Raw genomic sequence first — 57671 nt, forward strand, 5'->3', positions numbered from 1 at the left:
TTCGCAACGTCTTCCAAAACTTCCAATGTGCGATCGAGCTGTTCTCGCGTATGTAAGGCTGACAAGCTCATCCGGATTCTCGCATCTTTTTTAGACACTGCAGGATACAAAATCGCATTTGCGTAAATACCTTGTCTAAAAATCTGCTTGTTAAAATCAACGGTGCGCACAGGATCTCCCAACTTCAACGGAATAATAGCGGATTCTGTATTTCCAATATCCAATCCAATCGTACGAAGATTTTGCTTGAAATAAAACATATTGTCGTTCAGCCGCTGTTTCCATTGGGGTTCTTCATCAATGAGCTCGATTGCCTTCACAATGCCCAATGTCGCTGCTCCGGCTGTGGCAGAAAATATCTGTTGTCTAGACTGAAATTTTAAAAAATAGGCATTTTCAGAGTTACAAATGACATAACCACCAATCGCTCCAAAAGTTTTACTAAATGTACCAGTTATAAAATCCACTTCCGACAGTAATCCCAGGTCTTCCAGCGCTCCCCGACCTGTTCTTCCTAAAACGCCAATTCCATGCGCATCATCCACCATCAAATATGCCCCGTAGCGTTTTGCAAGGGCAACGATCTCTGCTAAATGAGCAACGTCCCCATCTTGAGAATAGACTCCGTCAACAACAATCATCCGAGTCCGATACGTCTCCATTGTATTCTGAAGTATGCGCTCCAGACTTTCCAGATCGTTGTGCAAAAATGTCTTTTTATTGGTTAGGATACACCCTTCGTGTACACTTGCATGTACGGCCATATCCACAATCGCCAAATCTTCCTTCTGTAATAAACTTTGCAACGATGCACTATTGGCGGTATACCCCGTTGTGTAAATCACTGAGCAGTCTTCGTCTCGACCGAAAAAAGCAGCTATTTTTCGCTCCAACAATCGGTGATAATTAAAAAATCCCCCAATTAAAGGAGAAGCTCCTGCTCCTGTACCGTATTCTTCGATCCCCGCAATAGCGCTAGCCTTTACCTTGGGATGCTGCGTAAAGCCAAGATAATCATTGGATACATAACTAATAAATCGATCTCCGAAGTTACTTTCCAACGACATCTCAGCGTTACACCCGCTTTTTCCAACCACTCGGTAGCTCTGGAAATCATCAAACCCCATATAGCTCAGATATGCTTTAAAAATTTTTGATCGTTCGGCGAGGTCTATCCCAGGAATGTTCTCGAAATCCTTGAAGGTGAGTTTATCGAAATTCATAACTTGTTTAATACTTGATTGATAAAATGTTTCTGTCGCGCACTGCTATTTAGCACTAAATTTATCATTTTTTTTTGAATTTACACAACACTTCCCTTCGTCTTTTTATTGATGTTGTCCGTATCCAATTATCCGTCCTTTTTAGAAACATCTCAAATAAAATGATTTTTGACTATATTTAAAAAAAAGAAAAATATGTTGGAAGTAAAACAGCAAGACGGTCGCAAAGGAAAGTTTGAGATCTTTAATGAGGGAGCCTTAGCCGGTGAAATGACCTACACCTGGGCCGGCGACACTAAGTTTATCATCGACCACACGGAAGTTAAGGAAGGGTTTGAAGGCAAAGGTTATGGCAAGCAGCTTGTTATGGCAGCAGTGGAATTTGCGCGTTCCAAAAATGTAAAAATTATGCCTTTATGTCCTTATGCAAAGCGTGTGTTCGATAAGGATACGGCCATTCGAGACGTATTGTTTTAACGCGTTGCAAACCGTTACGATTTAAGCGTGCGTTGTGAGTTTCAATCATTTCAGTTAATCAAAAACGGTTACGTTCGCGATGCGAAAAGCGCTTTACCCTTCTCCTCATTCTGCAGGTTTCATTAACCTAGCAACCGGGTATAAGAGATGTGTTTTCTCATAATATTTTGATTTTTTTACCTACCCATTAATTGCACTCTGCGCTAGTTCTCGATAAAAGGATATGAGTTTTGAATAGTTGTTAGATATGTACAGTATCGGTTTCACATAAAATGAGCTGTCCATTTACAAATAATTGAAGTGCCTATAAACGAAGACAATCATCAATATTTGTATCGTATTTTGAATCTTGCTTCCGTTTGTTTAGACTAAACAGCATCTTTCAGCTATAATCTGGCGAGCTTGATCGACTTGCCTGCAGTGCAGTTACTTCGACGACAGGTGCTTTAGATGTAGATACGCTGTACGGGAAGTATCTACATCACCACCGTTATCAGCATGTGGATGATATGCTGATAACGGTGGTGATAACTTCATGTTAATCAAGCATATTAACCATAGCAAAATTCAATTCATTTAATTTCTATCAAGGGATTTTATAAAATAAGAGGTACATTTATAGATAAATCATGGAAATATGCATTTATCGAAAAACGAAACAGTTGAAGAGGTAAATAGGGTTTTTACGCGTGCACGGGAGTGTTTACTCACCTATCCTGAAGAAAAGATCAATGGTTGTCCCCCAACAGGCGGGTGGACTATAGGACAAGTGGCCGAGCATATTATTATATGCAGTGACGGAATCCCTGACCGCCAGACAACGGAAGCGGATCGTCCGTTCTATCAATTTGAAGACCAGCTTAAACATATGTTTCTCGATGTCACTCAAAAATACGAGGCAGCTCCTACCTTGTATCCGACGAAAGGAAAATACGAGCTTGAACAATTAGAGGATGCTTTAGAACGGAACCGTTTACGGCTAATTCAGAAAGCGGAAAGCACGGACCTAAAAGCATTATGTGTCGATATGGAGTTCCCAACATTCGGTCTTCTAACACGGTATGAATGGATCCGATTCATTTGTTTTCACACGGAAAGGCACCTCTGGCAAATTAGAAAAATAGGACATGCCTTAGCTTCTACATAACTCATCGAAGGCTCATCAAAATTAATGGGCGTATACAACCTGTTTATACTGGATACGGCTATATGAAATGAGCGATCTTAGCACGATGCAGATAGGTAGTGGAGAATAGCGTAAGTTTCTTTAATTTTAAGACCATGTTTAAAACCTCTTTTGCCCCTATTCTACCCGAAAACAGCAAAATACTAATATTAGGGTCGCTGCCAGGCGATCGTTCTTTAGCGGAGCAGCAATATTATGCACATCCGCAAAATCGTTTCTGGAAGACCATAGCAAATTTGTTTAATGAACCTTTTCCCCTTACTTACCCAGAACGTATCGAACTACTTCACCGCAAACATATAGCCCTTTGGGATGTTTGTAGAACGGCTATTCGCAAAGGCAGTATGGATACGGATATCAATCAAGAGGAACCTAATCCGATACACCGTCTTCTTGAGCAGCAGCCCGATATTAAAACGATATGTTTCAATGGCCAAAAAGCGAAAACGCTCTATGATAAATATTTTGATAGACAGGCGCACATCCTTTACCTTTCGCTTCCTAGTACCAGTCCGGCCAACGCAAGCTTCAATCAACAACGTTTGCAGGAAAAATGGCAAGATATACGGACGTTCCTGAATTAGCACTTTTTACGTTTGGGTTATAAGAATATCATTGTGTTTGCTATTTTTGCATACAAGATGTCAGACTTAAAATACAACCAACGAGGCGTGTCCGCTGGAAAAGAGGATGTGCACAATGCAATCAAGAATATTGACAAAGGCTTGTTTCCAAAAGCTTTTTGCAAAATTATTCCGGACATACTGGGCGGGGATGATTCTTGGTGTAATATTATGCACGCGGACGGTGCTGGAACAAAGTCATCTCTCGCTTACGTTTATTGGAAAGAAACCGGAGATTTGTCCGTATGGCGAGGAATTGCTCAAGACGCGATTATTATGAATGTGGATGATCTGTTGTGCGTGGGTGCGGTAGACAACATCCTGATATCTTCGACTATTGGTAGAAACAAAAACTTGATACCTGGAGAAGTTATTGCTGAAATCATTAATGGTACAGAAGAAATTTTACAGGAATTACGATCGCTGGGGCTCGGCATCTACTCTACAGGCGGCGAAACGGCTGACGTAGGAGACTTGGTGAGAACGATTATCGTAGACAGTACCGTGACGTGCCGTATGAAAAGAGAAGATGTCATTTCGAACCATAGAATTCAGGCCGGAAATGTGATTATTGGTTTAGAATCTTATGGTAAAGCAACTTACGAAAGTGAATACAATGGAGGTATGGGATCCAATGGACTAACTTCTGCTCGCCACGATGTATTTCACAAATATCTCGCGGAAAAATACCCAGAAAGCTATGACCCCGCGGTGCCTTACGAACTCGTCTTTTCTGGAAAATGCAAGCTGACAGACACTATCCAAGTGGGTAACGATGAAGGGGTATCGGCAGGAAAGTTAGTCCTTTCACCTACACGCACGTATGCTCCAGTGATTAAAGCGGTCTTAGATCGTTATCGCCACCGAATTGATGGTATGGTTCATTGTTCCGGTGGTGCGCAAACTAAGGTTCTTCATTTTGTGGAAGGTATGCACGTTATCAAAGATAACTTGTTCCCCACTCCACCCTTATTTTCATTAATCCAAGAACAATCTCAAACCGATTGGCAAGAGATGTACAAAGTATTCAATATGGGGCATCGAATGGAACTGTATGTTCCCGAGGAGATCGCTGCAGATATAATCCGCATATCTGAGTCTTTTGGCGTTGCCGCGCAAATTATCGGCCGTGTCGAAGCATCCGCAACAAAAAAAGTAACGATCCGCTCCTCGTACGGCGAGTTTATGTATGAGTAAAAAATGGTTATCTTAAAGGAGAAAAGGATCATAGGCAGTATTGAAACGGTAGACCTCCCGGAATTAGGACTCTACAATATTTATGCAAAAATTGATACCGGAGCGGAAACGTCTGTGCTCCATTGCGAAGATTTCCATGTATTTGAAAAAAATGGACACCGTTTTATTCGGTGCTATATAGCTGGACATCCCGAAGAGAGGAATGCAGACATTGTGCAGCTTACATTCCCAATTCATCGCGAACGTGTTGTAAAAAGCTCGTTCGGACAGGCTGAGACACGACATATTTTTCTGACAAAAATCAGACTGTTTGATCAACTATTTGACATAAAGTTATCTGTAAGAGACCGTTCATCCATGTCCTATCCGATGCTGCTAGGACGTAATTTCATAAGTGGCAAATTCCTTGTCGATGTGTCGAAAAAACATCTCGCTAAGAATTCACTCTAAAACTTATTATCGATTTATCTGTTCATTACAATAAACAACTCTTTCCGTGAATATTGCCGTATTATCGACGAATAGAAACCTCTATTCTACCAAACGCTTAGTCGAGGCTGCCGAATCTCGAGGTCATCGTTGTCAGGTTATTGATCACAGCAAATGCTATGTAGGTATACAACAAGGAAAACCGACCATCCATTATAAAGGCCAAGATTTATCACATATAGATGCAATTATACCACGCATAGGCTCATCCTTAACTTTTTACGGTTCTGCTATTGTCAGACAATTTGAGGTGATGGATGTGGTCTCGGCAAATCCGAGCCAAGCGATAACGCGGTCGCGCGATAAGCTCCGTTGCATGCAAATTCTCTCCGGTGCCGGCTTGGGACTTCCGATAACAGGTTTCGCCCGGTCAGTTTCTGATGTTGACGATCTGATCAACATGGTAGGTGGAGCTCCCTTAGTAATTAAATTATTGGAAGGCACGCAAGGTATAGGCGTCGTATTGGCAGAAACCAAAAAAGCGGCTTCCTCAGTAATTGAAGCCTTTTACGGTCTTGGAAACAACATTCTCATTCAAGAATACATCAAAGAAGCGAAAGGAACGGATATCCGGGCGTTTGTCGTCGATGGAAAAGTGGTCGGAGCCATGAAGCGTACCGCTAAAGAAGGAGAATTTCGATCCAACCTCCATCGTGGCGGTACAGCACAAATTGTTAAACTGACTCGTACAGAAAAGGAAACAGCAATTTCAGCCGCTAAAGCAATGGGGTTAACCGTGGCAGGTGTTGATATGCTTCCTTCAGCAAGAGGCCCGCTTATTCTCGAAGTTAACTCATCGCCAGGTTTGGAAGGTATTGAAACAGCGACCAGTAAAGATATCGCCTCGGAAATCATCAAATACTTAGAAGGTCAATATGCAATAAAACAAGTTTCAAAGGCACTTGTATCGAAACGGAAAGTAAAAAAAGAAAGCAAATTGTAATTAAGCTGAAATAGGTCTTTAAACAGGGCCTCTAAAGTGGTGGCCAAGACGCGAAATACGCCTTGGCCACCACTTTGGTTAGGGCATTTTCATTTGATAGCCCACGTGCCGGACGTTGACGATTCGTATATCCGGATCTTCCTTTAAATATTTACGCAACCGGGAAACAAAAACATCCAAACTTCGCCCACTAGACATCTGTTCGCCATCCCAAAACTCAAATAAGATTTCCCTGCGCGGAACTACTGCATTTCTACGCTCTACCAGGCGTCGAAGGAGTTCGCTCTCTCGGAAAGATAAATGTATATGATGATCTCCCAATGTCAACACCTGCTTAATCGGATTCAATATATATTTACCAATCGGGATACAATCTGTCGGATTGTATTTATTTCGCATTTTTGCCAATGCGATCACCCTAGCAATGAGCTCGTCCATATGGAACGGTTTTTTAACATAGTCGTTTCCGCCCAAGTTGAAACCGGCAAGAACATCTGTAACCGAAGCCCTCGCCGTTAAAAACAACAAGGGAACCGCGCCATCACATGCTCGGATCTTTTCAGCAAGGGCAAATCCGTCCATTCGAGGCATCATTATGTCTAAAACAACCACGTCCGGCTTTGAAAGTTGAAAAGATTTCCACCCCTGAACCCCGTCCAAGCAATGTCTTACTCTAAATTTTCTCGCACGAAGGCTGTCAGAAACTATTCGGCCAAGCTTCTCTTCGTCTTCAACTAATAATACATCTATCATTACGCTATATATTTCGGTATGATTATTATAAAAATACTACCAACTCCTTCTTTGCTTTTTAATTTAAGCCGTCCTCGGTGCTGCTCAACAACCCTTTTTACATAAGGAAGTCCCAATCCAAACCCTTTCACGCTATAAAGATCTCCGTTAGGGACACGGAAAAAAGGCTCAAAAACTTGCTGTTGATAGGCTAATGGAATGCCCATGCCGTCGTCCTTAACATCTATGCTGACATGCTTCTCATCTTCGTATATGCTGATTTCAATATGCATGGCGCCATACTTAATCGCATTGTCCAATAAGTTATTCATTAGATTTTTTAAATGGTGGGCGTCGCCCATTACCGTAAAATGTTGTATCGGCTCTTCCCACGAGAGCGTCACGCCTCGGTGCGATTGGGTCAATCGTAAGTGTGCCACGGATTTGTGAATCACCGTTTTGAGGTCTATAGGTTCCATTTTCAGCATCTTGGTATCCGTATGATCACTATCAGCAATCTCCAAAACACGATCGATCATCACGGAGAGATGATCTAACTCTTCGATAGCCATTGCGTGATATTGCTCACGAGCAGCCGAATCCTGTGGATCAATATAGCTTTGGAGTGCTTCAATAGCCACGGACACGGTTGTTACTGGTGTGCGTAATTCGTGTGTTAAGCTGTTGATAAAGGCTTTTCGCAATGTATCTAATTTATTTTGTTCCAGTATAGTGAAGAACAAATACAAAAACGTACCTACAACGATTGCCAAAATAAATACGGATACAACAAGCTGCCAACTAAGTGCATACAGCAAGGACTGCCAAGGCTGGTCGAAATAAATATGGATGAATCGACCCCGCTCAGGGTCAACTAAAAAAGGACGTAGCGCAAGAGTACCGTTTTCGGCCTGAAAATGCAATTGCGGACGAAAAGGGGCACCTTGTCTTTCAAATTCAAAAGATGGCATCTCCTTAATCGCAAAGACGAAATCCATTGTGAGGTGCCGTGTTAACATATTCGCTCTAAATCGATCTTTGATAACCGAAATTGTGGAATCGTTGAAAAGGTCCCGTGACATATTTCCAAACATTGTCAACCATTTTGCTCTAGGTGGCTCTCCCCCGTGGCCGTTTATGTGAACGAAACGATTTTTCGGAAGACGTTCCGTACGGTTTTTATCATGCCCTTGTAGCATTTCCATCCGCTTAACATGCTGTTGCCTTTCCGCTAACATAACATCATCCAAGAGTTTTTCCATGCGATCCACCGGAATTTCAGGAATCTCGGTCTTCCATCTCTCAAGGAGGTGTTTTTTCCAAGGCATGTACAGCTTACGCTTCAGACTATCTGGAGCACGTGCATCCAGCTCTTGTGCAACCTCCTGCACGGCCTCAAACAGACACTGTTCTGCTGAGGCCGTGAGGAGATCCATCCGTTGTTGGTAGCTCCCGTAAAGCCAGGTTCCCAGCACCACGGTAATGCCGCATGCTGCCGCGATCACCAAAATTATTATCAATTTCAATCTTTTTTTCATTTGATAGGACGAAATTAAATACCAGAATCGGACATCGCCGCATGCTTAACCTTGTTTAACAAAATGTAATATTCATTAACATAGTATATAAGCAGTTTTGCTTCGGGTTTAGAAATCAGATGAATGATATGATTAGAATGGATACTGGTAAAAAATTAATGCTAATGCTCCTCTCGCTTTTTTTGCTGTTATTTTTCGAACGATGTGAGCAAATAGATGGTATAAGTTTAGATGTGGGTAATTCTGCATTAGGCGTAAATAGTTTAGATACGTTTTCTGTACAAGCGAGTACGTTCCTTTTAGACCCCTTACCCACGGGCAATCAAGGCGTTCTATTGACAGGCTCTCTGGAAGATGAATATATTGGTAGGGCTAAGATATCATCTTTTTTCCGGCTCGAGATGCCAGATATTTCTCGAGAATTCAGCAATGACGTTCAATTTGATTCATTGACGCTCCGCCTTTTTTACAATGGATATTCCTATGGAGATACGACACAAATAATGCACTTGTCTGTACATCGCTTGACCGAGGCGCTGGATCCAAGAGAACTATCTATCGCCTTGGAAGACGACGAATATCCGGTATTTGTATCCAGTGAGAACCTTTATGCTGATCAGTCTTTTGCATACGATACGACCCCATTAGGAAAAATACAGTTTATACCTAAGCCGAAAAGTGTTCAGGATACAGTGCTAATTAGGCTCGATCAAACCCTTGGCAACGAATTGTTCCAGATGGTGCTGAAAAAAGACAGTAAATTGGTCTCTGAAGATGAATTCTTGGAATATCTTAAAGGGCTCGCTATAATCCCTTCGGAAGATGCGCATGCCATCATCGGCTTTAAGGATTCAATTGCATTTAACTTACACTATAGCTACGAAAGACAATCTGACGGACGACGGATTAGAGACTCCCTGACTATCGGTAAGGGAGACAATACCTATCAATATAATCACGTAGAAACGGACCGTAGCGCCGGTCTCCTTAAAGCCCTCTCTCATGACAAGCAGGAAATAACAGCGGCCGCTAGTGAAGGTCGAACATTTATCCAAGGAACTACGGGGCTCGTTACTAGACTGCGCTTCCCGTATCTTCGAGAAACATTAGGAACCAGTGCGACGGCTATAAATCAAGCCCAACTTATAGTCGAAACAGATCAATCCGAGACGGGTTATATACCTCCCTTAGATTCCCTGATCATCCTCAAGGCCAATAAGTATGGCACTCCGACTGCTCTTTTACAAAACGCAGCGGGCTCCTCCATCATGGCTGTTTACGAGACTGGCAGCTCGTCTGGCGGTGTCGGGCGTGGCCGATATGTATTCGACGTGACAAATTACATACATGAACTTGTAAACACTAAAACGTACAATGGAGACGAAAGTCTTTTACTATCCTTGCCCACTTCTGACCTGCTGAAAAAGATGGATCTCTTATATATCGCAACAGATGCCAACAAACCAGCGATTACGCTTAACATACTATATATCAAAACACAATGAAAATGAAATGGTTAATTAAACTAGTATTTCTAGTGGCAACAATTGGATTAGCGTTTACCGCTTGTTCGAGTGACGACGAGGATGATCCGGATGAATGGGTCAAGGCAGCAGATTTTGAAGGATTACCACGTAGCGGCGCGGTAGGCTTTACGATAGGTGACTACACTTATTTGACGACTGGATATGGGACCAACTCGAATCGGTTCGTAGACACTTGGCGATTTAACCCTGCCCTACAGAGCTGGGACCAAATGAGCGATTTCCCCGGGGAAGCCCGCAACAATGCCATAGCTTTTGTCTTGAACGGCAAAGGATACGTGGGATTAGGCACTAATTCGACAACCATGTTTAAAGACTTTTATGAGTATGATCCTGCAACGGACACGTGGACAAAGATAGCCGATTTTGTAGGGGCCGCCCGTTATGGAGCCGTAGGATTTACACTCAATGGAGTCGCCTACGTCGGAACCGGAAGAGATTTCGACGGGCAGGATTACAACGACATATATACATTCACGCCCAACTCTACCGGTGGTACATGGACGAAAGTAACGAGTACTCCTAACAAACGTTCTTTTTCATTTGCCTTTGTCTTAAATAACATAGCTTATCTTGGGGGCGGAACCAGTAATAACCAAAATGTAAAAACATTTTACGCATTTGATGGTACAACGTGGACAGAAAAAGAGCCTTTGGCTGAACGAGACGACGACGACTACACTTATGATTTAACGCGATTGAGTCCGTCCGCATTTGTTTTAAATGGAACGGCCTTCATCTCTGGCGGATTATCAAGTTATAGCGGATCTCCTGTTTCTAGTACGTGGCGGTATGTATCTTCTGGTGACTACTGGGAAGAACATCAGACATTCGGTGGCTCTTCCAGACACCAAGCTATTACCTTTGTACACGGCGATTACGCGTATGTAGCAACTGGTAGAAGTGGGACGTCGCCATTCTACGATATGTGGACGTTCAGTCCCAATCCCTGGTAGTATATTCTCGAATCATACCTGCCGTACGAGCTCTCTTGAGCCTATGACAGGTATGATCATTTCGCTTGTCCCTTCCTCTCTGGTAATTTTACATCTTCCATATCTCCGTCATTATTTTTAATCGCTCTAAATAACTGTTATGCTAGCATAGTATTAATTTGTATTTTTATCTTTGTAAGAACCTGATTAAATAGTTATGATAAGTCAACTTATTTTTTTCTGTTTATTTGCGGCAGCGATCTTTTTTTTCGCGTTAAACATTCGACGGATTTATAGAAACATCAGGATTGGCAAAGACGCAAATCGTAGTGACCGGCCGATGGAGCGATGTAAAATAATGCTGCTGGTTGCTTTTGGCCAAAAGAAAATGTTCAAGAAACCCATTCCGGCACTACTGCATTTTATTGTTTACATAGGCTTCTGTATCATTAATATAGAAATGCTGGAAATTGTGATAGACGGGCTTTTCGGAACGCATCGCATTTTTGCCTCTTTTGGAACTGCCTACAATTTCCTGATTTATACATTTGAAATCTTAGCGCTAGGTGTTTTGATTGGTTGCACTGTGTTTCTAGTCAGACGTAATATCCTGCACATTTATAGATTTGGTGGAAGGGAATTGGCTAATTGGCCTAAAACAGACGCCAATCTTATCTTAATTGCCGAAATTTTGTTGATGACGGCCTTTCTTTTCATGAACGGTGCAGATCAGAAACTCCAAACATTACAGGTCTTTCCCTATCAGCAGGCAGGTTCCTTTCCTGTGAGTAGCTTATTGACAGGACTACTACCAAGCGATCCGGATACGTTGATCCTCTTGGAGCGATTCTGTTGGTGGTTCCACATCATCGGCGTACTCATCTTCCTCAATTACCTGCCCATTTCCAAACACCTACATATCCTCTTGGCATTTCCGAACACCTATTTCACGCGACTAGAACCGAAAGGGAAGTTTGAAAATATGCCTACGGTTACGGAAGAAGTAAAAGCTATATTAGATCCATCACTCCCGCCACCAAGCACGGAAATTTCACGTTTTGGCGTGCGTGACGTTCACGATCTTACCTGGAAAAATCTGCTTGACGCTTATACCTGTACGGAATGTGGGCGGTGTACGGCTGCTTGCCCGGCCAACATAACGGGAAAACTACTATCACCTCGAAAAATCATGATGGACACTCGTGACCGTATGGAAGAAATCGGACGCATGCTAGACAGAAAGGGAGACATTCAAGACGATCAAAAATCGCTAATTGACCACTATATAACACGAGAAGAAATTTGGGCTTGCACAACATGCAATGCTTGTGTTGAACAGTGTCCGGTCAACATCAATCCTCTCGAAATCATCCTTGGTCTTCGGCAGTACGCTGTCATGGAAGAATCACAAGCACCGACAAGTATCAATGTGATGTTCAATAATTTGGAAAACAACGGAGCTCCATGGAAGTATGCTCAGGCTGATCGTGCGAATTGGACCTCCTCATAAAAGCTAACGTATGGAATCTACTTTTCACATCCCTACCGCTGCGGAAATGTTGGCAAAAGGCGAATCTCCGGATTTATTGTTCTGGGTTGGCTGTGCGGGCAGTTTCGATGAGCGGGCACAGCGTATAACAAAAGATATATGCAAAATCCTTCATCACGTCGGTATGAAATACGCGATCCTTGGAACAGAAGAAAGCTGTACGGGTGATCCAGCAAAACGAGCGGGGAACGAATTCTTGTTTCAGATGCAGGCAATGATGAATATTCAAGTATTACAAGGCTACGCAATACGGAAAATTGTCACAGCTTGTCCTCATTGTTTCAATACCTTAAAAAATGAATACCCCAATTTGGGAGGGAATTTTGACGTTATACACCATACGCAATTGATTCAATCGTTGATCGACGAAGGAAAGCTTAGACCTGCCGATGGACACGTTTTTAAAGGGAAACGTATAACCTATCATGACCCGTGCTATCTAGCACGAGCCAACGAGGTGTATGAAGCACCACGAAGGGCACTGGAAATACTGGACTCTGACCTTGTTGAATTGAAACGGTGCCGGAGTAATGGTCTTTGTTGCGGCGCTGGAGGAGCGCAAATGTTTAAGGAACCCGAGTCCGGAGAAAAAGACATTAATGTAGAACGAATAGAAGAAGTGATCGCTTCAGAGGCCAGTATCGTAGCTGCGGCATGTCCTTTTTGCATGACAATGCTCCGCGACGGCGTAAAGGTAAAAGAAAAAGAACAACAAATACAGGTGTTGGATATCGCTGAAATTACGGTTATGGCAAGTAACCTTTAACTACTAACAAAAAAAGAGCACTTATTAATGTAAGTGCTCTTTGTGTACCCAGGAGCAGATTCGAACTGCCACGCCCTTGCGAGCGCCACCCCCTCAAGATGGTGCGTCTACCAATTTCGCCACCTGGGTAATTGCGATAGCAAAAGTAATGCTTTTTTACGCTATTTGAAAAGGAAATTTAGTTTTTGCAAAATTATTTCTGTAAGTTATTGTCTATCAAAGTCTGAATAATCCCATCCACTAACCCAACCCGCGGTGCAACAATATTTTTAAGATGTCCTACCTTCATGATGGTCAAAAAAATATCAGCAGCGGGTATAATTACATCTGCACGATCCTGCTTTAAACCCAATACATGAATTCGATCCTTTAACGAATATGAGTTTAGATACTGGTAAATAGCCTTTAACTTAGCATAAGACATCGGCTTGTCCATTTTCTCATTTGCGATACGTGAAAGCTTATTTATATTTCCGCCTGTACCTATACCGTATATATTTTTATAGATTTTAGTATGTTCTCTTACCCACCGTTTCATTTCCTCCCAGGTTTCTGGATGATCTTGGTTATCTAATATACGAATCGTACCTAGGTTAAAAGATTTGGAAGCAATCAACTGTGCATTCGCAAACAACGATATCTCTGTACTTCCTCCACCGACATCGATATATAAATACACCTTACTTTTATCCATATTATCCTGCAAATGGCTGTTATAGATAATCTTTGCTTCTTTCGACCCGTCAATAATTTGGATGTTAATCCCTACTTTTTGACAAGCTTTAACAATTTCTGCACCGTTGTCGGCGTCGCGCATAGCAGATGTGGCACAAGCCATATATTCCGAAACCCTATATACATCCATCAGGTTTTTAAACGCTTGCATTGTCTTCACCATATTCTCAAACTTCGGTTTCGAGATGTGGTGATGAATAAAAGCGTCGTCTCCCAACCTAAGCGGTACCCGAATTAAAGCTTCCTTTTTGAATTGTATGGGATTACTATCCTGATTGACTTCCGCAATTAACAGCCTGACTGCGTTGGATCCTATATCTATAGCGCCGTATCTCACAAATGAGTGTATTTGAATTACTTGATTAAAAATAAATTTTACAATAATAACAAATCAAATATTAATATAATGTTAAGTTATCTCAATATTCCAAAAAAAAAAGAGATGCGATCGGCATCTCTTTTTGAATAAAATTCCTAATCTTCTAGTGGTGTGCGTGCGCATCTGCTTTACCACCAGCCAATGTGTAGATTTCTTCTATTTTCTCAATATGGGCATGTGCAAATTCTCGTAAGGCTTTATTTGTATTGCGGCTTAGTCTGTCAAATTGATCTTTTATTACCGCGGTTTCGTGTTGAACATGATGAATATAAGAATCATCAGAGTAAGCCGCGCTATATGCATGAGCTTCTACAACAGTCGAGTCGGCAACCGCTGCGCGCTGCTCTGCGGGAGCTACAAACTTCTCAGCACCTAAAATAGGAAAATCTACTTGGCCGGCCGTCGCTAAACTATCCAACGCTGGAATCAATGTCTTATAAACTTCCGTTACCTTAGCTGCTAACTGTTTAGCTTGCGAAGATCCCGCTACTGTTTCTGCATACGCTGCATAATCAGCTTCGTAAACAACTTTCGCACCTACAAGCTTGAAAAAGTGATATGCATCCCCATCTACCAAACTCGTGTGGGTATACTTCAACTGGTTTTCTTTCGCCGTGTTTGGGCTACAAGAAGCCAATAACGCACTCGCACACACGCCTGCAATAAATAAAGTATTTAGTTTCATTTCTTTTCTATTTATGCTACAAAAATAAAAAAAATATCCATTTACCCGTTAAAATAAACAACTTACTGGATCTATGCTAAATTACGTCCTGCATTGACGACGCCGTAAATAGTTCGTGCAATCAATTTTCTGTAAATTGCTTCCTTATCCTCAGAGAGTTTCTTATTAAGCAACGTACGAATGGCATAGTGTTGAATCGTTAGAAGGGGCAATACGATCTTCTCCCGGGCTAAGATGGACGCACGTTCTATTGGATAGTCTTCCATCAGCATGGATGAATTACTCAATTTCAGGATATATTTTTTCGTTAATTCATACTCGTCACGAAGCATCATCCAAAACTCTCCAAATGTGGCATCGTACTGCATATAAGAGGTGATGTCAAAATTGGATTTCGTCATTGACATCATGCAATTATCGATAATGGTCTTGAACATACCGGAACTTTCGTACAGATTTTTAACATAGGACCAAAGATTGTTTTCTTCGGCCCACTGTAATGATGTTCCCACCCCGTAGAACCCCGGAATATTTTGTTTTAATTGACTCCAAGATGTTACGAAGCTAATCGCACGCAAATCTTCAAGGCGTAATTCTTTTCCGGAATTACGTTTTACAGGCCTACTGCTAATATTTACATCAGAAAGTTGCTTCAGCGGGCTCAATGTCTCCAAATATTTCAAAAACAATGGATGTTTTCGTAGCGCTAAAAACTTTCTGTGGCTCTCATGAGCCATTTGATCAATCACCTCTTTTTGCTTAGCCGTCAATGTATCTCCTTCCCGTTGCTGTATCTCCGAAATGATTCCGGCCTGCAATAATTGCTCTATATTATATTGCGCAGTTTCTGGCGAACCATATTGGCTGCTGATCGTCTGCCCCTGAATTGTCAATTGTATATGCTCATTTGCAATTTCTTTACCCATTGATGCATAAAAACGTTGTGTTTTCCCTCCGCCTCGAGCAGGCGGACCTCCACGTCCGTCAAAAAACACCAAATCCACATCATATTCCCGTGCTATTGCCGTAAGCTCAATTTTAGCTTTATATATAGACCAATTGGCCATCAAATATCCTCCGTCTTTGGTGCTGTCCGAAAAACCTAGCATGATGGTTTGTTTATTTCCTCTACGTTTGATATGCGCGGCATAGGTTTTGTGCGAATAAAGCGTGCGCATAACATCGGCCGCACGAGATAGATCGTCCACCGTTTCGAAAAGAGGAACAAAGTCTATGGTCAAACCATCCTGTTTCCAACCACTCCAGAGAAACAACTGCATAAGGCCTAAAATATCCGATGCTTGTTGGCAGTTACTGATGATGAAGCGCTGAGCAGCACGTTCACTACCGGATCTTTGAATATCTTTCAACAAATCGATGACTTGTAATGTGTCTATGACCAACTTATCAGCATCTTCATCATATCCCAGTGCATATTCTGTAAACGGAATCTGCTTTTCTTTTTCTTCTTCTGAATGTTGGATTTGTACGAGATTAAGGTTCGTTTCCGGATGACGTTCTACAAGATAGTTGAACGTTTGTCGCAGAATACTACTGTCTTGCCGGATATCAAGCGTCGTAAAATAACATCCAAATGTGGTAACTTTACGAATAAGATCTTCAACTAACTCAACAAACAAACCATCATGTTGGTTATTAAGCACATCCTTTACGGCATTTAAATTTTCCAAAATAATGGCGGTATCGTCTGTGGGATTATCTTTCGGATTAAAACTATTTTCATAGAACAAGTCTTGCAACAAATCCAGGTTTTTCTCCGTTCCCCGGAACGTTATCCTTCGCTTAACGATCCTGAAATCACGATAATAACACCGAAATAAAATAGTACGCAACATATTAGCCACTTTCTTCGTGCTTTCGGCAGTCACATTCGGATTACCGTCTCGATCACCACCCGGCCAAAATCCCAATTCAATCAGCTGTTTTACTTCTTCGATCGGCACTTCCATTTCCTGATCTATTTTCGATTGAATCCCAGAAGCTACCTTATAAAATACATTTTCTAAAAACCAGGCTAAACTAGCTGCTTCATCTACTGGTGTTGGCTTTTGCTTATTAATAAAAGGAGTCTTGCCAAGCTGTTGCAACAAAAGTTGAATATTGGACACATCGTTACGCTTGAGCGCATCGATCAAATCGTTTATTATTGCCAATACCGGCCCGGGATAAAATTGAGTAGGATGAGCAGTTAACACCAAACGTACAGAAAAATCCCGCAACTTATTAACTATTTTCTTCTTCAATTCGGGATTATCATTGGCACGCTGGAATAGCCCTTGAAGTATACCAGACTCGTCCGTGTGTCCAACAGTTTGAAAAGCAGAATCTTCTACCGCATCAAACAATACGACCTGTCGTTCGATATACTGAACAATTCGAAATAGAAAATCAATGCGATCCTCCTCCTGAACGTACTGCTCATACTGTCCAAAAAAACTTTCGATAATATCTTCTGGGGCTAAATGTTCGTCAACCCCCTTCTCACAGTGCGTAGAAAAGAAAGGAAGAATGGTTCCCGTATGTTTTACACGCTGGAAAGGAAGTGTTAGAAACAAACTTTTGTACAAATCAAAGCGTGTTAATACTTCATTGTGAAAGACGGATTGTTTTTGACTTATCTTCATGTTTAAAATTAAGGAATAACATAGATTCGAACCATCAAATTTTCGAACCGCCCTAAATTATTCAATAATTACAATAAAAACAACTTTTTTATACAAAGCATACATTAAATTGAGCTCAATTTTATCAAAAATTCAAAATAAATCGTAAAACTTTCAACTCACCTTTAGAGCGCATTTTCGCCGTGCTAAATAACAGGCGTATATACCACCAAGCAATGTCATCCCACTAACCCGCATTTACTAACTTGGACCCTCCTATAAAGCATTTCTTTTTATATATTTAACACGAACTGAACGTCAAGCTGCATGGAGAGAGCAAAGGAAATAAGCAATTTTTTTTATGGACAATATTTTTCCGAAGGTCTAAAAATAACTTTGGGCTGTATTGTACCGGTGATAGTATGTGCTTACTTTGGATATTTAAGTGTGGGAACACTAGTATCCCTGGGAGCGTTGCTCGTCGGTCTCTCGGATACCCCAGGGGCTCCATCTCATAGACGGCTGGGCATGTTATCTACGGCTCTTCTGTGCATGCTCACCTATATTATTATCGTTCATGTCAACTATTCAGTTCCTTTAACGACCATCGTTGTTGCGACCCTAAGTTTTGTCTTCGCCATGTTCGCTATATTCAATGCACGAGCGGCAACTGTGGGATCTATGTGTACACTTATGATGCTCTTTAATGTACATCACGAATTGGTAGATACGGAAAAATGGTTATACCTTCTGTATATCGCAATTGGAGGCTCTTGGTACATGATTATAAGTATGTCCATTATTCAAATACGCCCCTACCGGATCGCACAGCAAGAATTATCTGAATCGATACGACATGTAGCAGATTATATTCGATTGAAAGCTAATTTTTATGATCCAAAAATCGATATTGACGCCAACTACCTCAAGTTAATCGATAAACAAATCGAGGTGCATAAACACCAAGAGATGGTTCGTGACATTCTCTTTCAAAGTAAGCGCTCTATAAAAGACACGACGAAGATTGGCCGATTTCTGACATTAATCTTTTCGGATATCGTTGACCTTTTCGAGCAAAGCATGACCACACAATATGATTATTATGCGATCAAATCAAGCTATGCGCAATATGGTGTATTAATGCCTTTCAAACACGTGTTACTTAAATTAACGGCAGAAATGGACAACATGGCCTACGCTATCAACGCGAACAAAATGCCAAAGCCGATTTATAAGTTCGATCACGACATTGAGCGACTTCGCGCTGCCGTTGAAAAGATCGACAAACAACAAATCAATACGATCCCCTTAAAAAAAATTATCATCAACATTCGTGGGATTATAAAATATTTAGAGAACATATATGCGTATAGTTCGTCAAAATTATCAGACATTCCGAGAGAAGAAATAGATTCGGCATCGCAGTTTATCACACGCGATCAGATCGACTGGAAAAAGTTCAGAAGCAATTTAAGCCTTGAGTCGTCTGTATTTCGACATGCTTTGCGTATGTCCATTGTGCTCGCCGGGACCTATCTTACCCTTAGCCTCATGAACTTCAATCCCAACGGAATCTATTGGACATTATTGACGATCATGGTCATTTTAAAGCCAGGTTTTGGTCTCACAAAAGAACGCAATGTACAACGGTTGATAGGAACAATCATAGGGGGAGTTGTCGGTGCATTAATCGTTTTCACCATTCACGATGCTTCCATACGGTTCGTGTTATTAATCTTCTTTTTCCTAACCGCATATAGCTTTTTCCGTGTAAACTATATTGTCGCGGTTATGTTTATGACTCCCTATGTATTAATTATGCTCAGTTTCCATGGTATGAATACCTTGGAAATGGCAAAGGAACGCATGTTGGACACATTCTTAGGTGGAATGATTGCGTTCTTGTCTAGCTATGTGATTTTTCCAAACTGGGAAAGCACACAATTCAAAGATAATATGCGTTCGCTCTTGATCGCTAACTATAATTATGTTGCCCAAGCCATACAAATTCTATCAGGTAAACAATTAACAATCACTGCTTACAAACTAGCAAGAAAAGAGGTGTATATTACTTCGGCCAATATGGGCTCCACGTTCCAACGTATGTTGACAGAACCAAAATGGAGACAAAAGTATACCAAGGAAGTAAATAGATTCGTCATACTAAGCCATATACAGTCTTCTTTTTCAGCCAACTTATTAACGCAGGTCAATCAAGCGGACAAAGATGTGTTCGACAAGGAACACGTTAAGCTCTTGAAACGCATGCTTTCCGAGCTTGAAAAAGCTATCGCTCTACTCCCTTTATCCCAAAACACAACTGCGGACTTCAAAGCGCATGAGGATTTTCCCGAATTACATGATATATTGGATAGAGGTGAAGAAAGCAAATTAATTACAGAACAATTACAGTTTTTGGTTAAAATTTCGGGAGATTTACACCGTGTCACGCAAGAGTTAACCAACCGTGTACACGAATTTGAAACGTTGGAAAAGTAGGAATATTAAATGAATAACGTATTTGACGTATTAATAATCGGAGCTGGGCCTATCGGTCTAGCGTCAGGCATTGAAGCGCAAAAAGCAGGACTGTCCCATATCATTCTAGAAAAAGGTTGCCTCGTCAATTCGCTTTTTAATTACCCGATCAATATGACATTTTTCTCTTCGTCAGAACGATTAGAGATCGGTGATACTCCCTTTGTCACGTCCCTTCCGAAACCGAAACGCGCAGAAGCTTTAGAGTACTATCGCCGTATAAACAACAAGTTCAAACTTAATACTCACTTGTTTGAGGAAGTTATTGATGTCCGTAAAGAAAACGCCGTATTCCGGGCAACGTCAACCAAACATTCGTACTTTGCCAAGTCAATTATTGTCGCGACCGGATTCTATGATGTCCCCTTGTTATTAAATATCCCCGGAGAGGAGTTGCCAAAGGTTGTTCACTATTACGACGACCCTCACTACTATGCCAACCAACGTGTATTAGTTGTTGGCGCGAGCAATTCTTCTGTAGATGCTGCGTTGGAAACATATCGAAAGGGCGCTCACGTGACCATGGTAGTCCGGGGACCAGAAATAAGCCCACGCGTTAAATACTGGGTAAAGCCAGACATAGAAAACAGGATTGCTTCCGGGGAAATTGATGTATTCTATAATAGCACCGTCGAAAAAATTGAAGATAGCCAAGTCGTTATTAAGTCTCCCGACGGCCTTCGAACTGTTCCAAACGACTTTGTTCTTGCATTGACAGGCTACCAGCCCAATTTCGAATTCTTGAAACAACTCGGTATTACCGTTCCCGATATTGCTCCACGAATACCAATACACAATCCCGATACAATGGAAACCAATGTCGAAAACCTATATCTTGCAGGAGTTGTCTGTGGGGGATTAAATACGCACCTATGGTTTATCGAGAATTCAAGAATTCACGCCGAGCTTATTATCGCAGACATACAAACGAAAAGACTTCATTAAGCACGCAGGCCACGTAAGAAAATTCGAACCATTTTCTTTTGCTTAGACAGAATTAATTCAAATTCATCCGGTGTAGGAAAAAGACAATCATTACAATCTTTACTCAAAATACCGGTACGCATTCCCATCAAGGAAAATAATAACAGTTCTGCGGTTTCATCCAACTCATCGACTTGGATCTCGCCATTTTTCACACCAATATCCAATATCCTACTGAATTGATCACGTACTCGATCAAAAAAAGGCCCCAAACTTCTTCCCATTTCGCCGGGATTCTGCATAAAAAGAGAAGAAGAATATTCAAACAAGTTATAATTTTCACGCATAATTTCCATACGGCTTTCTATAGCATACAGTATCGCTTTCTCAACACTCGAAGCTTTGCTGACATACTGGTCGACTTTGCTAATCATTTCATTGATAACATATTCCAAAACTGCCGTATATAGGCTATGTTTATCAGGAAAGTAATAATAAAGCAAGGCCTTAGAAAATGACAGGTCTTTCGCTATTTCTGCCATTGTTGTTTTTGCCATTCCAAAATGGGCAAAACGACGTTTTGCAACTTCCAAAATCTTTGCTCGTTTTATATCTACATTTTTAGACATGATTTTTTATTCCTTAAATAATAGGCATTATAGTATATTTACCGCAATATTATAAAGTTAATTCTTTTTTTGAATTTTTAAAAGAATTGGTCAATAGAAAAATGACGGAGAAAATACAGCAGGACGTTTCCTTACGATCTTTCAACACCTTTGGCATTGATGTATCCTGTCAGGAATTCATCGAAATTGCAGACGAGAATCAAATTTCCGCATTGTATGAAGATGGAAAATTTTTCCAGCAATTCTTTATCCTTGGGGGGGGTAGCAATGTTTTATTTACGCAAGACTACCCGGGGTTAATTGTACACATGAACAATAAAGGGATTACCCATTTTATTGATGGAAATTTCATATATGTTACGGCTAAAGCGGGAGAGGTATGGAATGACTTCGTATGGTACTGTATCGAACGAGGATTTCCAGGAGTGGAAAATATGGCGTTAATCCCAGGCACTGTCGGCGCCTCTCCCATACAAAATATTGGTGCTTATGGAACAGAGCTCATGGACATTTTTTATTCATGCCAAGCATTCGATACTCTAACTGGCATATTTACTACTTTTCGTAACCCAGACTGTAAATTCACGTATCGTGACAGTATTTTTAAATCGATCCATAAGGGGCGTTATATTATTACATCTGTAACATATAAACTGCATCTACATCAACAAGTGAATACATCTTATGGCGCCATCAACGAAGAGCTGAGACGTAAAGGTATTGTTTCCCCTACAATAAAGGACGTCGCTGAAGCTGTTTCGCACATTCGAGTAGAAAAACTTCCCGATCCGTCTGTAATAGGCAACGCTGGAAGTTTCTTTAAAAATCCAATAATCTTTACCGGACAATTCGAAAAACTACAAACGGATTACCCAGGTGTCGTATCATATCCCGTAGATACTAACTCCGTTAAGATTGCAGCAGGATGGCTAATCGAAGCTTGCGGGTGGAAGGGAAAAATCGAAGGAAATGTAGCTGTGTGGAAAAGCCAAGCATTAGTCATAACTAATCTAGGCGAAGCAACAGGTTCAGAAATATATACTGTATCGTCCAAAATAATAAACGATGTTTACAACAAATTTGGCATTACTTTAGAAAGAGAAGTGAATATCCTATAAAAAGTTTTCCACACTTGTGAATTTAGCATGTCAGCTAAAAAACACTATTCCTATCTTACTGACATATAACGGGTTGTTACCCTTGTCTTCGGCTGTGTTTAACAGACTATTAACCATAGTTTCATTTAGACTTAACCCAAAACAAAAAGTTTAGCACGCCATTTGTACGTTTTGTATTGTAACCGTATTTCATTCAAAATGAACTACACAAAAACATCGCAAAGACTTCGTCAAAGCCTTGTATTGTAAACTTTTAATCCAATCTAGTATGAACAAATTAGAATTCAACACGTTAGTAATCCAACAAGCTGATTCATTGAAAACGTACGCGAGAAATTTCACTAGAGATCAGGATGACGCAAATGATTTAGTACAGGATACACTTTTGAAAGCGGTAACGTATTTTAAAAATTTTAAAGACGGCACCAACCTCAAAGGATGGCTTTACACGATTATGAAGAACACCTTTATTAACAATTATCGACGAGTCGTAAAGACAAATTCCTTTATAACAAAAGAAGAAGAAATAACAAGCGCCAATTTGGTAGTATCTGCAACAAGCAACGTCGGTGAAAACAAATTTGTGATGGAGGATATCAACCAAGCATTATCTAGCTTATCTGAAGACTATTATGTGCCTTTTACGATGTATTTTGAGGGATATAAGTACCACGAAATATCTGAATATCTAAACATACCTATTGGAACTGTCAAGACGCGCATACATGTTGCGAGAAAAGCGATGAAGAAAACGTTAAATGCCTATAAATTCGGCTATTAAAAGTATATTTGAGAGTGGACAACATCAGACATCTTCCCTCTTACTCGAAATCGCAGTTAGCCTTAAGAAATGGACAAGATAAGCCGGAAATATGGGTTGCTTTTCGAGGGTTAATCTACGACGTCACTGAAAGCCGCTTATGGAAAAAAGGAACACACTACGAACATTGGGCTGGACAGGATTTAACAAGCGAACTAGCTGAAGCTCCGCATAATGAGCAGGTGTTCCTCCGCTTTAACGTTGTGGGAAAACTAATTGAGATTAGCCTTACTCGCTAATCTCAAATTTGGCCAGTGCAATAAATTGCTGTATCCGTCCCTTAATTTCGTCCAGAGATAGATGTTGCAATTGTTCCGTACCAAATTTTTCGACACAATAAGAAGCTAGCGCCGATCCGTAAATGATTGCATTTTTCATGTTGGTAAAGTTAATTGACTTAACCTTTGCCAAATATCCAATAAAACCGCCAGCAAAAGCGTCTCCCGCACCTGTAGGATCAAAGACGTCTGCCAGCGGTAATGCCGGCGCTGAAAATATTTGATCCTCTCCAAACAGCAATGCACCATGCTCTCCTTTCTTAATAATCAAATATTTTGGTCCCATTTTCAGTATAACTTGCGCAGCTTTTACTAATGAGTATTCTCCAGACAATTGACGGGCTTCTGCATCATTGATAGTTAATACGTCTACTCGTTTAAGAACAGCTTTCAAGTCGTCTAAAGCGACATCCATCCAAAAGTTCATCGTATCTAGCACAACCAATTTTGGTTTGGTTTGCAGTCGGTTCAAGGTATCCAATTGCACTTGTGGAGTTAAATTTCCGAGCAAAAGATATTCGCAGTCCTGATACGACGCAGGAATTTTTGGATCAAAATCCGCCAATACATTTAACTCAGTAACCAACGTGTCGCGACTGTTCATGTCGTTGTGGTATTTTCCTGACCAAAAAAACGACTTACCTCCAGAAATTACCTCTACACCTTCCACGTCTATACCATGAGATTGGAGAATATTTAGATTATCATCTCCAAAATCCTCTCCTATCACACTAATAAGTTTTACGCGGTCGTACAAATAGGAAGCAGCCAACCCGGCAAATGTAGCAGCTCCTCCTACGATTTTGTCCGTCTTGCCAAAAGGTGTTTCGATAGCATCGAAAGCAACAGTACCAACTATTACTAAACTCATATTGTTAATTTATACAAAAAAAAACCGGCTTATTAGCCGGTCAAATAGTTGCTCCTGAAGCTGGGCTCGAACCAGCGACCCTCTGATTAACAGTCAGATGCTCTAACCTGCTGAGCTATTCAGGAATCGCGACTTTATCAAAAGAATGACCCTTTTTCTAAAGTGATACAAAGATAGAACTTCTGACAGAATTATCAAAAAAAAAGTAAAAAACAATCGCAATGATTAGGTTTTGCACATTTTACCATGTTCTTCCCGAAGCCAAAACAAACTATCGGGCGGCCCCACCAAAATGGTTAAGCTTTATACACGCAAAAAAATCCCACTCAATTGAGTGGGATTTGCTCCTGAAGCTGGGCTCGAACCAGCGACCCTCTGATTAACAGTCAGATGCTCTAACCTGCTGAGCTATTCAGGAGTATTCTGAGACGTTATGTCCGTTTCCGTGATGCAAGTATCGGAAGTTTTGATGAGGTCTGCAAATAATTTCGTCAACAAAAACACAACTCGCTCACGTCCAACGTATTTTTTTTAAAGAAGCACCCCGCTTAAAACTAGGGTAGAAATAGTAAAATATATTATCAAGCCTGTGACATCTACTAGCGTGGAAACAAAAGGCGCGGATGAGCTGGCGGGGTCTGCCCCCAATTTGCGGAGCAAGAAGGGCAGCATAGCACCAACAAGGGATCCCCATAGCACTACGCCAACTAATGAGAACGCAATCGCAAGTCCATACAAAGCCCAGGCATCACCATATCCACCCGTAAATGCTTGATCGACCGAAATACGACAGAACCCTAAGGTCCCCAGAATAAGACCGAGGAACAGACCGGAAAGTATTTCCCGACGCATAACCAACCACCAATCCCTTAGCGTGACCTCCCCCATAGCCATCGCTTGAATAATTAACGTCGATGCCTGAGATCCGCTATTACCACCGCTCGACATAATAACTGGCATGAGTAGTACTAAGATTGTCGTCAACTTATCTTCGTAATGCTTGAGGACAATAACCGTCAATAGCTGCCCGAGAAAAAGCACAATCAACCAGCCCCCTCGTTTCTTTACTAAATGAAAGATCGAAACGTCCAAATACGGTTCATCTAGTGCCTCCGTCCCTCCTATTCGCTGCATATCCTCTGTATACTCTTCGTTGGCGACCCAAAGGATATCATCTATCGTAACGATACCCAACATGATCCCCTGCTCATCGACAACAGGTAAAGCAACCCGATTATTCATCCGGAAAATATTTACGGCATCTTCTTGGGGATCGTTTGCATGAAGCGAAATCAACCTATTATCAATCAAAGCCTCAACCCTCGTTTCGGGGTCAGAAATCAGGATATCGCGTATCCGAATATCATCCATCAGACGCCCTTCCCCGTCAATCACATACAACACATCGATCGTTTCGGATGCATTTCCATATCGTCTGATATGATCTAGAATCCGCGTAATATTCCAGTGTGGTTTTACGGTTATATAATCCGGTGTCATCAAACGACCAACGCTATCTTCTGGGTATCCCAGTAACGACAAAGCTTCCTTACGTTCTTCTGGAGAAAGCATGATGATCAGATGTTTTACAACATCACCTTTTAATTCACTAAAAAATGAAGTACGATCATCAGGAGGCATCTCATTAATAAGTTCTCTAACTTTTCCTGCTGATAGTTTTTTAAAGATCCTTTCTTGGGTCGGAAAGTCTAAAATACTAAAAACATGGACCGCTCGATTTATATTTAACGTTTCTATAAAAAGCGCAGCATGTTCAGGAAGCTCATCAATAAGTTCTTCCACATCGGAAATGTTCTGCTCATTCAGAAAATCCTGAAGCTCGGAGATTTCGCCAGACTCTATCCATTTCTCCACGAGCTCCACCCGCATTTCTAATTCTTCCATAGCGCTTTTTATTTTAATCCTACATCGGTACTTTGTTGTTTGCAGCAAAAGTCGACTTTTTAGTTGGAAATAACTAATACTTTTTTAGTACTTCGCCACTAGTAAAAATAAACAAAACCGTTCGTGAACTGTTTGATACGCCACATAAAAATCATGTCATAATGACATGCCAACAAAAAAAATTCAGATGTACTTGTGCCGGACTTTTCTTCAAAATTTTTCAGCCGAACTTTTTATGAATGTAAAACAGGCAATACCACTTTCGTATCCATGATTGATTAACGCTAGCAGAAGACCGAGCGGTTATGTTGGCAATAGGTTAGTAACATATGTCATAGAAAAGCGATTAGCTCAACACACCTAAAAAATCACCTTTTTTTAAGTATCTTGCAATTGAGGATGACGGGCGTTGCCCAAGTTTAAAACCTGACCTACCAAAAGACATAAAACAAGCAACAAAGCTAAAAAACAAAATAAATACACAAGCAATATATTAAATTTAATATACTAATAATCAGAACTTAAAAACAATTATATAAATAATAACTAAGCATCTAATACAAGCAAATAACTAACAATATTAGCAAACTCGCGAACTAAAAAATAATATGACTCATAAAATATTGTATATCAAGACATTAATTGCATTAATATTATATTTTAATTTAAACATCGCATTGAGCCAAATTGTAGATAACGAACAAGCTTCATCGTCAATAAGATGGAAACAAATAGAAACAGAATTTTATCGGGTTATTTATCCCTCTACATTCGAAAATTCGGCCAAACGGCTTGTGACGCAATTACCAAGTATCCGTGAAAAAAGCAGTAACAGTCTTTCTATTTCCCCTAAGAAAATCACGTTAATCCTTCAGGGAAATCATCTTAGTCAGAATGGCTACGTACAACTCGCTCCACGCAAATCCGAGTTCTATCCCATCCCGTCCTCCGTCGCAGACAATCAAGAATGGCTTCCCAATCTAGCACTGCACGAACTACGTCATGTTGCGCAATTTGACAAATTGACAGGCCGAATAAAAGCACCATTTTTTGAACAACTAGCCCTAGCTCTATATGCCTTAAATCTGCCAGCTTGGTATTTCGAAGGCGATGCGGTTCAAATCGAAACAGTGCATAGCGCCGGCGGACGAGGACGGCTTCCGTCTTGGGAAATGCCCGTCCGCGCGAATTTACTGAGCGGAAAATCATACAGCTTCAACAAGTATGTACTGGGCTCTTTTAAAGACAACGTCCCGTCGCACTATACCATTGGTTTTCTGATGAACACTTATATGACGAACCATTATGGGATAGAAAGTCATGAAAAAATTATGGAAGAAATGCGGACAAAACTACTTAGACCATTTAATTTCCAGCGAGCCGTAAAGCAAGTCATAGGAATGAGACCGTCTGCTTTATTTAAAGAAACCATGTCAGAATTGAGTGCGAAATGGGTTCAAGAACAGAATAATTATTCCAACCACATAGATATAAAAACACCGAAAAGCCAATATCCAGCCGACTTTTTATTACCCCAAGAAGGTCCAAATCAAACAATTTTCTGCATCAGGTCTTCCCCTACTTCCGTCAATAAAATAATAAGATTAGATAGCATGGGTTCAGCAACGCCAGTTGCTAAAACCGGACTTCAACTTGCTCCATATTTTCATCTACGTGGAGATGAAATCGTGTGGGATGAATTTAGGAAAGACGCCCGGTTTGGGAAGCAGACTTACAATGTGATCAATGTATATAACTTAACCACGAAACGCGTCCGGACGTTGACAAAAAATACGCGCTACTATTCTCCTGTTTTACATCCTACCCGCAACGAAATTGCCGTCGTTGAAGTAACCAAGACCGGTGAAACAAAATTACGCATATTGAACGCAAAAACGGGATTCATATTGGATAGTATTCCGATCCCCGAACATACACACATACAACAGCCTAAATTTAATGCTTCTGGCGACAAAATAATCGCAATCGCCGTTTCTCCACGAGGGACAAACCTCGTCGAATTCGATCTACCTACAAAGACGCATGCCATACGTTTAACATGGAGCAATCAACAGATAGAACGTCCAATGTATTACGGCAACACAATTCTCTTCAAAGCTCATTTCGATGGAATCGATAATATTTACCAAGTATCGAACGAAGGCGAAATAACTCAAATTACTTCTGCTGAATTCGGAGCTTTTAATCCATCGTTAGCAGTAGGTGATTCGATCTTGTTCAACACCTATCGATATAATGGATATAAATTAGCCAAACAAGCAATACGAACTTTTGATCCTAAATCGGCTGCTTCACGTAATTGGTATATACAGCCTACACTAGATGCTATGGATACAACGGATATTTCTACCCCTCTTTCGGACACGAGTGAAATGATCGTTTCTCGGTATAACGCTACCGCACATATGATTAACTTCCACAGTCTCTCCATCAGCAGCACAAATTTCGAAAGCTTCGACAACTACATCCCCGGTATATTTTGGCTATCGAATGATGTTTTAAACACGACGCAATTAAAATTAGGTTACGAATTCGATCCGGACATTGCAAAAAGCATTTATTCCGCAGAAGTGTCCTATCGAAAATATCTCCCTATCTTTACCGCTCGGTATGCAAATCGCGGGCTAGTCGGAAATGCAGTTAGCAGCACGAAACCCGACGAAGTTGTCATGTTTGATTATCGCGATCACCTCGCCACGTTTGACGTCTCGATCCCTCTATCTATTTACCGACGAAATATTGTTTACAGTTATGGTTTAAATGCCGGAACGTCGTACAACCGACGGTATAATCTGAGTGTGCAGCTCAAAAACTTCCATGAAGCCATCGCTTTCCCGTTAAACTACCAAATTTATTTCAATAGAAACAGTATGCGGAGCAAAATGGACCTCGCACCGCGTTGGGGACAAAACTTTAGCGTCACGTTTAGGCATCTTCCGTTTGAGCGAACAATAAATGGGCAGCTATTTTCTATACGGACGAATTTCTATTTCCCCGGTCTATGGAGAAACCACAGTCTACAGATTCGATTTGCAGCACAGAAAGGGAATGGAAGGTATAATGGAGTATATGATATCCCCTTAGTTTCCGGATGGGGACATTTTAAATCGCCAATCGTACACAATACAGCCATGGCCACTTATCGGTTTCCATTGTTTTATCCGGACTGGAGCATAGGTTCCATAGCTTATATTAAACGATTTCAGGCTCTATTATTTTCGGATTTCCAAAACGTTTGGAATGATACAGCACCAAAAAGCCTCGGCATAGGTCTCTCGACCGACTTCCATGTCTTCCGCTATGTACTGCCAGACATTAATGTTGCCGCTAAATTGACGTATATAAACGATCGTTCATCGACACAAACAATTGTGCCCACCTTTGGTTTAAGCTATTCGTATTAAATTCGTATTAACAAGAAAGCCCTGACTCACCAGGGCTTTCTTTATAAAAATTATAACTAGTCGTTTAAAGCTTGTACACCTGGAAGTACTTTTCCCTCCATATACTCTAACAGTGCTCCTCCGCCAGTACTCACGTAGCTGACATGTTCTGTCATACCGAATTTTGATACGGCCGCCGCTGAATCTCCGCCCCCGATCAGAGAAAAAGCACCTCTTTCTGTTGCTGCAACAACAGCGTCTGCAACGGCCTTTGTACCCTTTGCGAAAGTGTCGAATTCGAAAACGCCCATGGGCCCGTTCCAAAGCAATGTGTTTGATGCTCCAATCACTTCTGCAAAATGGGAAGAAGATACCGGCCCAATATCCAATCCTTCTTTGTCGGCAGGGATCTCGTTGTTTGGACCATCGTAAGTATTAGCATCGTTAGAAAAATTGTCAGCGATTTGCGCATCCGTTGGAAGAACCAGATTAACTCCCTTATCATCCGCTTTCTTCATTAATTCATTAGCCAAATCAAGTTTATCCAATTCCACTAACGACTTTCCAATCTCACCACCCTGTGCCTTGACGAACGTGTAAGCCATACCGCCGCCGATGATTAAATTGTCTACTTTATCTAAAAGTGCTTCAATCAATTCTATTTTATCAGAAACTTTGGCTCCCCCCATAATAGCCGTAAAAGGCCTATCTGGGTTGTTCAGTACCTTCACAGCATTATTGATCTCTGCAGCCATTAAATATCCAGCATACTTGTTGGCAGGAAAGAACCGCGCGATAACTGCCGTAGAAGCATGCGCACGGTGCGCTGTTCCAAAAGCATCGTTTACATAAACATCGCCAAGCTTTGCCAACTTTTCGGCAAAAGCAACATCTCCTTTTTCCTCTTCTTTGTGAAAACGAAGGTTTTCCAATAGGAGTACCTCTCCAGCTCGCAAACCGTTACTTTTTTCTACCGCTTCTGCCCCGATGCAATCTGATGCGAACTGAACATTCACGCCCAGTACAGACGAAACATGCTCAACGATATGCTTTAGCGAATATTTATCCGTAGGGCCTTCTTTCGGCCGTCCTAAATGTGACATGAGAACAACGGCCCCACCATCCGTTAAGATCTTTTTTATAGTAGGCGCAGCGCCCTGTATGCGATTATCATCCGTTATATTGAAGTTCTCATCCAAAGGCACGTTAAAGTCTACGCGAACCACTGCTTTCCTACCCGAGAAATTCAAATCATCAATTGTTTTCATATATACTTTTAAATTTAAGTTGACCGACTACCATTCAGCTTATAAATATAAAAAAAAGAGTGGAATTTTCGTCGAAGGCACTGAAAAAGTCTTCTTGCAAAATGAGAACACAAAAAAGGCGGAAAGCACATACTATCTCCTTTGAGAATCGATTATTTGATTATCTGTAAATAAAGCTTACAATAGACAAAGGAAAAAGGGGGTATGAATAAAAATTCATACCCCCTTTTTTAATGGATAGCTTTCAGTGGCCTCATTTTGTCCTAGGTCGTTCTTATCTGATTTCTACCGTATACGGTAATCGAGCCTGGACGCCGGATACCCTAGCGACTGTACGAAGCTGGTCTATATATTGTCTATACTCCGCCAGTTCATCCTCCAGCACCCATGCTTTTATTTTTTCCTTGGACGATCCTAATAAACTGGAAAACGGGTCTTTAATCGTCGGATAGTTTACAATTCTATATTCGGTCAAGTTCGCTTTCCTAGCCGCAGCAGCCACTGCACGTTGTAACCCACCGACGCCATCGATTAACCCTAATTCAAGAGCTTGTTTGCCCGTCCAAACCCTTCCCTGTCCGATACTATCCACGTTCTGCATGGACATTTGGCGACCTTCGGCAACCTTGCCCATGAAAGTTTGATACACCCTATTCACCTCAACCTGAATAATCGCCCGCTCTTCTTCCGATAGCGGACGATCGGGAGAACTCATTAAATCGGCAAATTTTCCTGTTTGGACTTCATCGATGTGAATGCCCAACTTTGTATTGAGCAAATCTTGGAAATTAGGTATCAACCCAAAAACGCCTATCGAACCGGTTAGCGTTTCTTGCTCTGCAAATATTGAATCGGCTAATGCAGAAATATAATACCCTCCCGATGCGGCGTAGTCCCCCATCGATACCACGATAGGTTTTGCTTTTTTTGTCAACGCTACTTCACGTGCTATAACATCAGATGCCAGCGCAGATCCTCCGGGAGAATTGACGCGAAGCACAACTGCTTTGACACGATCATCACGACGGAGTTTCCGTAACTCCCTTGAAATCCGGTCTCCCCCCACATTTTCATCTGTTCCCTCGCCATCTACTATATCACCCACCGCATATAAGACAGCTATGCGTGCCCCTGCAGTCTTCGTTTGTCCATTACCTGTATAATCTAATAAAGATATGGAAGACAGCTCTTTCTTTTCCGCTACACCTAATTGTTTTTTAAGCATAGTTAGCAATTCATCTTTATAGAGTTTTCCATCAACAAATTTAAATCGCAGTGCGTCGTCTGCATTGCGTATTCGATAGGCGTCAGCTATCTGATGCAATGAGTCAATGGAAATCTTTCGACTTGCAGATATATCAGTCAACAAAGCGCGATACATACTTTGTAAATAAGAATTCATTTGTTCTCGATTGGCAGAGCTCATTTCATTGAGCAAAAACGGCTCTACTGCCGATTTGTAAGTACCTACTTTAACCACTTGCATCTCCACACCTAATTTATCCAAAGCTTCTTTCAAAAAGGTAACCGAAGCGGACAGCCCTTTAAACTCCAAAGAGCCTTCCGGATTTATGTATATCTTATCCGCGACAGAAGCAATATAAAATGCCTTTTGCGTGTACATATCACTGTAAGATACAACGAACTTACCGGATTTCTTGAAGTCCAACAAAGCTTCGCGAATTTGCTTTAAACTAGCCATCCCTGTATTTACATAGGTCGGATTTAAGTAAATCCCCTTTATGCGATCATCCTCCTTGGCTGCGGCAATGCGTGATAGAATATCATTCAGGCCTAAGGATTTCATCTCTCCATACCCTGGAACATGTAGACCATCTAACGGGCTAGTACTCGTACGCTCTGGAATCATGTGGTTCAATGAAATGTATAGAACGGAATTCGCCGAGACTAAATTTTCAGAACTGGACCCAAGTTGGTTGATAGCACTGCTAACAATACCGATAAGCACGATAAATAAAATGACGACAACAATACCGATACCGGTTACGGTTGCTAAAACATATTTAAAAAAAGACTTCATATGATGCTATTTTAGAAGCCTAATTTAAATGTTTCTGACGAAGAATTCGAAATTTAAACAATATCCGCTATCTTTAATCCATGAATAGGGTATTTCTTCTGTTGGGTGCCAATCTCGGAAATCCAGTGAAACAGCTAGCCAAAGCTGCCGGTGAGATCGTATTGCGCGTCGGTAAAATAGAAATACATTCCGCTATCTATCGATCAGAAGCTTGGGGAGTTACAGACCAGCCCATGTTTCTAAATCAAGTACTCATGGTATCCACAAAACTTGACGCTATAGACGTCTTAGATAGCATCCAAAAAATCGAACATGATCTAGGGCGCGTACGGTTGACAAAATGGGGCGCCAGAGTAATTGACATAGACATCTTATATTTTAATGAGGAAAACATTAACCACGAACGGCTCATTGTTCCTCATCCTTATCTACCAGACAGAAAATTTGCACTCGTTCCGTTACAGGAAATCGCTCCAAATTTTGTACACCCGGGACTCGGCCGGACCAATACGGATTTGCTGGAGTCGTGCGAGGATCCCTTAGCGGTCTCGCTATATATCAACGAAAATGACGAAACACTATAATTTAATTAATCCAGCAAGGATACAAGAGAACTTAATGCAAAATAGCGAGATGATTAAGCAATTTTTAGAGCTTTATCTCGTACAGATTCCAGTAGATCTACAGGAATTGAAAAAAGCCGTCCAACAAGGTAACCATAACGATATTGCCAATAAAGCGCATCATATTAAACCCACCATGGAGTACATTGGTGCTATACCGTTGCGTGTCAAATTCCAGCAACTGGAATCCGCTGGGAAGGATCAAATTGATCTTGCTGAAATTCGTGCAGATTTCTTAATCATTGAGCAAGAGATCTACGTTCTTCTGGATGAAATCACTGCGTATCGATCTTGTTTTTAAGCCTCTTTTCAGCCCTAAAATGTAACCAGGAAAAGAAAATGTAACCTACCAGAATAAATGGTAAAGCAGTGAATTTCAACAAAACAATCAAAGCTGCGCTGATTAACAAAAACACGTACTTAAATCGATTAGGTTTCCAGCCGAGCGATGACAATTTCATACTAAAAAATCGTATTTCTGAAACCAACAAATAGCTAAGTAGAGCGATCAAAGGCAGTAAAACGGACAACTGGGTAATCCAAGGAGCGCCCGATGTTGTTATAAAAGGCAATGAAACAACAAAGAAGGTAGTCATCGGCGTGTTCAAGCCAATAAAATCCGACGTCTGTCTTTTGTCCACGTTAAATTTAGCCAACCGAATAGCAGAGAAAATCGTCAATAAAAACCCAAAGTACGGAATATAGATTGACGTCGTCGTTTCCTGTAGTAACATATAAAAAATAGTTCCCGGTACAAAGCCAAAACTAACCATATCAGCCAAAGAGTCTAACTCTTTACCAATAATGGATTTAACATCTAATGCCCTGGCCAACATACCATCGAAGAAATCAAATATACCCGAAAACAAAACACAATAAAAAACCTTATCATACTGATTTTCGAGTGAGAAAAGAACAGCTAGGCATCCAAAAAAAAGATTAAGACACGTTAACGTATTGGGAATATGCTTCTTCATATAAAAAAATTAGCCATCTCTTCAGAAAAAGATGGCTTAAAAATATCAAAAATCGAACAGATTAGCTATTCATACTAATTAAAAACTCTTCATTTGATTTCGTTCCACGCATTTGTGTCAAAAGGAACTCCATAGCTTCTGTAGAATTCATATCCGACAAGTGGTTACGTAACACCCACATACGTTGAAGGATATCACGGTCAACTAACAGATCATCCCGACGCGTACTGGAAGCTGTCAGATCAATCGCAGGGAAAATTCGTTTGTTAGCAAGCTTACGATCCAATTGTAGTTCCATGTTGCCGGTACCTTTGAATTCTTCAAAAATAACATCATCCATTTTCGAACCGGTATCTGTCAATGCGGTAGCCAAAATGGTCAATGAACCTCCATTTTCAATATTACGAGCTGCTCCAAAGAAACGCTTTGGTTTATGCAATGCGTTCGCATCAACACCACCCGATAAGATTTTACCAGAAGCAGGAGCTACTGTGTTATACGCACGCGCTAGACGCGTTATAGAATCAAGTAAAATCACCACGTCATGCCCACATTCAACCATACGCTTCGCCTTTTCCAACACAATATTTGCTATTTTCACGTGTCGCTCTGCCGGCTCATCAAAAGTCGATGAAATCACTTCAGCACGTACATTTCTAGCCATATCAGTTACCTCTTCAGGACGCTCATCAATAAGCAAAATAATCAAATATACCTCAGGGTGATTTTTAGCAATTGCATTTGCTACTTCTTTCAACAAATTTGTCTTACCAGTTTTCGGCTGAGCAACTATAAGACCACGCTGTCCTTTTCCTATTGGCGTAAATAGATCCATGATCCGCGTAGAATGGTTGCCCATTCCCAAATCCAAGTTCAATTTTTCATCGGGAAATAATGGTGTCAGGTAATCGAATGGGACTCGATCCCGGATTTCGGCCGGATTCTGTCCATTGATGGCCTCTACACGTACCAACGGAAAATACTTTTCACCTTCTTTCGGCGGGCGAATGCAGCCTCGCACATTGTCACCTGTTTTCAGTCCGAATAACTTAATTTGTGACTGAGAAACATAAATATCGTCTGGCGATGTTAGATAGTTATAGTCTGACGAACGTAAAAAACCATAGCCATCGGGCATAATTTCAAGAACGCCTTCGTTTACAATTACATTATCGAAATCTGTCGGTAGTACTGGATTGGAAGATTCTGCTTTCGCTGGGGTTGTGGTTTGATCGCCTGTTGGGCTTGGAGCACTGAAAAGATCAGTTGCCGGTTGACTTTCTGATTTTTCATCATCGGCTACTGGCGCTCTTTTTGTGACGGCGACAGGCTCTGTTTTGAGCGTTCGAACACGCTTTCTAGGTCTTTCTGCAGTTGCATCCTCCACATGATCAACTCGTTTTTCTTCCTCTTGAATAGACTGCTTTGCGATGATGGTAATGCGATCAATCAGTTCTTGCTTGCGTAGTTTATCGACATCAGCGATGCCTAATACTTTTGCAATCTCGCGCAACTCTGACACGAGCTTGGTATTTAGTTCATTAATATCCATTAACTTTTTATTATGAGATATAGGATTTTATTGCTTTATTGAATCCATCCAATCTATATGTTAGTATATGCCACTACTAGCAATACAACTAAAATATGTATACGGGTGAACTTAAATATTAAGATATTTAAACATCCCATGGATAAATTTGAGAATCGGCACAAAAATAATATAACATTTGTATATTCAAAGAAAATTTGTAAAATATTTTTTCTCTGCAATAGATACTACCATAACGAAGTTTTATAAAAATTGTTTTAAAGCACACCTAACTTTATATTTTTTTTAGATTTGTGTTTATTCTTCGTATGTTTAAATTTCAAAACTAAAACGTTTTATCGTATATGAAAGAAAACCAGTCTACCAATTACCCGGCTTTATACACCCTGGTGGTTGTTTTCTTCTTTTGGGGTTTTATTGCTGCAGGAAACAGCGTGTTTATCCCCTTCTGTAAGAATTATTTTCAACTAGATCAATTTCAATCTCAGCTGATTGATTTCGCATTCTATAGTGCATATTATATCGGCGCATTACTTTTATTTATTTTCAGTACGGTTTCTGGTAAAGATCTCGTTGGTAAATGGGGTTACAAACGGAGTATTATTTATGGTCTGCTCTTCTCTGCACTAGGCGCTGCGGCAATGATTGTCGCCGTAGAAGTTAACATCTATATCGGCATGCTTTTCGGCCTGTTTATTGTCGCCTTGGGATTTTCGCTACAACAAACGGCAGCCAATCCGTTCGCCGTTTTATTAGGAGACCCCAAGACTGGAGCGTCCCGCGTGAATCTGGGTGGTGCCATCAATTCTTTCGGAACTACCATCGGCCCCCTGGTGATCGGATTTGCATTATTTGGAACGTTTGAACCTATTTCCAATAGCGAAATAGCAAATCTTCCGTTGAACAAGGTTATATATCTATACATCATCGTGGGTATGTTATTCATCCTTGCTGCAGGGCTGTTCCATTTCTCTAAAAAGGTCCCGGCAGGCATCAATAACGAGCCGATGGAATCGGCTAACAAAGCGAAGAATACGTTGATTGTTATGACTATTTTACTATTATTGATGTTTGTTCCTGTTTTCCTAAGTTATAAAAGCGACACTGCTTTACAAATAAACGCTTTGGAAGACAAACTGACAACGCTTACCGATGCGCAGTCTATTGCAGGTATAAAAAAACAAATTAAAGAGTTGATCCATCCGTTAGAGATCGAACGTATGGCATGGTTATTAGGCGCACTTTTATCAGTCATCTGTGGATTATTATTTGCATATACACGAGCCACAAAGAATCCAGCAGGTTGGGGAGCCATGAGGTATCCGCAGCTGGTTTTAGGAATGCTGGCACTCTTTATTTACGTCGGTGTTGAGGTGGCCATAGGAAGTAATTTGGGCGAACTTCTGACTCTTCCGGAGTTTGGCAGTTTACAGTCTTCCGAGATCACACCTTATGTTTCAATCTATTGGGGAGGAATGATGATCGGGCGGTGGGCCGGGGCAATAAGTGCATTCCAGTTTTCGAAAAGCACGAGACAAGTGTTACTGATTATTGTTCCGTTGGTAGCGTTTTTTATTATTATAGGTGTCAACAGCTTAGCTGGTTTTGATATGACTCATCTTTTGTTTTTTATCATCTGTGTGGTTATCCAAATCGTTTCATTCTTTTTAAGTAAGGAAAAGCCAGCCCGTACACTGATAATTTTCGGGACATTGGGTTTAGTGGCTATGGTTGTTGGCTTATTGTCGTCTGGCATCGTAGCCATATACGCGTTTTTGACTGGCGGTCTAGCCTGTTCGATCATGTGGGGGTCTATTTTTAGCCTATCCATTGTTGGGCTTGGTAAATATACCGAGCAGGGATCTGCATTTTTAGTGATGATGATTCTCGGCGGAGCCATTATTCCACCGCTTCAAGGAAAACTGGCTGATATCATTGGTATACATAACTCCTATCTCCTACCACTGGTTGGCTTTTGCTATATTATTTTCTTCGCGGTCATCGTTAGGACCTTCCTTAAAAAGCAAGGAATAAACATCGATGAAATTGAAGCAGAAGGAAGTCACTAAACTATGATATTGTACAAAATACACTAAGTGTCATAAAAAATTACAATTACAAAAAGTGCCCTAGCGATACTATGAGGGCACTTTTTGTAATTTAAAACCGTTTATTCGTCATTTCAAGATTATTTTTTGAAGGTTATTATTCGTGTTTTTGAACAGAAAAATGTATTTTCGAACAGATAATGACACAAAGAATTAGCATAACACTAAAAAAATAACACAATAAAACCAAATCTATAATGATTATCATTGCGGACGGAGGATCAACAAAAACAAACTGGTGTTTGTTGGATGATTCAAATAAAAAAATATACTTCAATACCGAAGGATACAACCCTTACTTTGTCGATAGTGAATACATTGTTAATTCTTTAAAGAAAGGTTTACCTGGAGACTTACCATTTGAGAAAGTTTCTGAAGTAAATTATTATGGAGCCGGGGTTCACAATAGCGAAAAAGCACAGATCGTAGAGAGAGCTATGCAAAAAGTATTTCCCAATGCAAAGGTGGAAGTTGGACATGACCTACTCGCTGCGGCACGTGCATTACTGGGCGATCAAATCGGTTTCGCAGCCATCCTAGGTACAGGTACAAATACTTGCATTTATGATGGACAAGAAATAACACATAATATTGACTCCGCAGCGTATATTCTCGGGGACGAAGGAAGTGGTAGCTATATTGGAAAAAAACTGCTAACAGATTTTATTCGCGGCCTTATGCCGGCGGATGTCGCACAGTCTTTTTTCGAAACGTATAAGTTAACCCCGGATGAAATTATGGACAATGTCTATACAAAACCTCTGGCAAACCGCTTTTGCGCTAGCTTTAGCAAATTTGTTTACGATAACAACGTAAACATACAATATACACGAAAAATAGTCGACGACGCCTTTGAAGCGTTCTTCAACAATTTGGTCAGTAAATATCCCGACTACCAAAATTATACGTTCAATTGTATTGGATCTGTGGGCTATAACTTCCGAAATGTACTCGAAGATAAAGCCAAACAGTATGGTATGAAAGTTGGAAAAATATTACGTTCGCCCATCGATGACCTGGTTGTATTTCATATTAATAGGACGGTTAAAAGCTAGAAAGAGTTTCTCTTCTTAATATCATTAAAATAGCCTCTACAATCTAGCGGCTATTTTAATATCGACGTGTAATTCAAAGATCTCTTTCTATTCTACAACGATAATGCTTCCCCTACAGTAGGTAAGTGCAAAATCAGCCCATTCTCTCGGAATTTGCGAAGGGCTTCCTTCTTATCAATAGCTATAGGAGGAAACGTATCGTAATGAATTCCCACCACACGGGTACAATTGACAAATTTAGCCGCTTTGATCGCATCGTCTACATCCATCGTATAATGTCCTCCGATCGGCAAAAATGCCCAATCCAAATCCAAATCTTCCAACAACTTCATTTCCATCGTTAACGCCGTATCACCGGCAAAGTAAATCTTTAGGTTACCGACAAAGAACACGTAACCCACAGGAACTCCCGCATAATCTCCTTCCGGCGTACTGCTAGTGTGCAACGCATACACCATTTTTACGTTTCCAAATGGCAAGTGCAGTGTACCTCCAAAATTATATTCGATTACCTTATCTTCAGGTACCCCTTGCTTCCTAACCCAAGATGCTGTTTCCACAATAGCCGCAACGGTAGCTCCACTATTTTTTTGAATAGCCGACATATCGGCAACATGGTCTTGATGCGCGTGACTCAAAAAGATATAATCGGGATGGAGTGTTTCTATGTCCACATGCTTCGCCAAGGTATTATAACGAATAAAGGGATCTAATAGCACCTGTGATCCTTGAAAGTCAAACAGCACGCAGGACTGTCCATAATATGTAACTGTCATGATTTAGTGTTTTTATTTATTAAACAAGTTTCCAAAGGCGCCGAGTCCTCCTAGAAGATCTTGGGATACAGCTTGCATTTCTGATTGACTGACGGTTTCGGCTTGAGACAATGCTTTGTTTAACGCAACCACTAAAAGTTCCTCTATTTCCTCTTTTTCAGCCTGTGCATAGAAATCAGGATCAATTGTTACTTCACGAACTTCTTTACTCGCGGACACAACAATTCTGATTTTTCCCCCTTCCACCTCGCCAGATACAGAAATATTATCCAAACGCCGTTTTACTTCTTCAGCCTTTTGTTGGGCTTGAAATAATTTATCGAACATAATCTACTATCGTTTTATGCTGCAATTTACAAAATATCACCTAGACAACATCATATTCATGCGATAATTAGGTTCTTTAATACGGCTTACTTAACTTTGCACTCAACAAAATTTAACACATGCAGGCACTCCTCTTTTACAAAAGCATCGTAGATAATCTCCAGCAAAGTGATCCCAAACAGGCCGAATACTTGGAAGAAGAAGTAAACATTTTAGTCCATAAACTGAAATTTATTTCGCCGGATCAGCGTCCTTCTGTTCTTGTACTATCGCAGAAAGATTCTTTTCAACCGATGGTTAATCCTCAGGTAAAGGACACCATAATCGTTGCTGGAGGCAATATATTAACCGAAAAGTTTGACAACCCATCGATTATATTAGTCGTTCAAGAAGATAAATCATTATATGGGAACATGCAGTTCATTTTGCAAGATGAAATATTGAGTCGGACAGATGCCATTCAATCGGATCAAATATATATCATACAAAACCAACTTTTCGGCGAATCACCGGAATCCTTCTTGGCTGATGTCGAAGCGTGTGCTGAAATTATACAACCAAAATACTTTATCTATGGAAGGCAGGGAGTGGACTGGGTGAAATTCGATCTAACTTAAAAATGGGCTCGATGCCCATTGTCTACTGTATAAATTTTTTACGCAGAATTGCGTAAAGTTTTTCAACCGTTTGGGGTCTATCAGCCCAATTATTCTTCAACGCATAATTTGTCTGTAAGAAAACATCAGCCTCCGCAAACGTCGTATACCGATTTAACAACTCGATGGCTTCACTGTAAGCTAGTGAATATCCATTAAATAGATCTTTTATAAACAGCAACTTATCATTCAAATTGATCACAGATTTTAAATCGACCACACGCTCACTTGCTCCTGAACCAGCCCGAGCAGTCGTGGCCGCAACAAATCCAGCTTTACGCTGCTGTTGTAGTATTTCATTTAGCGTAAGAGGTCTAGAAAGGGCTTCTTGTTCTACCGACGCAACGCTTTCCGAAATGGTTTCTTCTTCGATAATAATTTCTTTCTGCTCTTCAACCACCTCATTAACTACCGTCTCGGAAGGCTCATTCGCCGTTTCACGTAAAGAATCGGTATCCATTGAAACATATGCTTCACCGGTGCTATCGTCTTTCGATTCCTCTGCGGGGAGGTTATCAACTTTATCCGCTTCATTTGCTGCGTCTCCCTCTTCATCATCCGTCACTGCCGTTGCCATTTCTTCTTTCGCATCAACAGACCCCGTTGTTGATACTTCTTTAATTTCAGAAACCACAGGTTGTTTGTCTACTGCGTCACTTAATAAAGATGGTGGCGTAAAATATGTATCCGCTTCCGCATGGCCCGTCACAGTAACCATCGGCGCTGCAGCTTGCTCCTCGGGCCACGCATTTGTAAGATTTCGCAAGACCTCGAAGTGGGTTGTCAAGAATTTCGCGTTTGCTTCCAACAAAAGTAAAGTATCGTTCACATCGGTTAACTCCTTTTCCGTTAACTCAGTATACCCATCATTGATTTCAACCAGCAACTCGCCGATCTTTGAAAATATAGTTTCTTTTGTAAATCCCATTTCTCTTTTATTTATTTCTTTATCTATATCCATCTAGCATTTCATTATTTGAATAGAAATTCAACGTACTGATAGATACTTCTTTCCGATTTAGAGCCGATTCTTTCCTTCAAATTTAAGATATAATTTCGATATTAGCACGGTTTAGAACGAAGTTTAACGAATGTTAATTCACTCTTTCCATTATTGTTATAAATTAATACATGCTATTTTCTGAACGTAATTTTATTCAAAAAAACACCCAAGTAGGTAGTATAGAAGTGATTTGTGGATCCATGTTCTCTGGAAAAACGGAAGAATTGATTCGTCGTATGAAACGGGCGCAATTCGCTAAACTCCCTGTGGAGATATTCAAACCTGCTTTAGATATCCGCTACGATGGACACGCTGTGGTCTCACACGACAGCAACAGCATACCTTCTACACCGATTGGTCACTCTTCTGCCATACTATTACTCAGTGCCGAAACCAAAGTTGTTGGTATAGATGAAGCTCAATTTTTTGATGACGAACTTCCTCATGTATGCGTACAACTCGCCAACAAAGGTGTTCGGGTAATTGTAGCCGGTCTTGATATGGATTTCAAAGGACAACCCTTTGGTCCAATACCGTTCCTACTGGCCATGGCCGAACACGTCACGAAGGTCCATGCAGTCTGTGTGCAATGTGGGGCACCAGCTACCTACTCCTTTCGTATCGTCTCAAGCAACGAACGTCTATTGCTAGGAGAAAAAGAAAGCTATGAACCCCGTTGCAGGAGCTGCTACTTTGGTCTTGGTTCGGGGAATAATTAACAAAAACGTACACTAAAATAAGCATCTTAATCACACCTTTGAACTATCTTTGTGTTAACAAAATTAGTTTATAAATGACCCAAAAAAAGGTCTCCCGATCGGGAAGACCTTTTTCTATAGCCCAAAAGGATCCAACTAATTGAGTTATAATTTATTCGTAATGGAGTCGTCCAAAGGGTTTACCTTCGATCGGTAACGGTGGATCAACTTTCCATCTCTATTAATTAAAAATTTTTCAAAATTCCATTTGATATCCCCTTTAAAATCAGGATTATCAATCATCGTTAGATAAGCAAATAACGGATGTATATCCTCACCCTTCACCTCGACCTTTTCTGACAGGAGAAAACTCACACCATAATTTTTCTCGCAGAAATCTTGGATTTCATTATTACTCCCCGGTTCTTGTCCACCGAAATTATTAGCCGGGAAACCAATAATTACCAAATCTTTTCCATAACGTTCATGTAGCGCTTGTAAATCTTTATACTGCTTTGTAAAACCACATTCTGAGGCCGTATTAACAATTAATATATTTTTACCTTTAAAATCAGCTAAATGGATAGTCTTCCCATCTATTGAAGTAAAACTGAAATCATAAATGGATGTTGCTGGGCGCAATAACGTCATCAACAACAAAATCGTGTTCATCATTGTCATATGTTTATCGTTCTTGTATTAACCTGGTTTCTCTTTCAACAATAAAATGAAACAAATGTTCCATAGGGCTCTTTAAAATTGCCCCTACTTTCACACCTAGTACTTCGCAGACTTCCCGTAGCTGCAAATCGAAATGATAAGCAATTCTTCCCACAAAATGGACCTTATATTCCCAATAGTCTGGATATGTCATAATATTTGTCCGTACAAATTCATCAAAACCGTTGCGTAACAGGGTATCAATATAGGGATGTAGCCGATTCTCTGCCATAAACTCAGCGAACGATGCTAAATAAGCATTGGGACGATCCTTCTGGTACACATTTTTGATAACGCTATCCTTAGTCAGTCTGTATTTTGCTGCAAACTTTTGGACTAAATCCTTCGGCATCTTATCGTACAAATAACTTGTAATTAGTTGCTTTCCGAACCAAGAACCCGATCCTTCATCCCCCAAAACATACCCAATCCCATGTAGACCTTGTTGTAAATCTTCTCCATTGAAAAATCCAATATCAGAGCCGGTCCCGATCGTACAAACATATCCCTTCCCTCGCCCACAGGTAGAGTAAGCGCATCCCAGCAGGTCACTTTCTACCGAGATGAATGCTGTAGGAAATATCTCTGTAAGCGCATTTGACACAATTTCTCTACGATCAGGCGTCACACAGCCAGCCCCAAAAAAATAGACTTCGTGTATTTCGTTTGCGTAAGGCAATATTTCAGGCACTTCCTTCATCACTTTGGCAATCTCTTTTTCGTTAACAAAAAAAGGATTGAGTCCTTTTGTTCGGAAAAACAAAGGTTTGCTATCTGGTAAATTTAACATCCAGTCCGAATTCGAAGAACCGCTATCTGCAACTAAAATCATACGATGCTATCCATTTTGGTCTCTCAAAGATAATAAATTCATGCCACAATTTTGGACGAACCGCGATTATCAATTGGATGTCACAAAGATTAAGTTTAGCTTTGTCATACATTTTGAAAACTCAATCCACATGTTAGAATCCCGCATACATTTTACCATTTCTTTTATCGAACCACAAGCACATTATGTAGAGGTAGAAATGGATATTTTTCAGTTTTCGGAAACAACCCTTGACCTAAAAATGCCCGTTTGGACACCAGGTTCATATCTTGTACGTGAATATGCGCGACATGTCGAAAGTCTAGACGTATCGGCCTACGAACAGCCTGTGCCCGTCACGAAAACGGCAAAGAATACGTGGCGTATACATCCTGACCGAGGCCATGCAAAAGTACGGTATCGTGTCTATGGGTTTGAAACTTCTGTGCGTACGAATATGATCAATGCAGATCACGCATTTTTGAGCCCTGCTGCTACTTTTCTCTATATTGAAAATCACTTGGAGCATCCTGTAACAGTTGAGATCAGATTACCATCCGAATGGAAATATGTTTCTACTGGATTGGCGAAAGTAGACCAACAAACGTATTTTGCAGAGAGTTTTGACATTCTCTTTGATTCACCGATAGAGATTGGCAATCAAGACATCTGGTATTTCACCGCCGCTGAAACCGATCATGAATTTGCTATGGTGGGCGGGGGAACGTATAATAAAGCACAACTAACCGAGGATATTCGGAAAATCGTGGAGGCAGAGACTGCTATATGGGGTGAAAATCCTAATTCGAAGTATGTATTCATCACCCACAATTATCAATCTGGGAGCGGTGGACTGGAACACCTAAATTCCACCGTGTTAGGAGCGAGTCGAAATGCATACCAGATCGAATCAGCCTATAAAAATTTTTTAAGCTTGGTCGCCCACGAGTACTTTCATCTGTGGAACGTGAAACGATTGCGCCCGAAAGCGCTTGGCCCCTTTGACTATAATCAAGAAAATTATACCGAGGGGCTGTGGATTATGGAGGGATTTACTGCTTATTATGACAATTTAATCATCCGTCGGTGCGGTTTTTTTTCCGTAAAAGAGTATTTGAACATGCTGGCCAACGAATTCAATTTAGTGTACAATAGGCCAGGACATCAACTTCAGTCGGCTGCACAATCGAGTTTTGATACATGGATCAAACAATACCGCCCAGACGAAAATTCAATGAATACCAGTATTTCCTACTACAACAAAGGTGCGATGCTTGCAGCAGCACTCGATATTTATATTATATCCGAAACAGTTGGTATCAAACGATTAGATGATGTGTTACGACAGGCTTACAACATCTTTTTCAAGCAGATGAACCGCGGCTTCGAAGAAGTTGAATTTCAACAAGTTGCTCAATCCGCGACCGGAGTGGATCTGTCTCATATATTTGATGCTGCGCACTCCTTAGAAGAGTTAGATTATAACGCATATTTCAACAAAGTAGGCTATGAATTGATCGACCTTCACAGCGTTAGTCAAGAGCTTTCTTTAGGCATCAAAATAGGAGTTCATGAGGGTCGGATTGTCCTTAAAAATGTAGAGCGCGGTTCGGCGGCTTGGGATGCTGGCCTCAATGTCGATGACGAATTGATCGCCATAAATGGAATAAGACTTGATACTGCGGGCAAGGAGTTAGATTTTCTTTTAGAACATAGCAAGGCCGATGATATCGTGGATGTGTTGATAGCCCGCGACGGACTTATACGCACCATCCACACGCCCCTGCGGAGGTCGACTAAACAACAGTGGATTATTCAGGAAAAGGCAGACGCTTCCCAAGAGCAAAAAGATTTAGGGAACATTTGGCTGTCGGTATAATCTTCACAAAAACACCCCGAAGTTAAGATACTTGGGGTGTTAAAAAGTCTGTTGTTACAACATCTAAAATTTGTATCGAATGGTCAATCCTAATGGATCGATGATCTTTATGGTACTTTCCTGTAGGAAATCAAAATATGGTTTCACATCCAAAGACACAGACAGCGGTGTGGTTGGAATAGCATACTCCACACCAATAATACCATCGATACTTAAAGCTAGCTCTGATTTCGGATCCGTCTTGGTGATTGTCACCGAACCGTCTGGATTAGAGGTGCGCGTTTCAAGCGCTTTATATCGAAAACTTCCTACACTTCCCCCGAAACCATAAAACCAAGTAAAGTTCTCGGCCAGCGGCTTATGAAACTCATAAAGTCCAACTAAACGAAAACGTCTTGATTTAGAATTACTCTGTAAACTTAGAATACCTTCTATGGCCCGATCCTCGGCCATTGTATACCGATAAGTGAATCCGGTTGCACTTCCAAATCGGCCACCTACAGCGTGTTGACTACTTAATTGCGCTGATGCTTGTTCAAATGAGATTAAAACAATTCCTAATACCAATAACAACCACTTCGTTTTCTTCATGTATATGTGTATTTTAACGTTTTCCAAAAGTAATATTTTTTTAAACGTAAAAAAGTTAAAATCTGTTATCATTTTGATTAGTTTATTTCCTGCCTACTTTCGAACTTTCGCATGCAAAATGTTATATTAGTACAGAATAAGCAAAGATTATAAACCGCTAATTTTTGAGACGTATGGATAAGCTAAATAGATTGTTTGACATCATAAAGAGGTACCAAAGCAGCTATCGAAAATCTAACATGGTTTCGGGTAAAAGAAATGGTACATGGAAAACTTACTCAACCGACGAATTTATCGCCTGTGTTAATGCTCTTAGCAAAGCGTTATTGACACGCGGTCTCAAAAAAGGCGACAGAATAGCACTTATGTCAGGAAACCGTCCAGAATGGAATATAATCGATTTTGCCTGTAATCAGATCGGCATTGCTATAGTCCCCTTATATCCAACGCTTTCCGCGCAAGACCTCTCTTATATAGTCAATGATGCCGAAGCAAAAATGATCTTTGTCAGCAACGCCGAATTGGCAAAAAAGATCGACCAAGCAATGGAAGAACACCAATTACATATAGATGTTTTCACATTCGACACAATAAGCAATAAATCCAATTACGAAGAGCTTGTTCGGGAAGGACAAACCCAAGACATAGATTTGTTGCCTTTTCGAGAATCAGTACAGTGGGACGATCTGCTCACCTTGATTTATACGTCTGGCACTACAGGAAAGCCGAAGGGGGTATTTTTGACACATGGAAATATCCTGAGTAATGTCGAAGCCTGTGCACATTTAGTGCCTCAACATGCGCAAACGGCATTGAGTTTTTTACCGCTCTGCCACATTTTTGAACGAATGGTCGTCTACCTCTACCTATCGAAAGGAATCTCCATCCACTATGCTGAAAATTTAGAAAACATAGTGGCGGACATTAACGATGTGAAACCTCAAATTTTTACAACGGTGCCCCGAGTATTGGAAAAAGTATACGATAAGGTAGTAGAAAAAGGCAAAGCATTAACAGGTATCAAACGTACGTTATTTTTCTGGGCGCTGAAATTGGGACATCGCTATCAGGAGCCACCAAAAAATGGTGTTTTGTTTAACATACAACTCGCTATCGCCCGCAAATTGATATTTTCGAAATGGAAAGAAGCCCTTGGTGGTAATATTGAATTGATCATTTCGGGGGGGGCTGCCCTACAGGAACGTTTAGCACGGGTATTTTGGGCAGCGGGAATAAAGGTTCTCGAAGGTTACGGATTGACAGAAACATCTCCGGTTATCGCTGTTAACTCCCATGTCGACACCGATATAAAATTTGGTACAGTAGGACGAGTTTTAAAAAATTTAGATGTGCAAATCGCCAAGGACGGTGAAATTCTAGTAAAAGGACCGAGTATTACAGTTGGATATTATAAAAATGAAGCGGCCACGCGGGAGGCCATCGATGATGCTGGATATTTTCATACAGGTGATATTGGCGAAATAACTCCTGATGAATTTTTAAAAATTACTGACAGGAAGAAAGAAATGTTTAAGACTGCTGGTGGGAAGTACATTGCGCCACAAACATTGGAAAACAAGTTTATGGAATCCACCCTTATCGCTCAAGTTATGGTCGTCGGCGAAAACCAGCGCTTTCCAGCAGCGCTCATAGTACCTGCATTCGAAGAGTTAGAAAAGTGGTGTAAATACAAAGGCATATCATTTGATTCCAAAGAAGAAATGCTCAAAAATCCTGAAGTAATCGATAAATACCAAAAAGAACTTGACCGATTAAATGCTGGTTTTGGTCAATGGGAAAAGGTAAAAAAGTTCGTGCTTCTTCCAAAAGAGTGGACCATCGACAGTGGCGAATTAACACCAAAGTTGAGTTTGAAGCGAAAGATTATTCTACAGAAAACAGAAGAAATAATAACACGCTTGTACGAAGAATAAAGAGATGAACAAACATCCTGTTGGAAAGAAATTAAAGGGTTTTAGTCTGCTATTATTAGACACCATCAACGATTTTCTAGATGATAGGTGCCTAAAAAAAAGTGCGTCCCTAGCCTATTACACGGTTTTTTCGATAGGTCCACTGATTTTGATTCTTATTTGGGCGTTAGGTTTTTTCTATGGGAGCCAGTTGGATAGCCCAACAGGCGCACGGGATGAAATAATGGAAGAGCTCTACCAGCTCTTTGGTCGAGACATCACCAACATGCTCGACGCAGCGATCAAAAGAATTTCGTTTGAGAGCCGAACGAGTATCGGAGTGTATATCGGTGTAGGTGCACTGATATTTTCATCAACCACCATTTTTGTCGATATCCAGAATTCTATAAACGAAATCTGGCGCGTCAAACCTAAACCAAAAAAAGGCTGGCTAAAAATTATAATCGATAGGCTAATCTCTTTCTCAATGGTCATTGGTCTCGGCTTTCTCTTGATGACATCGCTCATTTTGAGTAGCATTATTAGTATCTTGATGAATTACTTAGGTAATTATTTTCCTGATTTAGATTTTCAGCTTCTAAGCCTGGTTAATTCTGGCGTATCCTTTTTAGTGATCGCGGCTCTATTTGGCTTTATATTCGCCTTCCTTCCAGACGCCAAAGTGCGTTTCCATGATATTCTTTGGGGTGCGGTCTTTACCACGCTCCTCTTTTTACTTGGGAAATCTTTGATTTCCTATTATTTAACGAATAACGCAACGGCAAGTTCCTATGGGGCTGCCGGTTCTGTAATTATTTTGCTGGCCTTCGTTTATTATTCCGCTGCTATCCTTTATTTCGGCGCAGAGTTTACCAAACGTTACGCTATCAGATACGGCAAAGGTATACGGCCTAGATCGTACGCCGTATTGGTCAAGCAGACAGAACTGGAAATCGATCCCGACACAGGGCTTCGGGAGGTAGTACATAAAAACGAACCTATACGCTAAGTGCGAGACAAAAGTGTATATTACATGTTGGTTGCAGGCCTGCTTTTTTCTTGCATGAACGTCTGCGTAAAGTGGGTTTCACATCTTCCTACATTAGAAGTAGTGTTCTTTCGATCGAGCTTCAGCTTGCTGATTACTTATCTTCTGTTAAAAAAAAAGCGTATCCCCTTGTTAGGCAACAACAAGCTTTTACTGACTATACGCGGTGCAACAGGCTGCCTTGGTCTTATCGGATCTTTCTATACCCTGCAAAACATTCCGCTGGCGACCGCCGTGACCCTCAACTATTTATCTCCATTTTTTACAGCACTTTTTGGGATTTTTATAGCTAGACAACCGCTGGCTCCAAAACAATTTATTTATTTTGGTTTAGCTATCGTAGGTGTTATATTATTAAAAGGAATAGATCATAACATTACCCTAGTCGATTTGCTTATCGGACTATTGGCCGCTATATTTGCAGGTTTGGCTTATAACATCATCGCCAAACTTAAAACATCTGAACACCCGCTGGTCATCATTTTCTATTTTCCGTTGGTAACACTTCCCTTTGTAGGAGCTTATAGCATATTTCACTGGATTCAACCCGCCGGTATCGACTGGCTTTTTCTTTTGCTTGTTGGCATCTTTACGCAAGGAGCACAATATTATATGACATTAGCTTATCAACGGGCCAATCTTAGCAAAGTCGCAAGCTTAAACTATATGGGTGTTATTTACGCCATATTATTCGGTTATATATTTTTTGAGGAAAGCTTATCTATCTATTCGTTCTTAGGCATAGGTATCATTTTAACAGCTGTTTTGCTCAATATTCAGGTGAAGAAAAACGTCTAACCCACTAATAAAAAGCGCCCTTGTGTTTTAGACAAGGGCACTTAAATAAATTATTATTGTGTTTTCGCAGCTACTTCACGTTATAATAATATACTGATCGACCGATATTGCCGGCTTGATTTTGACCTTCCACGACGACCTTGTACCGGCCATTACCGTCCGCGTTGTAAAATTCAAATGTCGCATTTCCATCCGCGTCTAATTCTACATCGGGATTCCAATAGATGGTTGTCCGGTAATCATTAGTATTCTTACTTTCAGGCGTTGCATATTTCGGCGAATAAAACTGCCTCTCCTTTACATATCCTAACGGTACCATGTCGATAATATTAGTCTTCGGAAGCAAGCTTTCAATTTCCGACAACGACATCCTCGGTTGTTTTTTCTGATCATTTTTCTTTGTCATAATGGAAACCACACCGTCATTCTGATAGGTGCGGCTTACTGTACCCAAATCATCGCGGAGAAATATCTCTATAGCTTCGATTTCTGCTGGCTGAATAGAATTCAAAGACGGCTCATCAATCGGCATACCATTAAGGAAAAATTGCACGGGAACCCGACTACCTTGATTGTAATTACGCGTAATATAATACTTAAGGGTTTGGTTGTCGTATGTTATTCCCGTTAATAAAGTACTTAGGCACATTGTCAACACATTACAGCCCGAGAGACGATCAGACTCTATACGATGTTCGGGCATAGAGAGACCAGAAAGTGCCGAAAACTCCTTGCTGGTCACTAACTTTTTCTGTACACCTGTCACTTCAACTTCATCGATCAGAATTGATGTACGATATTCGTTTTTGCTATTCGCTAAATAAGCTTTCATCGTCTGATCAATATTTTGAATATTGCTGCTCGCTACTGGATTTCCCTGATCTATTCCCGGGAAATAAGTAGGATCCATATTGATCACTAAGTTCCGAAAGTTGTCATTTCCTCTCGCGTTGATGGTCACTTTAGATGAATCCGGAAAAATCAGGTTTTCAAAATTGAAACGACCACCGTTATCCGTGTAGGTATCCTTACGAATATTTCGCGAAGGAATAGATAATAACAAGCCTCCATTAGGAAACGGCCTACCTGTATTCAACCGAAGCGTCCCAGACAGCGTAATGCCTTGCTCTGGAAAAAACTGCACTTGGGGAAGTTTCTCGGCAATCAAGTCGTTATAAGAAAAACGTCTGAACCCTTGTGTCATCAATAATGCATCCAATGCTTCCTTCCTATTCTCGTTTTCCGTATTAAAATAATAATTCGGATGTTCAACGTATCCTTTGAGGTCTGAAGTCAAAAGGTAATTACTTAAGATGCCGAGTTCTTGATCATCATTATAGGGCACCTTACTATCATCTACGACCGAAATGGAATAGGTTCCCGTCAAAGAATCCTTTGGTGCAATATGCAGGGAGAGTCTTACAGCCTCCTTTTGGGCATAATTCGTCTTGTCTGTTTTAACACCAATTTCCAATACCGGCTGGGATTGATTGAAAAATAAGCGTTCGCTCAGCAGTTTTCCATCCGGCTGCATAACCGTTATCTGAACAATACCGTTAGGGAGCTTATCCTTCGGAATGTTGACCAACACCGACGAATTTTTCAATGTGGCTTGCGCTGCATAGACTAAATGTCCACTAGACTGGCCCAAAACATAAAAAGGCTGATTTGTCATTTTTGCATAGTAGTCCTCGTTCGCAACCAGTCCCAGCTGAATAGAAGCGCCATCGTCTTTATGAAGAACCACATTCAACCCTTCGGCCTTAACGGCCGGCAGATCGTACGAGCGTTGTTCACCATTTTCGAACTTCACGGTCGCTTTATATATCTCTCCTGCCACTGGAATAAAATCGATGGCTCCCATTCCAAATCCTAAATCACTAAACGTCGCCACTTCCCGCTTCTTGCTATCTACAATTTTACCGGATATTTTTAAACCCTTTCCCGTGGAACTTACGGCCTTAAAAGCCAGTTTTTTCGAAATGCCGGCCAACAGGTCGCCACCTTCCGGAAAGAATTGTACGTCCGCATCCCACAAAGCATACTGTAATGAATAGTTTCCGATTAGAGCAGGCTCTAATTTATCCCCCCCGTCGATCTTAACAATCAACCTTCCCTTCTTTAAATACTCGCGGTCCTTGATGGTTAGGTTCAAACTAACACGTCCCATATCATCTGTTTCTGCCTTTCCTTTGTCGAATGGATCCCAACCATCGATAGCCTCCCAGATCAGCTTTCTACGTCCCAATAAGTTTCCCGACCGATCCCGAAATTGCAATGAGGCTTTGGTCTTGCCCTCTCCTTCCGGCGTAAACGTAATTTCAGCACCCAGTTTCTTGTTGATTGCATCACCAATAGGCACTACCTTATTATAAAAATAAGACGGATCAAAATTCGCCATCCATTTCGTATAAGCTCGGAATCTATAGTTATCCTGTGTGATAAATTGCGGATCCAGAACAAGTTGTCCTTTTCCTCCATTTTCTTTAAGCGGAATGCGCAATGTTTGAATTAACGAATCTTTACTAGTTAACATCTCCACGTAGACAATCTTACTAGGACTATATTCATAAAGATTATGGTTAAGGTAAGCTTTCAACCAAAGCGTGTCCCCGACCGCATAATATGGTTTATCAAAATGTAAATGAACTTTTTCTACAGGATAAACACCAAAATATTTTTGGACTTTTTCTACAACAGTATTAATTGGAATAGTAGGTAGTTGCTGTCCTAAAACCCTCGAGAAACCGAAAGCAAAAAACAACATACACCATAAAATTGAGAGTTTTTTCATTAACATACAGATTTTCGGGAGCTAAATATATCGATTTTTATCCCAAATCGAAAGAATTTAACAGGTTATAACAATGGTGCAAGCAGTCTACAAATGGAATCTAGGCCGCGTTTCCAGGTCTTTCTTTTTTTCCACTCCACCAAAGTCATCATCTCACAATTCTGTTTATCCACCTCAAACTGCTCTTCTAGCTGCCTACAGAGCCGCTCATCCGATACAATGGCTGCAATTTCGTAGTTAATATAGAAGCTTCGTGTATCCAGATTAACCGTACCAATGTAAGACAGCTTTCCATCTATATTAATAGTCTTGGCATGGATAAATCCCCTCTTATAAAAATAAACCTTAACCCCGCGCTCCAACAATGGCTTAATAAAAGAAAGGCTAGCGTGCTGCACAATATAAGAATCAGAACGTTCAGGTAGCATAAGCTCTACCTCAATTCCTGCAGCTGCGGCGATCTGCAATGCCGTAGCTAATTCATCACTGGGAATATAATAGGGAGTTACGAGCTGAATCTTTTTGTCCGCTTCACCCATTCCCATTAAGATGGCTTCCATATTATATGGGCCGTTCGATCCTGGATCACTAGATACGAAGGTTACCGCAGCATTTCCTTTTTTCTCCTCAAACGGTATCCGATGAAGATATCCTTCATTTAGCAAAAACGGGCGTCCATCTGCTAAATTCCATGAGTTCCAAAAGCTAATTTGCAACATATTTACAGCTGGACCTTCTATTTTTAGGGATGTGTCACGCCAGTAAACATGCGTATTCGTGTCGGCGTTTATGTACCGATCCGATATGTTGATGCCGCCCACATAAGCCACTTTTCCATCTATCACGGCAATCTTTCGGTGATTTCGATAATTGCTGTTCGCTAGAGAAGTGAACGTCACAGGCATAAAAGCTTTAAACAATATTTTGGTCTGTGTCGATGTCGAAAGATATTTCACCAGAGCCGGAGAGCCGAAGCTGTCCACAAGCAAACGCACAAATACACCAGATTGCGCCCTTTCTTCTAAGATGTTCAATAATTCCAATCCTATTCTATCCAGTTCGAAGATATAATACTCCAAATGAATGGAATGCCTTGCCTGCTTCAAGGTCTCCAGAATATCTGGAAATTTCTGCTCTCCATTAATCAGTAGTTCCACATGGTTACCGATCGTCGGAGAGGAAAGACGCTCGTTCTTAAGAAACGTAAATACCCTCGACAAGTCTCCTATACGTTCGCGTATGCGCCGGATATCCTCCTCCATATAGGGTTCAAGCCCTTCCCATTCTTTTTTCAAACGAATGGCTTGTGCATGGTTTACCCGTTTTATACGCTTCACCTTTCGAAATTTTTGGCCAAATAAATAATAGAATATTAAACCAACTACAGGAAGAAATACGATAACCAATACCCAAGATATTGTTTTCGTTGGATTACGATTTTCAATTAAAATGGTACTAATAACCCCTAAATACAATGCCAGCAACGGTATCCAATACCATTGTTTGATAAAACTTAATACAAGGTGAACTGTTTCCATCATATGCAAAAGCAATTAAAAATAAGTTTTTAAATCGATATTTTTTGAACAAATTTTGAACGTTAAGAATTGTTAAAAGCGGAACGTTTTCCCAATCAAAACGTTATTATTGCAAACATCGTGTAACTAAACCGTTACGAAATTCAAGTTATTCACGAATAAGAGAGAGATGAATTTAACACGTTCAAATTTAAAACACATGGCGTACTTCTGTTTGTTTATAGCAACAACCTGTTGCCTAACGAACTGTAGTACTAGCGAATCTAAAGAAAAAGAAGGCAATACAAAAGCATTGGCACTTCCGATCTATACCGTGGACACTAGTGATGCGACTACGGTAAAAGACTACTTAGGTACCATTGAAGGCAAAGTAAACGTAGAGATTAGGCCGCAGGTTGACGGAATTCTACAAGATATTTACGTCGACGAAGGTTCGTTCGTGCAAAAAGGACAAAAACTATTCAAAATTGACGCATCAGCTTATCAAGAAGTTTTAAACAATATGGTGGCTACCCAAAACGTTGCTAAAGCGAAATTAGAAAATGCCAATCTGGAAGTGGAACGGCTGAAACCGTTAGTGGAAAACGACGTTATATCCGATGTCAGATTGCAAACGGCAAAATCCGAATACGATGTTGCGAAAGCATCATTGGATCAAGCAACTGCCGCGGTGCGGAGTGCCCAAATTAATAAGGAGTTTACCATTATCACAGCTCCCGTAAGCGGTTACATCGGCCGTATTCCGAAAAGAATCGGAAACCTCGTGGGGAAAGGAGATAAAGACCCTCTAACTGTACTCTCCGACGTACAGGAAGTTTATGTGTATTTTTCGATGAATGAATCTGATTTTTTGTATTTCACCAAACTGAAAGCTAAAGAAGATAGCGTAGCTGGTGTACAACATACGCATGGTCAGCTTCGTTTTCCGGTAGCGACATTAATCTTGGCAGACGGCGAAACGTATTCCCAGAAGGGAAAAGTGGATGCCATAAATGGTCAAGTGGACAGAACAACTGGTGCCATTTCTTTACGAGCGTCTTTTCCAAACAAAGAGAACATCTTGCGAAACGGAAGCACGGGCACCTTAAAAATATCTGAAGTGAGGAAAGGTGTGCTTCAAATTCCACAGATCGCAACAAGTGAACTTCAGGATAAAACATTTGTCTACGTATTGAATCCGAACAATAAGGTAGAACGACGCGCCATCACCATCAAAGGAAAAAGTAAAGACAACTACATAGTTTCTTCGGGGCTGAATGTCGGTGACAGGGTGCTTCTCTCGGGATTAGATAAAATTACAGATGGTTCCAGCGTGATTCCCATACAGCAGTAAATCCCAAGTAATTCTAACTTTTGCTTTATTCCTATAACTTTTATGGATCGATACTTTTTGTATCCTAACACCTTACTATGTTAAAAACGTTTGTAAATAGGCCGGTTCTTGCTACGGTCGTGTCGCTTATTTTAGTCATTTTGGGGTGGGTCGGACTGATGACCCTACCTATTAGTAGATTTCCCGAGATTGCCCCCCCAAGTGTAGTGGTTTCACTCAGTTATCCAGGAGCTAATTCGGAAACGGTTGCTGAAAGTGTATTGCTTCCCATTGAGGAAGCCATCAACGGCGTTGAAGACATGACCTATATAAAATCTACGGCGACAAACTCTGGATCAGGATCCGTGCAAGTATTCTTTAAAACAGGAACCAATCCCGATATTGCATCTGTTAATGTGCAGACACGGATTTCAAAAGCAGTGAGTACGATCCCTTCTGAGGTTAATGAAAACGGAATTACGGTACAACCTCGACAAAGTGGCGCGATCATGACCATCAATGTATTTTCCGACCACAAAGATTCGGTGTATGACGAAACTTTTCTGCAAGCCTATGCGCAGATTAACATGATTCGTCCCCTGCTCCGCGTAGACGGAGTAGCACAGGTTTCCCGCATTGGAGCGCGTGATTATTCGATGCGCGTTTGGTTAAATCCAGAAAAACTGGCGGTATACAATCTAGTTCCACAAGACGTAATAAAATCGCTAAACGATCAAAATTTCGAAATAGCTCCCGGGAAATTCGGTGAAACATCAGATGAAGTCTTCGAAACGGTAATCAAACATAAAGGACGTTTTTCTAAGCCAGAAGAGTTCGAAAATATGGTGATAAAAACTAACAAAGACGGCTCCGTATTATATTTAAAAGATATTGCCCGTATAGAATTTGGTGCAACCAACTTAGGAAGTGACAACAAAGTGAACGGACATCCAGGACTTACCCTAAATATCACTCAAACCAGTGGTTCTAACGCACACGCCATCGACCTTCAAGTTCGAAAAGTCTTGGATGAGATTTCGAAGACTTTTCCTGAAGGCATACACTACGAAA

The 57671-nt window shown here is 40.8% G+C and carries 49 protein-coding genes and 3 tRNA genes (1 of these 52 cut by a window edge); 28 read left to right on the forward strand and 24 right to left on the reverse strand.

Annotated elements, in window-relative coordinates:
• On the reverse strand, nucleotides 1-1223 hold a 1223-nt coding region (locus ACFSR5_RS09505; protein ID WP_380903057.1), incomplete at its 3' end, for an aminotransferase class I/II-fold pyridoxal phosphate-dependent enzyme.
• Between the two features lie 195 nt (nucleotides 1224-1418).
• Here ACFSR5_RS09505 and ACFSR5_RS09510 point away from each other — a divergent pair.
• From ACFSR5_RS09510 to rimK, 6 genes are all read left to right on the forward strand, one after another.
• Nucleotides 1419-1700: a GNAT family N-acetyltransferase gene (locus tag ACFSR5_RS09510; RefSeq protein ID WP_380903059.1), complete on the forward strand. Its 282-nt coding sequence runs from the start codon at nucleotides 1419-1421 to the stop codon at nucleotides 1698-1700.
• Nucleotides 1701-2337: 637 nt separating this feature from the next.
• Nucleotides 2338-2847: a DinB family protein gene (locus ACFSR5_RS09515; RefSeq protein WP_380903061.1), complete on the forward strand. Its 510-nt coding sequence runs from the start codon at nucleotides 2338-2340 to the stop codon at nucleotides 2845-2847.
• Between the two features lie 134 nt (nucleotides 2848-2981).
• Nucleotides 2982-3470 (forward strand): DNA-deoxyinosine glycosylase, encoded by a 489-nt coding sequence (locus ACFSR5_RS09520; RefSeq protein ID WP_380903063.1) that lies wholly within the window; start codon nucleotides 2982-2984, stop codon nucleotides 3468-3470.
• Nucleotides 3471-3527: 57 nt separating this feature from the next.
• Nucleotides 3528-4706: an AIR synthase related protein gene (locus ACFSR5_RS09525; protein ID WP_380903065.1), complete on the forward strand. Its 1179-nt coding sequence runs from the start codon at nucleotides 3528-3530 to the stop codon at nucleotides 4704-4706.
• A 3-nt stretch (nucleotides 4707-4709) separates the two neighbouring features.
• Nucleotides 4710-5156, forward strand: a complete 447-nt coding sequence (locus ACFSR5_RS09530) for an ATP-dependent zinc protease family protein (RefSeq protein WP_380903067.1) — start codon at nucleotides 4710-4712, stop codon at nucleotides 5154-5156.
• A 46-nt stretch (nucleotides 5157-5202) separates the two neighbouring features.
• Complete coding sequence (rimK, locus tag ACFSR5_RS09535; protein ID WP_380903069.1) at nucleotides 5203-6138, forward strand: 30S ribosomal protein S6--L-glutamate ligase; 936 nt, start codon at nucleotides 5203-5205, stop codon at nucleotides 6136-6138.
• A 78-nt stretch (nucleotides 6139-6216) separates the two neighbouring features.
• Here rimK and ACFSR5_RS09540 read toward each other — a convergent pair whose 3' ends face one another.
• Both ACFSR5_RS09540 and ACFSR5_RS09545 read right to left on the reverse strand, forming a co-directional pair.
• The gene (locus ACFSR5_RS09540; RefSeq protein WP_380903071.1) at nucleotides 6217-6891 is read right to left on the reverse strand and encodes a response regulator transcription factor; all 675 of its coding nucleotides are present in this window, start codon (nucleotides 6889-6891) and stop codon (nucleotides 6217-6219) included.
• A complete protein-coding gene (locus tag ACFSR5_RS09545; RefSeq protein WP_380903073.1) occupies nucleotides 6891-8396 on the reverse strand; it encodes a sensor histidine kinase in 1506 nt (501 codons plus the stop codon). Before ACFSR5_RS09545 ends, ACFSR5_RS09540 begins: the two co-directional genes overlap by 1 nt.
• 131 nt (nucleotides 8397-8527) lie before the next feature.
• On the opposite strand from ACFSR5_RS09545, the gene ACFSR5_RS09550 reads away from it, so the two are divergent.
• The 4 genes from ACFSR5_RS09550 (at nucleotide 8528) to ACFSR5_RS09565 (ending at nucleotide 13202) form a co-directional block, all read left to right on the forward strand.
• Nucleotides 8528-9913 (forward strand): DUF4270 family protein, encoded by a 1386-nt coding sequence (locus ACFSR5_RS09550; RefSeq protein WP_380903075.1) that lies wholly within the window; start codon nucleotides 8528-8530, stop codon nucleotides 9911-9913.
• Nucleotides 9914-9915: 2 nt separating this feature from the next.
• The gene (locus ACFSR5_RS09555; RefSeq protein WP_380903077.1) at nucleotides 9916-10908 is read left to right on the forward strand and encodes a Kelch repeat-containing protein; all 993 of its coding nucleotides are present in this window, start codon (nucleotides 9916-9918) and stop codon (nucleotides 10906-10908) included.
• Nucleotides 10909-11104: 196 nt separating this feature from the next.
• A complete protein-coding gene (locus tag ACFSR5_RS09560; RefSeq protein WP_380903079.1) occupies nucleotides 11105-12397 on the forward strand; it encodes a 4Fe-4S dicluster domain-containing protein in 1293 nt (430 codons plus the stop codon).
• A gap of 10 nt (nucleotides 12398-12407) precedes the next feature.
• Entirely contained in the window at nucleotides 12408-13202 is a 795-nt protein-coding gene (locus tag ACFSR5_RS09565) for a (Fe-S)-binding protein (RefSeq protein ID WP_380903081.1), read from the forward strand.
• A gap of 45 nt (nucleotides 13203-13247) precedes the next feature.
• On the opposite strand, the gene ACFSR5_RS09570 is transcribed toward ACFSR5_RS09565, so the two are convergent.
• The 4 genes from ACFSR5_RS09570 to ACFSR5_RS09585 form a co-directional block, all read right to left on the reverse strand.
• Nucleotides 13248-13331, reverse strand: a tRNA-Leu gene (locus ACFSR5_RS09570).
• Nucleotides 13332-13395: 64 nt separating this feature from the next.
• Complete coding sequence (locus ACFSR5_RS09575) at nucleotides 13396-14274, reverse strand: Ppx/GppA phosphatase family protein (protein ID WP_380903083.1); 879 nt, start codon at nucleotides 14272-14274, stop codon at nucleotides 13396-13398.
• Between the two features lie 145 nt (nucleotides 14275-14419).
• Nucleotides 14420-15001: a hypothetical protein gene (locus ACFSR5_RS09580; protein ID WP_380903085.1), complete on the reverse strand. Its 582-nt coding sequence runs from the start codon at nucleotides 14999-15001 to the stop codon at nucleotides 14420-14422.
• Nucleotides 15002-15072: 71 nt separating this feature from the next.
• A complete protein-coding gene (locus ACFSR5_RS09585) occupies nucleotides 15073-17646 on the reverse strand; it encodes a phosphoenolpyruvate carboxylase (protein WP_380903087.1) in 2574 nt (857 codons plus the stop codon).
• Nucleotides 17647-17952: 306 nt separating this feature from the next.
• On the opposite strand from ACFSR5_RS09585, the gene ACFSR5_RS09590 reads away from it, so the two are divergent.
• Both ACFSR5_RS09590 and ACFSR5_RS09595 read left to right on the forward strand, forming a co-directional pair.
• Nucleotides 17953-20124: an FUSC family protein gene (locus tag ACFSR5_RS09590; protein ID WP_380903089.1), complete on the forward strand. Its 2172-nt coding sequence runs from the start codon at nucleotides 17953-17955 to the stop codon at nucleotides 20122-20124.
• A 9-nt stretch (nucleotides 20125-20133) separates the two neighbouring features.
• Nucleotides 20134-21108 (forward strand): YpdA family putative bacillithiol disulfide reductase, encoded by a 975-nt coding sequence (locus ACFSR5_RS09595; RefSeq protein ID WP_380903091.1) that lies wholly within the window; start codon nucleotides 20134-20136, stop codon nucleotides 21106-21108.
• Here the strand turns inward: ACFSR5_RS09595 and ACFSR5_RS09600 are convergent.
• Nucleotides 21105-21716: a TetR/AcrR family transcriptional regulator gene (locus ACFSR5_RS09600; protein ID WP_380903093.1), complete on the reverse strand. Its 612-nt coding sequence runs from the start codon at nucleotides 21714-21716 to the stop codon at nucleotides 21105-21107. The genes ACFSR5_RS09595 and ACFSR5_RS09600 overlap by 4 nt on opposite strands.
• Nucleotides 21717-21817: 101 nt before the next feature.
• Here ACFSR5_RS09600 and murB point away from each other — a divergent pair, with 101 nt between their 5' ends.
• From murB to ACFSR5_RS09615, 3 genes are all read left to right on the forward strand, one after another.
• Nucleotides 21818-22834, forward strand: a complete 1017-nt coding sequence (gene murB / locus ACFSR5_RS09605; RefSeq protein ID WP_380903095.1) for a UDP-N-acetylmuramate dehydrogenase — start codon at nucleotides 21818-21820, stop codon at nucleotides 22832-22834.
• A gap of 268 nt (nucleotides 22835-23102) precedes the next feature.
• Nucleotides 23103-23615 (forward strand): sigma-70 family RNA polymerase sigma factor, encoded by a 513-nt coding sequence (locus tag ACFSR5_RS09610; RefSeq protein WP_380903097.1) that lies wholly within the window; start codon nucleotides 23103-23105, stop codon nucleotides 23613-23615.
• A gap of 14 nt (nucleotides 23616-23629) precedes the next feature.
• Nucleotides 23630-23893, forward strand: a complete 264-nt coding sequence (locus ACFSR5_RS09615) for a cytochrome b5 domain-containing protein (protein ID WP_380903099.1) — start codon at nucleotides 23630-23632, stop codon at nucleotides 23891-23893.
• On the opposite strand, the gene ACFSR5_RS09620 is transcribed toward ACFSR5_RS09615, so the two are convergent.
• The 4 genes from ACFSR5_RS09620 to mgtE all read right to left on the reverse strand — a co-directional run bounded on the left by ACFSR5_RS09620 (nucleotide 23883) and on the right by mgtE (nucleotide 26708).
• Nucleotides 23883-24803: a PfkB family carbohydrate kinase gene (locus ACFSR5_RS09620; protein ID WP_380903101.1), complete on the reverse strand. Its 921-nt coding sequence runs from the start codon at nucleotides 24801-24803 to the stop codon at nucleotides 23883-23885. The genes ACFSR5_RS09615 and ACFSR5_RS09620 overlap by 11 nt on opposite strands.
• 51 nt (nucleotides 24804-24854) lie before the next feature.
• A tRNA-Asn gene (locus tag ACFSR5_RS09625) sits at nucleotides 24855-24928 on the reverse strand.
• A 219-nt stretch (nucleotides 24929-25147) separates the two neighbouring features.
• Nucleotides 25148-25221 (reverse strand) — tRNA-Asn (locus tag ACFSR5_RS09630).
• Between the two features lie 113 nt (nucleotides 25222-25334).
• On the reverse strand, nucleotides 25335-26708 hold the full coding sequence (mgtE, locus tag ACFSR5_RS09635) for a magnesium transporter (RefSeq protein ID WP_380903103.1): 1374 nt from the start codon (nucleotides 26706-26708) through the stop codon (nucleotides 25335-25337).
• A 608-nt stretch (nucleotides 26709-27316) separates the two neighbouring features.
• Between mgtE and ACFSR5_RS09640 the strand changes: the two genes are divergently transcribed.
• Complete coding sequence (locus tag ACFSR5_RS09640) at nucleotides 27317-30133, forward strand: hypothetical protein (RefSeq protein WP_380903105.1); 2817 nt, start codon at nucleotides 27317-27319, stop codon at nucleotides 30131-30133.
• 56 nt (nucleotides 30134-30189) lie between these two features.
• Here ACFSR5_RS09640 and ACFSR5_RS09645 read toward each other — a convergent pair whose 3' ends face one another.
• On the reverse strand, nucleotides 30190-31380 hold the full coding sequence (locus tag ACFSR5_RS09645) for a phosphoglycerate kinase (protein WP_380903107.1): 1191 nt from the start codon (nucleotides 31378-31380) through the stop codon (nucleotides 30190-30192).
• Between the two features lie 274 nt (nucleotides 31381-31654).
• Nucleotides 31655-33421, reverse strand: a complete 1767-nt coding sequence (sppA, locus tag ACFSR5_RS09650) for a signal peptide peptidase SppA (RefSeq protein ID WP_380903109.1) — start codon at nucleotides 33419-33421, stop codon at nucleotides 31655-31657.
• 80 nt (nucleotides 33422-33501) lie between these two features.
• Between sppA and folK the strand changes: the two genes are divergently transcribed.
• A complete protein-coding gene (gene folK / locus ACFSR5_RS09655; RefSeq protein ID WP_380903111.1) occupies nucleotides 33502-34005 on the forward strand; it encodes a 2-amino-4-hydroxy-6-hydroxymethyldihydropteridine diphosphokinase in 504 nt (167 codons plus the stop codon).
• Nucleotides 33989-34345: an Hpt domain-containing protein gene (locus tag ACFSR5_RS09660; RefSeq protein ID WP_380903113.1), complete on the forward strand. Its 357-nt coding sequence runs from the start codon at nucleotides 33989-33991 to the stop codon at nucleotides 34343-34345. The genes folK and ACFSR5_RS09660 overlap by 17 nt, the downstream gene beginning before the upstream one ends.
• On the opposite strand, the gene pssA is transcribed toward ACFSR5_RS09660, so the two are convergent.
• Both pssA and rho read right to left on the reverse strand, forming a co-directional pair.
• Nucleotides 34320-35021 (reverse strand): CDP-diacylglycerol--serine O-phosphatidyltransferase, encoded by a 702-nt coding sequence (pssA, locus tag ACFSR5_RS09665; RefSeq protein WP_380903115.1) that lies wholly within the window; start codon nucleotides 35019-35021, stop codon nucleotides 34320-34322. The genes ACFSR5_RS09660 and pssA overlap by 26 nt on opposite strands.
• Before the next feature lie 61 nt (nucleotides 35022-35082).
• A complete protein-coding gene (gene rho / locus ACFSR5_RS09670) occupies nucleotides 35083-36573 on the reverse strand; it encodes a transcription termination factor Rho (RefSeq protein WP_380903117.1) in 1491 nt (496 codons plus the stop codon).
• Between the two features lie 344 nt (nucleotides 36574-36917).
• Between rho and ACFSR5_RS09675 the strand changes: the two genes are divergently transcribed.
• Nucleotides 36918-38642, forward strand: coding sequence for an MFS transporter (locus ACFSR5_RS09675; protein WP_380903119.1), 1725 nt, complete (start codon nucleotides 36918-36920; stop codon nucleotides 38640-38642).
• Between the two features lie 236 nt (nucleotides 38643-38878).
• Nucleotides 38879-39736: an N-acetylglucosamine kinase gene (locus ACFSR5_RS09680; protein WP_380903121.1), complete on the forward strand. Its 858-nt coding sequence runs from the start codon at nucleotides 38879-38881 to the stop codon at nucleotides 39734-39736.
• Between the two features lie 92 nt (nucleotides 39737-39828).
• Here ACFSR5_RS09680 and ACFSR5_RS09685 read toward each other — a convergent pair whose 3' ends face one another.
• The gene (locus ACFSR5_RS09685) at nucleotides 39829-40512 is read right to left on the reverse strand and encodes a metal-dependent hydrolase (RefSeq protein WP_380903123.1); all 684 of its coding nucleotides are present in this window, start codon (nucleotides 40510-40512) and stop codon (nucleotides 39829-39831) included.
• A gap of 12 nt (nucleotides 40513-40524) precedes the next feature.
• Complete coding sequence (locus ACFSR5_RS09690; RefSeq protein ID WP_380903125.1) at nucleotides 40525-40839, reverse strand: YbaB/EbfC family nucleoid-associated protein; 315 nt, start codon at nucleotides 40837-40839, stop codon at nucleotides 40525-40527.
• A gap of 119 nt (nucleotides 40840-40958) precedes the next feature.
• Between ACFSR5_RS09690 and ACFSR5_RS09695 the strand changes: the two genes are divergently transcribed.
• Nucleotides 40959-41456 (forward strand): ABC transporter substrate-binding protein, encoded by a 498-nt coding sequence (locus ACFSR5_RS09695; RefSeq protein ID WP_380903127.1) that lies wholly within the window; start codon nucleotides 40959-40961, stop codon nucleotides 41454-41456.
• Between the two features lie 22 nt (nucleotides 41457-41478).
• Here ACFSR5_RS09695 and ACFSR5_RS09700 read toward each other — a convergent pair whose 3' ends face one another.
• Nucleotides 41479-42456 carry a hypothetical protein gene (locus tag ACFSR5_RS09700; RefSeq protein WP_380903129.1) on the reverse strand — a complete coding sequence of 326 codons (978 nt, stop codon included), beginning with the start codon at nucleotides 42454-42456 and terminating at the stop codon, nucleotides 41479-41481.
• Between the two features lie 170 nt (nucleotides 42457-42626).
• Between ACFSR5_RS09700 and ACFSR5_RS09705 the strand changes: the two genes are divergently transcribed.
• On the forward strand, nucleotides 42627-43217 hold the full coding sequence (locus ACFSR5_RS09705) for a thymidine kinase (protein ID WP_380903131.1): 591 nt from the start codon (nucleotides 42627-42629) through the stop codon (nucleotides 43215-43217).
• A 144-nt stretch (nucleotides 43218-43361) separates the two neighbouring features.
• Here the strand turns inward: ACFSR5_RS09705 and ACFSR5_RS09710 are convergent, their stop codons facing one another.
• The gene (locus tag ACFSR5_RS09710) at nucleotides 43362-43868 is read right to left on the reverse strand and encodes a glutathione peroxidase (protein ID WP_380903191.1); all 507 of its coding nucleotides are present in this window, start codon (nucleotides 43866-43868) and stop codon (nucleotides 43362-43364) included.
• 13 nt (nucleotides 43869-43881) lie between these two features.
• Nucleotides 43882-44748 (reverse strand): N-acetylglucosamine kinase, encoded by an 867-nt coding sequence (locus ACFSR5_RS09715; RefSeq protein WP_380903133.1) that lies wholly within the window; start codon nucleotides 44746-44748, stop codon nucleotides 43882-43884.
• A gap of 40 nt (nucleotides 44749-44788) precedes the next feature.
• Between ACFSR5_RS09715 and ACFSR5_RS09720 the strand changes: the two genes are divergently transcribed.
• A complete protein-coding gene (locus tag ACFSR5_RS09720) occupies nucleotides 44789-46606 on the forward strand; it encodes a M61 family metallopeptidase (protein ID WP_380903135.1) in 1818 nt (605 codons plus the stop codon).
• A 63-nt stretch (nucleotides 46607-46669) separates the two neighbouring features.
• Here ACFSR5_RS09720 and ACFSR5_RS09725 read toward each other — a convergent pair whose 3' ends face one another.
• A complete protein-coding gene (locus tag ACFSR5_RS09725) occupies nucleotides 46670-47197 on the reverse strand; it encodes a hypothetical protein (RefSeq protein WP_380903137.1) in 528 nt (175 codons plus the stop codon).
• A 173-nt stretch (nucleotides 47198-47370) separates the two neighbouring features.
• Between ACFSR5_RS09725 and ACFSR5_RS09730 the strand changes: the two genes are divergently transcribed.
• From ACFSR5_RS09730 to ACFSR5_RS09740, 3 genes are read left to right on the forward strand one after another with little or no spacing between them, the layout of a single operon-like run.
• Entirely contained in the window at nucleotides 47371-49131 is a 1761-nt protein-coding gene (locus tag ACFSR5_RS09730) for an AMP-dependent synthetase/ligase (RefSeq protein ID WP_380903139.1), read from the forward strand.
• Nucleotides 49132-49135: 4 nt separating this feature from the next.
• The gene (locus tag ACFSR5_RS09735) at nucleotides 49136-50119 is read left to right on the forward strand and encodes a YihY/virulence factor BrkB family protein (protein ID WP_380903141.1); all 984 of its coding nucleotides are present in this window, start codon (nucleotides 49136-49138) and stop codon (nucleotides 50117-50119) included.
• Nucleotides 50120-50143: 24 nt separating this feature from the next.
• Nucleotides 50144-50956, forward strand: coding sequence for a DMT family transporter (locus ACFSR5_RS09740; protein WP_380903143.1), 813 nt, complete (start codon nucleotides 50144-50146; stop codon nucleotides 50954-50956).
• A 70-nt stretch (nucleotides 50957-51026) separates the two neighbouring features.
• Here the strand turns inward: ACFSR5_RS09740 and ACFSR5_RS09745 are convergent, their stop codons facing one another.
• Both ACFSR5_RS09745 and cls read right to left on the reverse strand, forming a co-directional pair.
• Complete coding sequence (locus ACFSR5_RS09745) at nucleotides 51027-53750, reverse strand: carboxypeptidase regulatory-like domain-containing protein (RefSeq protein ID WP_380903145.1); 2724 nt, start codon at nucleotides 53748-53750, stop codon at nucleotides 51027-51029.
• Nucleotides 53751-53815: 65 nt separating this feature from the next.
• Nucleotides 53816-55291: a cardiolipin synthase gene (cls, locus tag ACFSR5_RS09750; protein ID WP_380903147.1), complete on the reverse strand. Its 1476-nt coding sequence runs from the start codon at nucleotides 55289-55291 to the stop codon at nucleotides 53816-53818.
• A gap of 196 nt (nucleotides 55292-55487) precedes the next feature.
• On the opposite strand from cls, the gene ACFSR5_RS09755 reads away from it, so the two are divergent.
• Both ACFSR5_RS09755 and ACFSR5_RS09760 read left to right on the forward strand, forming a co-directional pair.
• Complete coding sequence (locus ACFSR5_RS09755; RefSeq protein WP_380903149.1) at nucleotides 55488-56621, forward strand: efflux RND transporter periplasmic adaptor subunit; 1134 nt, start codon at nucleotides 55488-55490, stop codon at nucleotides 56619-56621.
• A gap of 77 nt (nucleotides 56622-56698) precedes the next feature.
• Nucleotides 56699-57671, forward strand: the 5' portion of a protein-coding gene (locus ACFSR5_RS09760) for an efflux RND transporter permease subunit (RefSeq protein WP_380903151.1). Its footprint extends 2189 nt past the window's final position; 973 of the gene's 3162 nt are visible here — the first part of the coding sequence; its start codon is at nucleotides 56699-56701; its stop codon lies off the right edge, out of view.

Origin of the sequence: Sphingobacterium suaedae (genome assembly GCF_042684625.1) — a bacterium.
GTDB lineage: Bacteria > Bacteroidota > Bacteroidia > Sphingobacteriales > Sphingobacteriaceae > Sphingobacterium > Sphingobacterium suaedae.

Excerpts from the sequence above, each read along its gene's own strand:
- ACFSR5_RS09565 (WP_380903081.1), top strand. The coding sequence starts at position 12,408 with ATGGAATCTACTTTTCACATCCCTACCGCTGCGGAAATGTTGGCAAAA.
- ACFSR5_RS09675 (WP_380903119.1), top strand. The coding sequence starts at position 36,918 with ATGAAAGAAAACCAGTCTACCAATTACCCGGCTTTATACACCCTGGTG.
- ACFSR5_RS09540 (WP_380903071.1), bottom strand. The coding sequence starts at position 6,891 with ATGATAGATGTATTATTAGTTGAAGACGAAGAGAAGCTTGGCCGAATA.
- ACFSR5_RS09585 (WP_380903087.1), bottom strand. The coding sequence starts at position 17,646 with ATGAAGATAAGTCAAAAACAATCCGTCTTTCACAATGAAGTATTAACA.
- ACFSR5_RS09740 (WP_380903143.1), top strand. The coding sequence starts at position 50,144 with ATGTTGGTTGCAGGCCTGCTTTTTTCTTGCATGAACGTCTGCGTAAAG.
- ACFSR5_RS09755 (WP_380903149.1), top strand. The coding sequence starts at position 55,488 with ATGGCGTACTTCTGTTTGTTTATAGCAACAACCTGTTGCCTAACGAAC.
- ACFSR5_RS09690 (WP_380903125.1), bottom strand. The coding sequence starts at position 40,839 with ATGTTCGATAAATTATTTCAAGCCCAACAAAAGGCTGAAGAAGTAAAA.
- ACFSR5_RS09560 (WP_380903079.1), top strand. The coding sequence starts at position 11,105 with ATGATAAGTCAACTTATTTTTTTCTGTTTATTTGCGGCAGCGATCTTT.
- pssA (WP_380903115.1), bottom strand. The coding sequence starts at position 35,021 with ATGAAGAAGCATATTCCCAATACGTTAACGTGTCTTAATCTTTTTTTT.
- ACFSR5_RS09720 (WP_380903135.1), top strand. The coding sequence starts at position 44,789 with ATGCCACAATTTTGGACGAACCGCGATTATCAATTGGATGTCACAAAG.
- sppA (WP_380903109.1), bottom strand. The coding sequence starts at position 33,421 with ATGAAGTCTTTTTTTAAATATGTTTTAGCAACCGTAACCGGTATCGGT.
- ACFSR5_RS09730 (WP_380903139.1), top strand. The coding sequence starts at position 47,371 with ATGGATAAGCTAAATAGATTGTTTGACATCATAAAGAGGTACCAAAGC.
- ACFSR5_RS09735 (WP_380903141.1), top strand. The coding sequence starts at position 49,136 with ATGAACAAACATCCTGTTGGAAAGAAATTAAAGGGTTTTAGTCTGCTA.
- mgtE (WP_380903103.1), bottom strand. The coding sequence starts at position 26,708 with ATGGAAGAATTAGAAATGCGGGTGGAGCTCGTGGAGAAATGGATAGAG.
- ACFSR5_RS09520 (WP_380903063.1), top strand. The coding sequence starts at position 2,982 with ATGTTTAAAACCTCTTTTGCCCCTATTCTACCCGAAAACAGCAAAATA.
- ACFSR5_RS09595 (WP_380903091.1), top strand. The coding sequence starts at position 20,134 with ATGAATAACGTATTTGACGTATTAATAATCGGAGCTGGGCCTATCGGT.
- ACFSR5_RS09515 (WP_380903061.1), top strand. The coding sequence starts at position 2,338 with ATGCATTTATCGAAAAACGAAACAGTTGAAGAGGTAAATAGGGTTTTT.
- ACFSR5_RS09610 (WP_380903097.1), top strand. The coding sequence starts at position 23,103 with ATGAACAAATTAGAATTCAACACGTTAGTAATCCAACAAGCTGATTCA.
- ACFSR5_RS09590 (WP_380903089.1), top strand. The coding sequence starts at position 17,953 with ATGGAGAGAGCAAAGGAAATAAGCAATTTTTTTTATGGACAATATTTT.
- ACFSR5_RS09640 (WP_380903105.1), top strand. The coding sequence starts at position 27,317 with ATGACTCATAAAATATTGTATATCAAGACATTAATTGCATTAATATTA.
- ACFSR5_RS09645 (WP_380903107.1), bottom strand. The coding sequence starts at position 31,380 with ATGAAAACAATTGATGATTTGAATTTCTCGGGTAGGAAAGCAGTGGTT.
- ACFSR5_RS09680 (WP_380903121.1), top strand. The coding sequence starts at position 38,879 with ATGATTATCATTGCGGACGGAGGATCAACAAAAACAAACTGGTGTTTG.
- ACFSR5_RS09745 (WP_380903145.1), bottom strand. The coding sequence starts at position 53,750 with ATGAAAAAACTCTCAATTTTATGGTGTATGTTGTTTTTTGCTTTCGGT.
- ACFSR5_RS09710 (WP_380903191.1), bottom strand. The coding sequence starts at position 43,868 with ATGAACACGATTTTGTTGTTGATGACGTTATTGCGCCCAGCAACATCC.
- ACFSR5_RS09695 (WP_380903127.1), top strand. The coding sequence starts at position 40,959 with ATGCAGGCACTCCTCTTTTACAAAAGCATCGTAGATAATCTCCAGCAA.
- ACFSR5_RS09685 (WP_380903123.1), bottom strand. The coding sequence starts at position 40,512 with ATGACAGTTACATATTATGGACAGTCCTGCGTGCTGTTTGACTTTCAA.
- ACFSR5_RS09530 (WP_380903067.1), top strand. The coding sequence starts at position 4,710 with ATGGTTATCTTAAAGGAGAAAAGGATCATAGGCAGTATTGAAACGGTA.
- ACFSR5_RS09725 (WP_380903137.1), bottom strand. The coding sequence starts at position 47,197 with ATGAAGAAAACGAAGTGGTTGTTATTGGTATTAGGAATTGTTTTAATC.
- murB (WP_380903095.1), top strand. The coding sequence starts at position 21,818 with ATGACGGAGAAAATACAGCAGGACGTTTCCTTACGATCTTTCAACACC.
- ACFSR5_RS09660 (WP_380903113.1), top strand. The coding sequence starts at position 33,989 with ATGACGAAACACTATAATTTAATTAATCCAGCAAGGATACAAGAGAAC.
- cls (WP_380903147.1), bottom strand. The coding sequence starts at position 55,291 with ATGATGGAAACAGTTCACCTTGTATTAAGTTTTATCAAACAATGGTAT.
- ACFSR5_RS09705 (WP_380903131.1), top strand. The coding sequence starts at position 42,627 with ATGCTATTTTCTGAACGTAATTTTATTCAAAAAAACACCCAAGTAGGT.
- ACFSR5_RS09600 (WP_380903093.1), bottom strand. The coding sequence starts at position 21,716 with ATGTCTAAAAATGTAGATATAAAACGAGCAAAGATTTTGGAAGTTGCA.
- ACFSR5_RS09700 (WP_380903129.1), bottom strand. The coding sequence starts at position 42,456 with ATGGATATAGATAAAGAAATAAATAAAAGAGAAATGGGATTTACAAAA.
- ACFSR5_RS09555 (WP_380903077.1), top strand. The coding sequence starts at position 9,916 with ATGAAATGGTTAATTAAACTAGTATTTCTAGTGGCAACAATTGGATTA.
- ACFSR5_RS09550 (WP_380903075.1), top strand. The coding sequence starts at position 8,528 with ATGAATGATATGATTAGAATGGATACTGGTAAAAAATTAATGCTAATG.
- ACFSR5_RS09620 (WP_380903101.1), bottom strand. The coding sequence starts at position 24,803 with ATGAGTTTAGTAATAGTTGGTACTGTTGCTTTCGATGCTATCGAAACA.
- ACFSR5_RS09580 (WP_380903085.1), bottom strand. The coding sequence starts at position 15,001 with ATGAAACTAAATACTTTATTTATTGCAGGCGTGTGTGCGAGTGCGTTA.
- ACFSR5_RS09715 (WP_380903133.1), bottom strand. The coding sequence starts at position 44,748 with ATGATTTTAGTTGCAGATAGCGGTTCTTCGAATTCGGACTGGATGTTA.
- ACFSR5_RS09510 (WP_380903059.1), top strand. The coding sequence starts at position 1,419 with ATGTTGGAAGTAAAACAGCAAGACGGTCGCAAAGGAAAGTTTGAGATC.
- rho (WP_380903117.1), bottom strand. The coding sequence starts at position 36,573 with ATGGATATTAATGAACTAAATACCAAGCTCGTGTCAGAGTTGCGCGAG.
- ACFSR5_RS09525 (WP_380903065.1), top strand. The coding sequence starts at position 3,528 with ATGTCAGACTTAAAATACAACCAACGAGGCGTGTCCGCTGGAAAAGAG.
- folK (WP_380903111.1), top strand. The coding sequence starts at position 33,502 with ATGAATAGGGTATTTCTTCTGTTGGGTGCCAATCTCGGAAATCCAGTG.